Below are 57,671 nucleotides of genomic sequence, written 5' to 3'. Positions count from 1 at the left end.
TTCAACCAATTCATCGTCGGTGAGATCGCGCCATTCTCCTAACGGTAAGCCAGCCAAACCCACATTCATGATTCGAATACGCTCTAGTTTGGTCACCTCATAGCCAAAATGCTCGCACATGCGACGGATCTGACGGTTCAACCCCTGTACCAGAACGATACGAATAACGAAGGGAGCCTCCTTCTTCACCTTGCATTTTTTGGTGACCGTACCCAGCATCGGCACACCCGACGCCAAACCACGGACAAACTCGTCCGTCACAGGTTTGTTGACGGTGACCAGATATTCCTTTTCGTGGTCGTTACCTGCACGCAGGATCTTGTTAACCAGATCGCCATGGTTGGTGAGGAAAATCAGCCCCTGAGAATCTTTATCCAGCCGCCCGATAGGAAAAATGCGCGTGCTGTGATTGACGAAATCGACAATATTGTCTTTCTCGGCGTCTTCCGTAGTGCTGACAATGCCAACCGGTTTGTTCAGCGCGATAAAGATCAGGTTCTCTTCGTTGCGGGGCTCGATTATCTGGCCATTGACCTTGACGATGTCGCCTGCAAACACCCGATCACCGAGCGCAACACGCTTGCCATTGATAAAAACGTTACCTTGTTCGATGTAACGATCGGCATCGCGGCGAGAGCAAATGCCGCTCTCGCTGATATATTTGTTTAGCCGTATAGATGGTTTTGTCAGCACGGTTCCTCCGTAAACGCGAAATACAGGCAAACTGATATTATGGGCTGGTAGATAGAGATTTTTGCAACCTTCATCTCTTTTTCTCGCTATACCCAATGGGTTTCAAGCTACAGCTAGGCGACAAGCTTACTCATCCTCAGGAGCTTACTTTTGGGTAAGTGACTGAGGTGAGTAAGTGCAGGTAACAACGCTGTAGCTTGAAAGACGACGGGTATAATTACCCTTGCTTTTTCGCCGCCTGCAGATACAGCATTTCTAGGCCCAGCGTCGCCGCTGCCAGCGCTGTGATCTCTGACTGATCGTATGCCGGTGCCACTTCTACCACATCCATACCCACAATGTTCAGTGACTGCATGCCACGTACCAGTTTTAGCGCACGGTCTGAGGTCAGGCCGCCGATCACCGGGGTGCCAGTACCTGGTGCAAAAGCCGGATCCAGACAGTCAATGTCGAAGGTCATATATACCGGCATGTCACCGACAATTTGTTTGATCTGAGCCAGCAGATCGTCCACGCCACGATCGTTAACCTGCGCGGCATCCAATACGGTGAAGCCGTTGTCACGATCAAACTCGGTACGAATACCGATCTGCACCGAGTGGTTGGGGTCGATCAGCCCTTCGTTCGGTGCATGGAAGAACATGGTGCCATGGTCAAACTTGCTGCCGTTGGCATAGGTATCGGTATGCGCATCAAAATGCACCAGCGCCATTTTGCCAAAGTGTTTGGCATGGGCGCGCAGCAGCGGCAGCGTGACAAAGTGATCGCCACCAAAAGAAAGCATCCGCTTGCCCGCTTGCAGCAGTTTTTCCGCATGCGCCTGCAGCTTGTCGCTCATGTCTTGCGCATCGCCAAAGTTAAATACGATGTCGCCACAGTCGACCACGTTCAGGCGATCGCGCAGATCGAAGTTCCACGGCCAGCGCGCACCTTCCCATGCCAGGTTGGTCGATACCTGACGGATCGCTGCAGGACCATGACGCCCACCGGCACGGCCAGAAGTTGCCATATCGAATGGAATACCTGTAATCACCCAGTCTGCATCGCTGTCGTAAGGCATAAAGTTCAGCGGAAAACGCAGGAAACCAAAGGCGTTAGACACTAAAGAATTATCGGGCTGATGGCCTAAGGTACTCATAGTAAACCCTCATATTTCAACGGTTCGTTCGTAGCCGAACGCTTGGCGATAAAAAAAATCCCTCCCGCGTCGTTAGCCCGACGAGGAAGGGATTTATACCCGTCATACTTCAAGCTGCTTGGGTGCTGGCTGCCTTTGTTCACCCTATTCACATAGCTTATCTATGCTCCTAGGGCTTCACTCAGTTGCCGCCTACAAGCAACTCGAATTATTTAGGGTATATTCGATGTCTGTTTCAGTATCACTGATAAGCGGATTATCGCGATATTTCGTCAGTACTTCAAGGAACCCGTTGTTATACTCTAGGCTGTGTCCCTTAATTGCACGTGAGCGCCGCTGGTGGTCATTTTCGCGCAGGGCAAGGCGTGAGCCGCGAGGTTTGGTGGACCAAATAAGCGGCGAACAACGCCGCAATGCGCGTAAATGGCCCCAGCCCGAAGGGTCGCGCCCCAAAAGCCCGTTCGAAGTAAAGTCGGGCTTGAACAGAGGGCCACTCTGCCCTTCACCCTCCGCCTTGATAACGGGCTTTTGGGTCTGCGACGGCACCACGGGCAATTAAGGGACACAGCCTAGCGTTCAATTAACCAATACCGGATCCGCACGATATTGTGTTGGGAATAACTGCTGTAACTGTTTGATCTTTGGCAAATCGTTGATCACGATATAGGGTTGATTGGGATTATTGGTCAAGTAATTCTGGTGGTACTCTTCCGCAGGGTAGAAATGCCCGTTCCCCTCGATACTGGTCACCAGCGGTTTGGCAAAACTTTTACTGGCATCCAACTGGGCAATATAGGCCTTGGCAACCTGTTGCTGTGACTCGGTGAGCGGGAAAATAGCAGAACGGTATTGTGTGCCGCTGTCTGGCCCTTGGCGATTCAGTTCGGTTGGATTGTGGGCCACCGAGAAGTAGATTTGCAGCAATTGCCCATAGGAAACCTGCTGCGGATCGAAAGTAACCAGCACTGATTCGGCGTGCCCCGTATTCCCTGCGCTCACTTCCTCATAGTTGGCCGTTTGCGGCGTTCCACCGGCATAGCCCGAAACTGCGTTAGTCACTCCTTTAACATGCTGAAATACGCCTTGTACGCCCCAAAAGCAGCCACCGGCGAAAATCGCCGTTTCAGTACGCGATGCCGTTGCCGGTTCGTCTTGAGTAGGTGCAGGGATCACTACCGCTGTTTCCGCATTACCCAGCGGCCAGGCAAAGGTGTTGAAGCACAACACTGCGGCAGCCAGCACCGCGCCCCATATAGCGCATGAGCGCAACCGAGCTGCCGGATTATTTAACTTTTTCATTTTATACCTCGCTTAATTGATCAGGCAGACTGTGGCGTAAAGACCATTGCCAGCCCGTTCATGCAGTAACGTAAACCGGTCGGCGCAGGGCCATCATCAAAAACATGCCCCAAATGACCGCCGCAACGTGTGCAATGCACCTCGTCACGAACCATGCCAAATGAGCTGTCCGTTCTTGTCGCTACCGATTTTTCAAGGGATTGCCAGAAACTTGGCCAGCCAGTGTGGCTGTCAAACTTGGTGTCAGAGGAAAAAAGTGCCTGGTTGCAACCGGCACAGGAGAAAACGCCCTTGCGGTGCTCATCGTTAAGAGGGCTGCTGTAAGGGGGTTCCGTTCCCTCTTCTCGCAAGATAGCGTATTGCCCGGCAGAGAGCCGTTGGTGCCATTGTTCGGCGGTTAAGTTGACAGGGAACTGCTCTGCTCTTACAGGGTGAGAGAAGAGTGCAGGCAGCAGGCCCACGGCGTAAGCGGCAGTGACCGCGCCACCACCCAGAATGAAATACCGTCTGTTGATCATCATCGTCACCTCAGATAAAAAAACCGATGGTGACAACTTACAGAGAAAACCCTGACCAAATCCTCACGGAGAGTTCACAAATTTGTGATAACTTGCAGGCAGTTTGGAACCATATATGAGGGCTAAATACCTCAATGTGTGATAAGGATTCATTCACAACCCATTAACTGCTTCTGCAATGCCTTGACCCTCGTTGCGCTTCAAAATGCTGGCGTTTTGGTTACCTCAATCGCCCGAATGGGTTGGCTTGCGTCAACCCGTCGGATTCATCTCCTTCGCCATCTACCAGCATCTTGAAGACGCTTAGGTTCATGTATTTTCAAAAACCTGGTTATTTGGCTTTATCATCAAGTACCGGCATAAATATGAATTTAATCGCGTGGAGATAGCCAGCTGTCGACCCTGCAACATCGTAGCCTTGCAAGATATACCCTTCTGGTACAGAAACATCGTACAGTTTCGGTGTAGGACCTCCACTATCTGCCCCTTGACCAACCGTCATAGTTCGGCCATCACGAAAATGGAAAATCAGTCTTGAAACCACCTCAACACCCTGTTCCTTATTCCAAGATTCAGTGGTATAGCTTATTTTCACTGATATACTTTTGACACTATTAAGGTTAGGGATAGTAATTGCATTCCCCCCAGTACCACCAATCTGACGCTCAGTGGTACCAATCGCATCCACATAAGCACCTCCAGATGCATACAGTGAATAACTTGGCGGCTCTACGATAAATTTATCAGAGATATCTCCCTGCCTCTTGGTACCATACTCTTCAGATGTTCTTGGGGATTTTACCTGAAACTCAGCGGTTCCCTTATAATCAAACCCTTTGTATGTACCTTTAGCCTCAATAGAAACATCCCCTTCCTTTTTACCGGTTACAATGCCCGCAGTGTCGACTGTTGCTATAGCCGTTTCACTGCTTGTCCAGGTTGTACCTGATGCTACAGTTTCAACCACTTTGGTATCAGAAGCTGTAGCAGCAACGGAAAACTGATGTTTACCCCCGGTGACAACCCTCACAACTGAAGGCTCAATTGCAAAGTTATAATTGAACAAGGTCAAATTCTTCACTCCCAGATCAATCTTATCGCTCCCTTGCATTATGGTCACCGTCGCAGTACCTGCCGTTGTGCCACTTAACCTTGCCGTGTAGACCCCTGGTTCACCTTCAGTAAAGTCGGTCACGCTTGTATCATCCACGCCGCTTACTACTGCTTTCAAAGCATTGCCTATGCCGCTCGCTGCGTTTGCATTTTTATCTTTAAGCGTCAGGCTAAGCACGGCTTGATCTTGCCCATTCGCCATGATTCGAACTTGTGAAATTGTGAAGGTTGAATCCTTTGGGGATACAACATCAGCGACAAAGCTCACTTTTTTATCTGCTGCCACTGGTGCCAGTTGATTGTCCGTCATCGCACTCAAAGTGACATCACTCCACGCTTTGATATTACCTATACCTGTTTGTAGCTGCCCCTGTGCATCTGTTTTATGATTACTGGTAGTAATACTTACCGATTTATCGGTAGACACCCTAACATCGACATCGGGTACTGGATTACCGTTAGCGTCAACTACCTGCACGGTATACATGAAACTGATCGTCCCATTCGCTGGTTTGCTAACATCAGTGCCATTCAGAGTCACAGTGCTCACTACTGCGGTACGGGCATCCGCCTTAAAGTGGGTCTCCACCGTCTGCTGGCTGTCACCCAACGTCGCCGTCACTTTGATAATTCCAGCTAACGTGCTGTTCAGCGTTGCTGAAGCCTTGCCGTCCTCCCCGGTGATCACGCTCTTGGCAATCGTTGCCCCTTGCTCTGTAGCCAGCGTCACCGTCTGGCCGTTCAGCGCGTTACCCTGTGCATCCGTAACCGTCAGTTGAATACTATTGGTGGCTTTTCCATTAGCCAATGCGTTGTCCTGCGTGACCGCCAAAGCTGCTACCTTCGCCGTGCTGGCGTCGGCCTTAAAGTGTGCTTCCACCGTTTGCTGACTGGTACCTAACGTCGCCGTTACCTTGATAGTGCCTGCCACCGTGCTGCTCAGCGTCATGGTGGCTTTGCCGTCTTCGCCAGTGGTGATGCTCTTATCTATCATCGCTCCCTGATCAGCCGCCAGGGTCACCGTTTGGCCGTTCAGCGCGTTACCTTGCGCATCTGTAACCGTCAGTTGGAGACGATTGGTGGCTTTGCCGTTGGCCAATGCGTTATCCTGCATGACCGCCAAAGCTGCCACCTTCGCCGTGCTGGCGTCAGCCTTAAAGTGTACTTCCACCGTTTGCTGGCTGGCACCCAAGATGGCTGTCACCTTAATCACGCCAGCTACCGTGCTGCTTAGCGTCGCTGTGGCCTTGCCATCCTCGTTGGTGGTTACGTTTTTGGCAATCGTTGCTCCGTGATCTGCTGCCAGTGCCACTGTCTGCCCGCTCAACACATTTCCCTGTGCGTCCGTGACCGTCAGTTGCAGGCTATTGGTGGCTTTGCCGTTGGCCAATGCGTTGTCCTGCGTGACCGCCAAAGCTGCCACCTTCGCCGAGCTGGCGTCGGCCTTAAAGTGTGCTTCCACCACTTGCTGGCTGGCACCCAAGGTTGCTGTCACCTTCACAGTGCCTGACACCGTGCTGCTCAGCGTCGCAGTGGCTTTGCCATCCTCGTTGGTGGTCACGTTTTTGACAATCGTTGCTCCGTGATCTGCTGCCAGTGTCACTGTCTGCCCGCTCAACACATTTCCCTGTGCGTCCGTGACCGTCAGTTGGAGGTTATTGGTGGCTTTTCCATTAGCCAATGCGTTGTCCTGCGTGACCGCCAAAGCTGCCACCTTCGCCGTACTAGAGTCGGCCTTAAAGTGTGTTTCCACCGTTTGCTGGCTGTCCCCCAAGGTGGCTGTCACCTTAATCGCGCCAGCTACCGTGCTGCTCAACGTCGCTGTGGCCTTGCCATCCTCGTTGGTGGTTACGTTTTTGGCAATCGTTGCTCCGTGATCTGCTGCCAGTGCCACTGTCTGCCCGCTCAACACATTTCCCTGTGCGTCCGTGACCGTCAGCTGGAGGCTATTGGTGGCTTTGCCGTTGGCCAATGCGTTGTCCTGCGTGACCGCCAAAGCTGCCACCTTCGCCGTGCTGGCATCGGCCTTAAAGTGTGCTTCCACCGTTTGCTGGCTATCGCCCAGCGTCGCCGTTACCTTCACAGTGCCTGACATCGTGCTGCTCAACGTCGCTGTGGCCTTGCCATCCTCGTTAGTGGTCACGTTTTTGACAATCGTTGCTCCGTGGTTTGCTGCCAGTGTCACTGCCTGCCCGCTCAACACATTTCCCTGTGCGTCAGTGACCGTCAGTTGGAGGTTATTGGTGGCTTTGCCGTTGGCCAATGCGTTGTCCTGCGTGACCGCCAAAGCTGCCACCTTCGCCGTGCTGGCGTCAGCCTTAAAGTGTGTTTCCACCGTTTGCTGGCTGGCACCCAACGTCGCCGTCACCTTCACAGTGCCTGACACCGTGCTGCTCAGCGTCGCTGTGGCCTTACCATCCTCCTTAGTGGTCACGTTTTTGACAATCGTTGCCCCTTGCTCTGTAGCCAACGTCACCGTCTGGCCAGCGCGTCACCGTTGGTGGCTTTGCCGTTCAATGCGTTGTCCTGCGTTGCCACCTTGCCGCGTCCGTGACCGTGCCCCCCAAGTCACCTTAATGCGCCAGCTACGTGCTGCTCAGCGTCGCTGTGGCCTTGCCATCCTCGTTAGTGGTCACGTTTTTGACAATCGTTGCTCCGTGATCTGCTGCCAGTGTCACTGTCTGCCCGCTCAACACATTTCCCTGTGCGTCCGTGACCGTCAGCTGGAGACGATTGCTGGCTGTGCCGTTGGCCAATGCGTTGTCCTGCGTGACCGCCACAGCTGCCACCTTCGCCGTGCTGGCATCGGCCTTAAAGTGTGCTTCCACCGTTTGCTGGCTATCGCCCAGCGTCGCCGTCACCTTGACAGTACCAGACACAGTGCTGCTCAACGTCGCTGTGGCTTTGCCGTCTTCGCCAGTGGTGACACTCCTATCTATCTTCGCTCCCTGATTAGTCGCCAGGGTCACCGTTTGCCCGTTCAGTGCGTTCCCTTGCGCGTCCGTGACCGTCAGTTGGATACGGTCAGTGGCTTTGCCGTTAGCCAATGCATTGTCCTGCATGACCACTAACGCAGCGACCTTCGCCGTACTACTGTCCGCCCTGAAATGCGCTTTCACCGTTTGCTGACTGGTACCTAACGTCGCCGTTACCTTGACAGTACCTGCCACCGTGCTGCTCAGCGTCATGGTGGCTTTGCCGTCTTCGCCAGTGGTGATGCTCTTATCTATCATCGCTCCCTGATCAGCCGCCAGGGTCACCGTTTGCCCGTTCAACGCGTTCCCTTGCGCATCCGTGACTGTGAGTTGGATACGGTCAGTGGCCTTACCGTTAGCCAATGCGTTGTCCTGCATGATCACTAACGCAGCGACCTTCGCCGTGCTGGCGTCGGCCTTAAAGTGTGCTTCCACCGTTTGCTGACTGATACCTAACGTCGCCGTTACCTTGACAGTACCTGCCACCGTGCTGCTCAACGTCGCTGTGGCTTTGCCGTCTTCGTCAGTGGTAATGCTCTTATCTATCTTCGCTCCCTGATCAGCCGCCAGGGTCACCGTTTGCCCGTTCAACGCGTTCCCTTGCGCGTCCGTGACTGTGAGTTGGATACGGTCAGTGGCTTTGCCGTTGGCCAATGCGTTGTCTTGCGTGACCGCCAAAGCTGCCACCTTCGCCGTACTGGCGTCGGCCTTAAAGTGTGCTTCCACCGTTTGCTGGCTGGCACCCAACGTCGCCGTCACCTTCACAGTGCCTGACACCGTGCTGCTCAGCGTCGTTGTAGCCTTGCCATCCTCGTTGGTGGTCACGTTTTTGACAATCGTTGCTCCGTGATCTGCTGCCAGTGCCACTGTCTGCCCGCTCAACACATTTCCCTGTGCGTCCGTGACCGTCAGTTGGAGACGATTGGTGGCTTTGCCGTTGGCCAGTGCGTTGTCCTGGGTGACCGCCAAAGCTGCGATCTTCGCCGTGCTGGCGTCGGCCTTAAAGTGTGTTCCCACCGTTTGCTGGCTGGCACCCAACGTCGCCGTCACCTTCACAGTGCCTGACACCGTGCTGCTCAGCGTCGCTGTAGCCTTGCCATCCTCCTTAGTGGTCACGTTTTTGACAATCGTTGCTCCGTGATCTGCTGCCAGTGTCACTGTCTGCCCGCTCAACACATTTCCCTGTGCGTCCGTGACCGTCAGTTGGAGACGATTGCTGGCTTTGCCGTTGGCCAATGCGTTGTCCTGCGTGACCGCCAAAGCTGCCACCTTCGCCGTGCTGGCGTCGGCCTTAAAGTGTGCCTCCACCGTTTGCTGGCTATCGCCCAGCGTCGCCGTCACCTTGACAGTACCTGCCACCGTGCTGCTCAACGTCGCTGTGGCTTTGCCGTCTTCGCCAGTGGTAATGCTCTTATCTATCTTCGCTCCCTGATCAGCCGCCAGGGTCACCGTTTGCCCGTTCAGTGCGTTCCCTTGCGCGTCCGTGACTGTAAGTTGGATACGGTCAGTGGCTTTGCCGTTGGCCAGTGCGTTGTCCTGCGTGACCGCCAAAGCTGCCACCTTCGCCGTGCTGGCATCGGCCTTAAAGTGTGCCTCCACCGTTTGCTGGCTGGCACCCAAGGTGGCTGTCACCTTAATCACGCCAGCTACTCTGCTGTTTAGCGTCGCTGTGGCTTTGCCATCCTCGGTGGTGGTCACGTTTTTGACAATCGTTGCTCCGTGATCTGCTGCCAGGGCCACTGTCTGCCCGCTCAACACATTTCCCTGTGCGTCCGTAACCGTCAGTTGGAGACGATTGCTGGCTTTGCCGTTGGCCAATGCGTTGTCCTGCGTGACCGCCAAAGCTGCCACCTTCGCCGTGCTGGCGTCGGCCTTAAAGTGTGCTTCCACCGTTTGCTGACTGGTACCTAACGTCGCCGTTACCTTGACAGTACCTGCCACCGTGCTGCTCAACGTCGCTGTGGCTTTGCCGTCTTCGCCAGTGGTGACACTCCTATCTATCTTCGCTCCCTGATCAGTCGCCAGGATCACCGTTTGCCCGTTCAGTACGTTCCCTTGCGCGTCCGTAACTGTAAGTTGGATACGGTCAGTGGCTTTGCCGTTAGCCAGTGCGTTGTCCTGCAAGATAGCCAACGTGGCCACCTTGGCTGTCCTAACATCAGCTCGGAAGTGCACTTCCGCCGACTTCTGGCTACCACCCAGTATTGCAGTCACCATGCTGGCACCAGCTTTGGTACTGGTAAGCATCACCATAGCCATCCCGTTCTGATCTGTAGTGACACTCTTGGCAACCGTCGCCCCCTGATCTGCAATCAGCGTTACAGTCTGCCCACTCAACACGTTACCATTGGCATCCTTAACCATGAGCCGTACACGATCCATCGCCGTACCGTTGGCAAACGCGTTGTCTTGCATCACCTTTAATTCAGTCAACGTCGCAGTGCTGCTATCAGCGATAAAAATAGAGGATATCTCTTTTGTCGTCACACCATTGAGCGAAGCTGTCAGTAAGTTGTCTCCTGCGACCGTACTGAAAAGCGAGGTTTGTGCAACTCCGTCAGCCCCGGTAATTATTTTTGTTTGTGTCAGTTGTGCTTCACCTTTTGTCACTGTGAAGGTCACCGTTTGACCCGCTACTACGTTTCCCTGTGCATCAGTCACAACTGCTTTCACGAGATTACTGCCTTTCCCGTCGGCCTTTGCACCACTATCTGCCGTGAAATACTCATTTCTGATAGTCGCTGTTTTACTATCCGCAGTGAGTGTCACCTTAGGTACGTTATTACTGGCCTTCTCTGCACCGTGCACCGCTGCCACAGCCACCTTGCCTGCTACAGATCCTGTCAGTGTAGCCGTGTAATTGCCTGCGGAGACTTCAGTAAAACCCGTCACTTTGGTACCAGTCACCCCAGTTACCGCTGCACTTAAGGCATCTGCCTGCCCTCTGACCGCATTACCATTTTCGTCCTTCAGTGTCAGGGTCAGTACGGACATACTCTTATCGTCAGCTACAATGCTTTCCGGCAAAGCACTAAACGTCGATTTACCAGGACTCACCGCTCCAGCAATGAAGTTGACCTTCCTATCTGCCGCAACAGGGGCACCTTCAATACCCGCCATTGCGCTCAATGTGATATCACTTGCTGCAGTGGTACTTTGCATCGTCACAGTAGCCTGGCCATTGTTATCCGTCACCGACTTCACCGTGACGTTGACCTCTTTCTTATCTGCAACTGCTGTAATAGGCATATCAGGCACGGGTTTACCGCCACCATCAATCACCTTAATAAGATAAGTAAAGCTACTCTTACCGTCCGCAACTTTGCTGTTTTCACTATCACTCAGGATTACTGAATCTACAGTTGCCGCAGTGAAACTTACCTGCTTGTCTGCCATCACCTGCGAAGCCTGGTTTCCAGTCCTTGCACTCAGCAAAATGCCATTCACCGCTTTTGTACTACTTAGCAACTGTACTTTTACTCTACCCTCGCCATCAGTGATGCCAATTGCAGGCGACAATGTCACATCACCACGGTTTTTGCTCCAAGTTACCGCTTCATTAGCGACCGGGTTGTCATTCGCATCCCGCACAACCGCACTGAAAGTGAAAGCACTTTTCCCATTGGCAACTTTATTAGCCACTTTGTCATCCAGCCAAATCTCCCGAACAGCGGCTGTCGCGCTATCACCTGCAAAGGATAGCGATGCCTTCCTGAAGTTCCCGTTAGCCATCGTTGCGGTAATATTGCCCTTACCCGCTACACGGCTACGTAGCTGTATCACAGCCCTGCCGTCAGTTTTCGTCGTAACCGTCAACTGACGAGGATCGGATGGGCCACTGTTATCCACAGAATTAAGCTGTGTTCCAGGTTCACCTTTTATGTCAGTCAGTCCATCAACACTAAACGTGATTGTCTGGCCAGCGAGAGGTTTATTATCTACATCTTTCACAATGGCAGTGACTACATAGGCTGCAGTATTATTTGCGGGTTGCTGATGGTCATTAGGTGCAAGCGTCAAGCTACCCACTACATTGTCGGATGGCACCAGGCCTAACATCATGACAGCCTTGTTAGATTGATTACCGTTGTTATCCGTCGCGACTGCGCTGATCTGATACTCCTGCGGTATTTCATCGTTTTGCCCGAGCGAATAGTTGGAAACTGCTCTCCTCGTGAACACATAGGCGGGCGGTGTTACCTGCAATTGCGTCGGTGATAAGATACGATAATGCCCGCCATCTCTCGTAAATTCTGGTGAAACAGACCAATCTACGCTTTTCAGGCCATGCTTAGCACGGGAAACGTTCAGCGAAATAATGGTGGTTTCCAACGCCTGTACGTTCTGCCTTGCTGGTAGCTGGATATGCAATAAATCTTGCTTACGGTACTGCATGACAATGTTGTAGTTACGATCAACAAAATCATATTTATTCCCTGCCAAGCTACGCATGAGATCAACAGAATCTGGACTTATCTGGCGATGCCACGGCACCCCAAGGCGATAATTGATATCCAGCCCCATGTGAGTGTTATTTGAGTCACCAACAGAGCGGGAAGCTGAAAGAGTCATTAACGGAAAAGGTGTATAGTTCAGTCCCGCCGTCAACACCATGGGATTTTCTTTCAACGAGTTAGGGCTGGCATTATCAGAGACTGAAATTCCTTTCCCAAAATATTGCTCATACTTTAGGCTGCCACCTAAGTTCGGCCAGGCAGGTAGATACCCTTCAGCTCTGATATCAAAACCGTTTGCAGGACGTTCATCATAATCCTCCATAGCCTGAAGCACAGACTGATGCCAATTCGTTAACCTGATGTAGCCATTAACTGCCAATTTCAGATAGTTACGCCAAGCTTCTCCCCCAACACCTAACCGACGGTTCTTTCCTGTATAGTCATAGTCATAGAAGGTGTTTATTCCTAACAACCAATCATTGAGATACTGACGGTAGCCCAGCCCCACATTAACCGTATTACGATCTTGACTGTGGCGAGTACCAATCTGGGAGAAAAAAACATTTTGAACAGAGTCATGAAGAGGAATAAGTATGTCGCCAGAAATTTTTTTATCCGTACTGAAAGAGACTTTTGCGTTGCCAAACTGGTTCAACCAATCATTCACCTGCTGATTAATTAGCCCCTCTCCAATACTTTTTGCATAGTTAATTGTAGCCTCTGCCTTATTTTCACTGGATAGCAAAGATCCAACCTGCATGGCACCAGAAGCAAGGCTATTTGTTGGTTCATCATTATTGTTATTGCTGATAGCAAACTTACCCAATTGAGTATTCTGTTGCGGCTCAACTGTTGGTGAACCACTATCGGACATCGGATAAGGCAGGTCAGGAAGCCTGTCGGAATCAACAAATAAAGGAACACTGTTTCCTGATTTATCTGTTCTTTCTGAAGTTGGCAATGGGGAAGTTGTATACCCACCATTTTTTTCGGCAGGTGGAAATGAGGACATCTGTTCATTTTTTTTAGCATCTGATGCTGGTGCTGCCGGTAATGATGGACTGACAGGGTTATCCCCAAAAATCAGTGTATCCAACCCACTAATAGTACTCTGTATTTCAGAGGGTTCATCTGCTCTAACAGCTGCTGGCACCATGCCCAATACCGGCGTTAGAAGCTGAGCAAAAATAAGTAACCATGAAGTAACTTTCCTGAATCCGCACACAGAGGTCATCATTTACTATTCCATTAGTTAATATCGGCGATATTGGCAATATATCTATTGCCCATCAATATGCAGGAGATTACACATTCAGGCATAATTCATATAGTTGAACCTATATACGCTAATCGAATGTTTATTTTTCGCTTCCCTGCAACATAAAATCACTTTGACTATATTGACTATACCAATAGCTAAAATCATCCACACGTTGATACTAAATAAACCATCTCATTTCCCCTACAATACGCTAAACAGTATTCATCTATACAGAGTTAACTTGAAGGTGCATTTTCCAGCGTCTGGAAGTCATCATTAATACGACGAGTCAACGTACCTGCGATTGCAGGCAATGTGCGGCCAAAAAATTCATTTATCGCCGCTCTGAAGGCTTTTGCTGTGGCGAATACCTCGTCATTCATCACCTTCCACAGCCGTTCTATCGGGTTTAAATTCGGGCTTTAAGGCGGCAAGTAATGAAGTTCGATATTCATCACGCCTACTCTTTCACCAGCTCCGACCTGTGATAACCTGCACCATCGAGGATAATATGCACCTTCTGACTCACCGGGTAAGTCTCTGGGATGGCGATGAAGAACTGGCCGATATTCAGGCTGTTAATACTGTCATATTCGCGTATCACTACACTGCTGATGTCGTTCAGATCCAGCGCCCCCATGATGTTAGTTTGGTTCGGCTACCCGTTGTTTTCATGATGGTTTTCTGACCTTTGGGCATCCATCCATAGGCCAGCTTCGTTCCCTACGCTGGGTGGGCACCATCAATCAACAGGATGGACTCATCGCCCGCTTCACTTTTCAGCTGATTATACGGTTCCACGTATGCCTGCTACGCTTCAGCACTGTATTTATGCGGCACACCGGTTAGTTTTTTGTAGCTGAAGTGGTTACGGTGCAGCCATTTATTCATGCCGGGAACGGTGTAACGGATACCCCACCACTCATCAACCAACTCAATGATAGCGTGCGTGGTAGGGAGAAGATTATCCGTCAGATAGGCGATGAGTTCTGCTGTCTGCGCTTCGCTGAGATGACTGTCAGAACCGCCGTTTCACCAATCAGTTGAGACATAACGATCATGGCTGCGCTCCAGCCATCAGCGGCAAGGAGAACACATCGAATTCGGTCACGTACACGCGAATCTCTAATGTTCTTGTGCAGCATTTTCAGGGCGATCCGTTGTTAGCAGTCAACTCTGGTTTCATGGCACTGAGCATGATCCCCATCGGCTGGAAAATCAAGCACCTTCATTGATTATGGGTATATGCATGAATACAGTTTAAAACTTCATCGCATCATATTCCACCAAGTTCTTTGATTTTTTGTTTGATGATCTGGTAACTGGCAAAATTCACCTTATTACACAGGGCATCAAGTTTCATATCCAATTTCATGGTATATACAGATTTTGCATCATCCCCCATGATATTTTTGTTCACATTAAGAAATTTATATCCAGTTCCAACTTTAATATAGTCAAGAGAAAATTTTTGATATTGGGCACTATCTGCCTGCCGGAGAAAATTAAAATTATCAACACACTCATTATTGCTCGAAGCAATAGCATCTCTTGACATCAAAGAATTTTTCGCTTGGGTGTACTTTTCAGCTTGGACCTGCTGATCTTGACTTACTGCGATCTTATCAGCCTTTTTATACCCACTACTGGATGAGCAGGCTGCCAGTAACAGAATTGACGCAACCGGAATCAACTTTAAAATCATAAAAACCTCATTCAATTGAACACATAACATTCAGCGGATAAGAGCATATTGCCTAAACACCTGTGCTTAATAGCATTTCACTTTACGCTTCAGGTTTGTGGGCGCGATATGGAACGCCGACACATTGTGGCCCCCTCCCTTGTAATTTGTATCGAGCTCATGTGCTTAACGCTCGACTACCCCTGCATCACTCCAATCTGAAGCCCGTGTATCTATTTAGGCACCATTATTTAGGAACTAAGCATCGTTACTGGCAGATAGCTTAGGTTTGATACGGAACATACTCGTATATTGTTCAGACCCACGATCCTTTTAAAGCGTGGCCAGGCTGTGTCCCTTAACTGTCCGTGGTGCCGTCGCAGACCCAAAAGCCCGTTATCAAGGCGGAGGGTGAAGGGCAGAGGGGCCCTCTGTTCAAGCCCAACAACACAGAGAACGGGCTTTTGGGGCAGGGCCCTTCGGGCTGGGGCCATTTGCGCGCATTGCTGCGTTGTTCGCCGCTTATTTGGTCCACCAAACCCCTTGCCCTGCGCGCAAATGACCGCCAGCGGCACTCGCATGCAGTTAAGGGACACAGCCTAGTATTCCCATCATAGCAATCCGCTCTTTATGAGCACTACCCGCACACCGCGCATAATAAATTCGCAAGCACAGTGGAGGGAAATTCTCCGGCTACTGTAGACCCGCATATCCATCATCCTTCATATTCCAGCAGTATTGATCGCCTTCGAATGATAGATGATTTGAACAGTGCTTGTTCGCCTACAACATGTAGCCTCTGCAATGAGATTCACAATTCCGATGAGCTTAAACTCATGATGCTTCAAGATGCTAAAATGTTACCTATATCAACTTACTCGAGCTAATTTATTATCTGCATATAGACAAAATTACAAGTTTGTTACACTCATGTAACTCAAGTTATTCCGAACGTTTGGTAAAATTTTTCATCAGCATGAAAGAATGTCATTCCAGAACATCTGTGAAGGCCTGATAACTATTCAGTTAGTCTTCGTTATTCTCCTTATAAAAATCTACTACTTATTACAATATCCTTTAGGGTAAAGAGTAAAAATTAAGAGCTATCAAATTTAAAAAGGAGAATAGCGCAGAACAAATCAACTTATCAATAAAAATCTATGCTCACCGCCGTTTTTGCAGCACAGATTTTGATTTATTATGGGTTTGTGTAAATGTATTCAGCGTCTGGTGGGTATATTAATTCCCACGCCACGATAAGTTCCCGCGCCTGACGAACCTTAAAACACCTCGGCTTCATGGAGCCATTTTTTATGTCAGGTTCATCAGCAGGCCGATATACCGTTCATGTCATCAATTATCTGTCATCGCAAAACCAGAAAGTAACGGGTTAATTCACTGAGCTGATGAGTTTTTCGTTGGCTCTTTTATTTACTGAACGCTGCTTGATGTGCTGTAACTGCCCAGGCTATACGTGCGTTTGCCAGCGCACATGCCACCACGTTCGAGTGATGACTGGCAAGCTACGTTTTAACCCACTCTGTCAGCCACCGTATCACGGCAATACCGCGCGGCAGACTGACACCGAACTCCAGCAAGAAAGCGTGTATCTGGTTGGTGGTTTTCACCCGTTGTCCTATCAGCGAGTCTCTGACCCGATGCTGTGAAGCCATTGCCTGCTGGTCTTCTGTACGGGGTTTTACAAAGTGCATGGAAGGCTGGGAAGCCGCGTCGCAGATCGCTTCGGCATCGACAAAATCGTTTTTGTTACTCTTAACAAAAGGGCGGACGCACTGTGGGGAAATCAGCTTTGCCTCATGACCTAAATCAGCAACCCGATGTGCCATAAAGTGAGTCCCACTGCAGGACTCCATCACAACTGTGGTCGCCTTGCAGGAACCGAGAAAGTGAATGAGCTGAGTGCGGGAAAACTTTTACGCAACAGGGCATGACCTTTTTCGTCCTGGCGGTGTACATGAAAAGAATGTTTATCGAGATCGATACCAATAAGCGTCACGTTTTGCATGATGGTTACCTCTGAAATAAAACACCCTATCAGCATAACGCTCACAGGGTGGGGTGACCATCTCATTAACGCTCTAAAATCAGCATTGATAGCAATCAACTATCAATATACCCGTCGCCCTTCAAGCTGCATGGGTGTTGGCTGCCTTCACTCACCCCAGTCACTTGGTTTTCCAAGCTCCTGGGGCTTCGCTCAGTTGCCTCCTACATGCAGCTTGAAGTAACTTGGGTATAAAAGATATTTTTCAAGAATCCGTGATTTTAATTTCTAACTTGAGGATTAGATAAAAAACAATGCAGGTCATTTACCTGTACTTACATAATAAAATAACAATTTTTATTTATTTGCTTTATGAATATACCATTTAACATGAGAATCATATTCAACATTTAAATCACTGCTTCATAAAATAAATAAAAAGGTTATTTAGCAGTCAGTTTAAATTATGAAAATAAATTGAAATTTTAGACGCCCCCTCAGTGTTAACATTTGAGGGGGCCATCCAGTATTTAATTACTCATCCTCAAGATAGGTATATCCATATAGCCCGGCTTCAAACTCTTCCACGAACTGCGCCTGTAACTCAGTATCCAGGTCGGTTTCTTTCACCTGATCGCGGAACTTAGCCAACAGAGCAATAGGATCGAGCTGCACGTATTCCAACATGTCAGCAACGGTATCCCCTTCATCAGACAGCTCGGTTTCTACAGTACCGTCCGGGAATACAAACACATCCACCGATGCGGTATCACCAAACAAGTTATGCATGTTGCCTAGAATTTCCTGATAGGCACCTACCATGAAGAAACCCAGTGCCGGCGGGTTCTCTGGGTCGTATGGCGGCATAGGCATTGTGGTTGCCACGCCGTCACCATCGACATAATGATCGATGGTGCCATCAGAATCGCAGGTGATATCCAACAGAACAGCACGCCCTTCAGGCGGTTTATCTAACCCTTCCAGCGGCAACACCGGGAACAGTTGATCGATTCCCCAGGCATCAGGCATCGACTGAAACAAGGAGAAATTGACGTAGAACTTGTCTGCCATCCGCTCTTGCAGTTCATCAATAATCGGCCGGTGTGCTCGATTGCTTGGATCCAGTTGCTTTTGGATCTTGTTGCAGATATTCAGATACAGCTGTTCCGCATAGGCACGCTGGGTCAGATCCAGCATGCCATGCGCATACTGGGTGTGTACATCGTGCAGATCCATCTGGCTGTCATGCAACCATTCACGCAATGAGCGACGGTTTTCCGGCTCATTCATCTCCTGCCAGGTTTCCCACATGCTTTCCAGTGCGCGCGGTGCTTCTTCGGCTGGAGCAACGGGTTCACAAAATTCGTTACGCTCTACACCAATTACATTAGAAACCAGCACGGTATGGTGGGCAGTAACCGCACGACCAGACTCGGTTATCACCGTTGGATGCGGTAAACCATGCTCATTGCAGGCGTCACCGATGCCCCAAATGACGTTGTTGGCGTATTCGTTCAGGCCATAGTTTACCGAGCAGTCAGATTGCGAACGAGTCCCCTCATAATCCACGCCAAGGCCGCCGCCTACGTCGAAGCATTGAATGTTGACGCCAAGCTTATGCAGTTCCACATAAAAACGCGCGGATTCACGCACACCAGTAGCAATATCGCGAATGTTGGCTAACTGCGAACCGAGATGGAAATGGAGCAGTTGCAGGCTTTCCAGTCGCCCGGCTTCACGCAGCATTTCAACCAGTTTCAGTACCTGAATGGCTGCCAGACCGAATTTGGATTTCTCCCCACCGCTCGACTGCCATTTACCGGCCCCCTGCGAGGATAGCCGTGCACGCACCCCCAAACGCGGTATCACATTTAGACGTTCAGCTTCTTCCAACACCAGGTTGATTTCCGACATTTTCTCGATCACCAGGTACACTTTGTGCCCCAGCTTTTCACCGATCAATGCCAGACGAATATATTCACGGTCTTTATAGCCGTTACAGACGATCACTGAGCGGGTCATACCAGCATGGGCCAGTACCGCCATCAGTTCGGCCTTGGAGCCTGCCTCCAAACCTAGCGGCTCTCCGGAGTTGATCAGCGACTCAATCACACGCCGGTGCTGGTTAACCTTGATCGGGTAAACCAGAAAGTAACCGCCTTCATAGCCGAATGACTCGCGCGCACGTTTGAACGCGGCGTTAATGGAACGCAAGCGATGCTGCAGGATCTGCGGAAAACAGAATAAGGCAGGCAGGCGCAAGCCCTCTTTTTGGCGTTCTTTCACCAGTTCGGCGAGATCGACACGCGCATGCGGAACGTCTGGATCCGGACACACGCTGATGTGGCCCAGCTCATTGACGTCATAATAATTGTTGCCCCAGTAGGCGACGTTATAAGTGCGCAGCATCTTGCTGGCATTACGATCATTCATGGCAACCTCCTGCATGGAGCGTAAAGAGAAATTTTCACCCGCTACTGACGAGTGATGAATCGGCATATTAGCAGACATTACTCGCCTCATCCGGCGCACTGACGGAACAGTCAGTCACTATGGCAGCTACAATCCGGTAGAACAACCCGAAATACCCCCGTTTTAGCAGTGAATTACTCTGCCGTTCGCGGTTGACGAGCGGTTTTTTCCCAATAGATATATTGTAAGACACCCTGTTCAAACCTCGTGAATCGGGTAAAGATTCATCCCACAAGAAAGCTGCAGGCTACCCTTGTTCAGTTCTTCAGACGGTCATTAACCGGCCCGAGCATCCTGAGTAGCGCCCAGATGTGTGCAACATCGGATAGATGGTGTTAAGACTAGATGGGAAATAACAGAAGAAAGCACGCCAGAACGGCACTGCTGTTGAGAACCAACAACCGGTAGACAACGGATCATTAATCCAACCACCTCCACGCACGTCGTTCGTCATGAACGACCGAGCCTCAAATAGTGTAAGAACGTGAACGTTCAATGAAGCGGCGGCCCCTTTATCGGGTACCTACGGTTTGCCAAGGCGCGCGTTTGCGGTTTTTACAGAAAGTGACAATTTTCTGCCCTACGCTTTGCACCAAATCAACCGCGCGCGGAGTTTATACCGGAGCACCGGGAAAAATGCAAAATGAAAATTCGCCGGAAACTGTTTCAAACGATGAAAATGGCGGCAAAAGCTTTGCTCAAAAGAGTGGTGTCGCAAAAAATTACTAGCAATCCGGCTAAAGGCTGACCTAGAATGGACGTCCAGATGTTAATCCGTCTATACTGGTTAACTGATAAACTGCTTAACGGCTTTGCCTGAGGGGCGTTGCAGGATGCATCTCGCCATCAGCGGAAGACCCTTTGCGTTGATGCCTGGATCTCCAGTGCTGTGCAGTAATTTTTAACCCGTCTTATGCAAGGTAAAGAATACAATGGCTAAACACCTTTTCACGTCCGAATCTGTCTCTGAAGGACATCCCGATAAAATTGCCGACCAGATCTCCGATGCCGTTCTAGACGCTATCTTGGAACAGGATCCTAAAGCACGTGTGGCCTGCGAGACCTACGTAAAAACTGGCATGGTTCTGGTGGGCGGTGAGATCACCACCAGCGCATGGGTTGATATCGAAGAGATCACCCGTAAGACCGTACGCGAAATTGGTTACGTCCATTCAGATATGGGTTTTGATGCCAACTCTTGTGCGGTATTGAGCGCCATCGGTAAACAATCACCGGATATCAACCAGGGTGTTGATCGCAGCGATCCGTTGGAGCAAGGCGCTGGCGATCAGGGGCTGATGTTTGGTTATGCGACTAACGAAACTGAAGTGTTGATGCCTGCGCCAATTACTTACGCGCACCGTTTGGTGCAGCGTCAGGCCGAAGTACGTAAAAATGGCACGCTGCCGTGGCTGCGCCCTGACGCGAAAAGCCAGGTCACCTTCCAGTATGACGACGGCAAGATCGTTGGTATTGACGCAGTCGTTCTTTCTACCCAGCATTCTGATGATATCGCTCTGAAAGATCTGCAAGAAGCGGTGATGGAAGAGATCATCAAACCCGTTCTTCCTGCAGAGTGGTTGTCCGCGAGTACCAAATACCACATCAATCCAACGGGTCGCTTTGTTATTGGGGGGCCAATGGGGGACTGCGGTCTGACTGGCCGTAAAATTATCGTCGATACCTACGGTGGTATGGCCCGTCACGGTGGCGGCGCGTTTTCCGGTAAGGATCCTTCAAAGGTTGACCGCTCAGCTGCCTATGCTGCGCGTTATGTGGCAAAAAACATCGTTGCTGCGGGCCTGGCTGACCGTTGCGAAATCCAGGTTTCCTATGCTATCGGCGTGGCGGAGCCCACCTCTATAATGGTGGAAACCTTTGGCACCGAGAAAATCGCTACTGAGCAGTTGACCCTGCTGGTGCGCGAGTTCTTCGATTTGCGCCCATACGGCCTGATCCAGATGATGGATCTGTTGCAACCTATCTACCGTGAAACGGCTGCCTATGGTCACTTTGGCCGCGAACACTTCCCGTGGGAAGCGACCGACAAAGCAGCCCTGCTCCGTGATGCGGCTGGACTGAAGTAAAGCTTTACTCCAGAAGTGAAAACGGCGGGCCAATGGTTCGCCGTTTTTGTTGATGGGTGCTCATGGATCGTCACGCCAACAGCCTATGGGCGGGAGCAAGCCCCCGCCATCGGGTTGCCTTACCGGTTGGATTCGTAGGCCAAAATAGCCGCAACCTCCGTGTTACCTGACCGATATACGCAGCTCACAGATTTTGCTGCGTGTTATCCATACCAACAATACTATAGTTGTACAAATAACGGCCAGTTTTGTAATACCCCATTTGTTCGGCATTATGCCTCCTTCTCCTTGCCTCTCGGCAGGTAAGAAGCTAACCTAACGTTGTCTGGCGTTAGAGTTGGCCTCGGGTTGATGTTATCGACTCGGGGCTTTTCTCTTTGTACCTTTCCCTTGAGCTCCAGATACAAAGATCCAGAGCACCCACACGCAGTATATTCACCCGTCACGTCCGACTAACGACCGCCTTGCCAGCAATGCGTAGGGCTGCGCAATTCGTTGCAACATGCTGAAAAACAAGCCCAGCGAACACTTCAAGAACCGTGATATTAGGCTGTGTTCCTTAACTGTCCGTGGTGCCGTCGCAGACCCAAAAGCCCATTATCAAGGCGGAGAGCGAAGAGCAGAGTAGCCCTCTGTTCAAGCCCGACAACGCTGAGGATGGGCTTTTGGGGCGCGACCCGCAGGGCTGGGGCCATTTGTACGCATCGCTGCGTTGTTCGCCGATTATTTGATCCACCAAACCTCACGGCTCACGCCTGGCTATGCGTACAAATGACCACCAGCGGCGCTCGCGTCCAGTCAAGGGACACAGCCTAGACAACTGGCTATACATTCTGTTTGCGCAAAAGATAAATAAAGTAGGGTGCGCCGATGAAGGTAGCCAATAACCCAGCTGGAATTTGGTAAGGGAACATCACCATCCGACCACACCAGTCAGCAAAGACCATCAGTATTCCGCCAATCAGCGCGGCAACGGCTATTTGGGGCAATACTCGCCGAAAACCAAGCATCCGTGCCATATGTGGTGCCATCAGACCAATAAAACTCAGTGGACCAACCGTCAAGGTTGCCATCGCCGTCAGCATTGCTGCCAGCAGCAGAATGGTTAATCGCACTGGCGTCAATGCAATGCCTACCGAACGGGCGCTGGCCCCACCTAACGGCAGAATGGTCAACCAACGTTGGCACAAGGGGGCTAATGCAATCAGCACCACAGCAATAACTACGGTGCGCATAGCCTGTGGCGCCTCTACCGGGTAAGTTGAACCAGAAATCCACACCAGTACCCCACCCATGCTTGGATCGCCGCTGGCAAGCAACACAAACATCGTGGTGGTAAAAGCGGTGCCAAGAGCGATACCGGCCAACAGCATGCGTGCAGTGGAAAAACCCCCTCTACCCGCAGCAACCAGGATCACCAACAGTGTTACCGCAGCGCCCAGGCTACCGGCAGGTAATAGCCAGGCAAAAGCATCACCCGGCACGATAAGCAGCATCACCACAATGCCAAATGCTGCGCCGGAACTGATACCCAAAACCTCCGGGCTAGACATCGGGTTACCAGTCAATTTCTGGATCAATGTACCTGCGACCGCCAACATCATTCCCGCAGACAAGGCAGAGACGACCCGAGGCCAGCGCCAGGGTAATAATGCCTCTAACTCGCCGCCGGTGCTCCAATGCCAGCCACTGGTATTTTTCCCAAGCATCAGCGCCAACATGATCACACCGACAAACAGCAGGCCACCTAGCATAATCCATCCATGCCCTAACCCTGCAATGGCAGGTGAGCAAGGCTGACGCCGCAAAATATGTCCTCGCTTTGCAGGTTCTTTACCGCCAGCAGCCATTGATGGAGGAAGCGCATTTCCTCGCAAGCGTGGCAGCAGCCATAGCAACAGTGGGGCACCAATCAGTGCCGTCGCAGCGCCCGTCGGGATTTCACGCCATAGCTGCGTTAGCCAGAGCATCACCTGATCGGTCAACCACAGCAATAATGCGCCTAAAAGCGGAGCCAGCACCATGCTCTGTAGCAAACGGCGGGCCCCCAGCATTTTAGCTATCAATGGCGCAAACAGGCCGATGAAACCAATCACACCCACGGCATTGACGAGCATCGCGCTGACGACAATAGCTAGCGCCAGTGCAGCAAAGCGCGAAAACGCCAGCCCCAGCCCCAGGTTGCGAGCCACCCCGTCATCGAGCCCTAGCAAAGTCAGAGGGCGAAGCAATGACAACGCAAGCATGGCAGCAATCAGCAAGCATGGCAGGAGAGATTTCACCGTCCCCCAGTCTTGCTGATTCAGTGCTCCCGTTCCCCATAGGAACAAACCCTGAAGTTGTTGATAATTAAACAAGGCCAGCAGGCTATTTACCGCACCGCAATACAGCCCCATGACCAACCCGGCCAGGATCAGCGTAACAGGAGACATTCGCTTGCCCCAGGCAATACCGAATACCACCCCGCCCACCGCTATCGCCCCCGCCATGGCAGCCAGTTGCCGGGTTAATTCTCCTCCAGGCAGTGCCCATAACGTCACGATGGTCAGCCCAAGCTGTGCCCCTGCAGAAACTCCTAACGTAGCGGGTTCAGCCAATGGATTGCGCAGCACCTGCTGGAATAGAACCCCCACCAACCCTAATCCTGCACCAACCAGCAGTGACACTGACAAGCGCGGTAACAGGCTGTAGTGGAATAGCATTTGTTCCACATTGTCGCTATCAGGCTGCCTTAGCGCCTGCAGCCACTGTGCAAAAGGCAGTTGGTGTAAAAAATTGAATATGGTCAGGCCGCTGGCAGCCGCCGAAAGCAGAATAATCAGCGTTAGCGGTAGGAGACGCTTGCGCACGTTCATGGTTTGCTCTCCTGCGCTTGGGCCAGTAAATGGCAGAAACGCATAGCCGATAGGGTGGCCCCGTAAAACCATACTGCTGGCATACGCCGCAGTTGCCCCTGGCGAACAAACGGTAATGCCTGCCAAAAGGGGGAAGAACTGACCTTATCCATCATTGCCTGATTGCCATGATCAAGATAAATCGCTCGTGCGTTTTTTATGGCCATCAGACGTTCAATACCGACCACCGAAGTCCCCCAGAAATTGGCTTGTTCCTGCCAGGCATTTTCGATATCCAGCCGTTCCATTACCGCCTGAAACAGGCTGTTATGGCCGATGACCAATGCGTGGCGGGTATCCAACAAAGTAAACAGCAGCAGAGGTTGCTGCCTGTAATCTTGCAAGCGGCTACGAGCATCCTGGAGGAAAGTCTCAAACTGCTGTAAATGTTGTACTGCTCGCGCTTCAAGCCCGATCCGCGTTGCCAACTGCTGTAAAGAGTTTTTCGCCACATCGAGCGGTTTACCGCTGCCATCGTTGAAAGCAAACGCCATCGTTGGGCCAATGGGCTGCAATTTTTGCGGTGTCGGGCCGTAACCTTTGGAAAGCAACAGCAACGAGGGTTTAATCTGTTGTAATAATTCCAGGTTTGGCTCTGTACGCTGCCCAACATCGATCACCGATTGCGGCAATCGCGGATGTTGTACCCATTGGTTGTAGTTGTGGATATCTGCCACGGCCAGCGGCATCACGCCGAGGGCGATCAGCAGTTCGACCGGCAACCACTCAAGCGCAACGATACGAGTAATATCGGGAAGTTCTGCGGCTCGTGTCGGCAAGGAAAACAACAACGGCGACAATACCATTGCCTCTAACAGGCGGCGGCGTAAGGGATCATGATAGAAGTTGGAAGATGAAGACATCAGTATACAAAGCTCACTGGTGCGCCACCATTGGGATGCGGCAATATCCCCATCGGAATACCGTAGATCTGTTCCAGCACGGTCTCTTGCATCAGTTGCAACGGCGAGCCTTGCGCGATCGTGATCCCCCCGCGCAGGGCGACCAGATAATCGCAGTAACGGGCCGCCATATTAATATCGTGCAGTACTGCAATCACCGTCAGCCCGCGCTCATGACTCAGGCGTTGCACCAGTGCCAAAACGTCAACCTGATGCGCAATATCCAGTGCTGAGGTGGGTTCATCCAATAATAGACAGCGGCTATCCTGTGCCAGCATCATTGCCAACCAGGCACGCTGACGTTCACCGCCAGAAAGGCTGTCGACCAGTCGGGTAGCAAAAGGTTTTAGCCCTACCAACCTAATCGCGTCTTCGACCTGTTCTCGATCGGCCGTTTTGAAGCGGCCCAGTGCGCCATGCCACGGATAACGGCCAACGGCAACCAGTTCACGCACCGTCATCCCTTCCGCCGCCGGCAATTGCTGAGGTAAATAGGCTACCTGACGGGCGAAGGCTTTACTCTCCCACAGCCCTAACGGCCGCTCATTTAGCAGTGCCTGGCCCGTGGTAGGGTTTTGATGACGGGCAAGAATTTTCAGCAGCGTGGATTTGCCGGATCCATTATGGCCGATCAGACCACACATTTTGCCCGGAGGGAAAGTCAGCGTGAGCGGTTGCAACAGCTCGCGCCCCGCAGCGGCATAGCTCATTTGCTCGAGCCGGAACGTAGCATCGCGATTAAGGTGTTTATCCTGCATAGATCCTACCTGATAGGGGCGGTATAGCACCGCCCCCAGAAACCAATTAGAAACGGAAGGTGGCGGTGGCAACAACTTGGCGCTCTGCCCCCCAGAAACAACCATAGGTGGCAAAACAGCTTGCCACATGTTGTTTGTCAAACAGGTTATTGACGTTGAGCGCGACAGAGGATCCCGGCAAGTTGAAACGTGCCAGATCGTATTTGAGCACCGTATTCCAAATGGTGTAATCAGGTACTTTGAAGGTGTTAGCCTCATCACCGAAGGTAGAACCGGTATAACGTACACCAGCCCCCAAAGTCAGCCCACTCAGAGCCGTTTCGTGAAACGTATAGTCTCCCCATAGGGATGCCATATGCTTGGGAACTATCGCCGGTGTATTACCTTTATTGGTGGTATCTTCGGTATATTCGGCGTCGGTATAGGTATATGACGCTAGCAGGTTAATATTTGCCGTTAGTGCTGCCTTGCCTTCCAGCTCCACACCACGAGAACGGATCTCACCCGTCTGCTGTTGATACCAACCGCTACTGGCATGTTCAACATCCGTTACCAGACTGTTTGACTTGGTCAGTTGAAAAACCGCTATAGTGGCAGAAACAGGTCTGCCTTTGGGCATGTATTTCACACCGGCTTCATATTGTTCACCCCTCGAAGGAACAAAGGCTTTACCGCTATAACCGGCACCGACATTGGGTTCAAAGGATTGTGCATAACTGAGATACGGTGAGATGCCGTTGTCAAACAGGTAGTTAAGACCTATACGGCGGGTAAGTTGGCGATCATGCTGCTCACTATTGGCAATGAGGGCATTTTGCCCCCGATCTTCGACGGTGCTCTTCGCCCAGTCGTAACGCGCACCCATCGTCAGAAACCACTGGTTCCACTCGGCCTGATCCTGCAGGTAAATGCCCACTTGCCGCTGACCATTCACTTTACTGGTCGGGTTTATTGCCCCTTCGATCGCGTTGCCAAATTGCGGATTAGACAGATCCAGAGGACTTGTTACCCCCCAGCCACCCTGAATATCATTACTCATGCGCATGAAATCCACGCCGCTCAGCAAAGTATGATCCACCCGCCCGGTTGTGAATCTGGCCTGCCCTTGAGTGTCAACACTGAAGCTATTCAGGCGCTCATTCGAAATAATATAATTGCGCTTTAGAGTGATATTGTCGGCGGCAACGCCGTTACCGTAAATGTTATTCTGGTTGGTATGAAGCTGCATATAACGCAGGTTCTGGCGCACCGTCCAGGTGTCATTGAAATCGTGTGACAGGCTATAACCAAACAGGCGTGTCTGGCGTGAATAGAAATTGCTCTTTTCACCCTCGTTAAAATCCGTTGGCAGCTTACCGTAAGGGGCGGTTTCCACCGTTCCTTGCATCGGTAACCAACCATAATAGCCAAGGTTGGGGTCATGCTGTAAATAGGCATAAAGCGTCAGGTTGGTCTGTGCATCGGGCTGCCAACTGAAGGAGGGGGCAATGGCGTAGCGTTTTAGCTTGGCCATCTGTTGCTGGTCGTCTGCGTCTTTTGCCAATCCTGTCAGACGGAATGAGTACTTCCCGTCATCATCCAGCGAGTTGCCAAAATCAAACCCGGTCTGAAACAGGTTATCTGTCCCCATTTTGAATTGTACTTCCTGCAGGCGTTCCGTCACCGGGCGCTTACTGACCAAAGCAACAATTCCCCCTGGGTTACTTTTACCGTAAAGGACTGAGGAAGGCCCACGTAAAACTTCTGCGCGCTCCAGAAAATAAGGATCAACCGAGACTTCATTAAAGTAGTCCCCCTGTAGCTTCAAGCCATTCAGATAGATATTTGAGTTAACTGAGCCAAACCCGCGAATGTAAACAGCGTCATAGACATTAGAACTCCCCCGGCTACCCACCATAACACCGGGAGTGGATCCCAAAGCCTGTTTAACCGAGGTAGGTTGCAGAAGGTCCATTTGTTCGCGTGTAACCACAGAGACCGATTGCGGCGTTTTGACTAACGGCGTATCAGTTTTGGTGGCGGTCGCACTCCTCTTGGCCACAATGGTACCCACTGGCCCCCAGGCACTTTCCTGTTGGGTGCCACCACCCCCCCCAACTACCGTCATAGTATCTGCATCAGTGGCAGCGGAACTCTGAGCCGCAACCGCTGGCAAGGCTAATGTTGCCGCAATCGTGGTGACTAATACGCTAACAGGGAAAAAGTCTGGTTTGGCTGGTGATGAGTAGTAACGCTTGGTCAACATATCTGGTTTCTCTGGTGTTATTTTATTACGAATAGAAATGATAATTATTATTATAAGCGCGAGATTTTATGCGCAAGCAAACGGGAACTACAAGAGGATTTATGTAAGAAAATAGCTATAGGAATAAATAAGATAGCGGCATTAACAGAAATTAAATAAAAAAAACCAGAATCATAAAAAAGCCCGCAACAGAAAGCTACGGGCTGAATAACAGAGTAAAACCAACTTACCACCATGCTTAACATGGCATCCGCCACTTACTGGCCGAACATATCCCTAATCCAGCCTGCAACACCATCGGCATCCTTCTGCTCGCCTTGCGGTTGCTGCTGAGCGGGTTGCTGCCCTGGTGCCTGGCAGAGTCCCTGTGGGTTTTCGGTCCAGACCGGGATAGTACGTGCCCCACTACCGCCACAAACAAAATTACCGGCAGCATCAATAGCCATCTGACTGATCCCTTCAGGCTGCTGCAACTTCAAGATCAACGGCGTCTGGTTTTCCAGATAGCGGCGATACAGGGTCAATGCACCGTTGGCACCGGTCAGTTTGGCTGGGCCGTTGTTGTCACGGCCCACCCAGGCGATCGCTACTTCCTTGCCATCGATACCGGCAAACCAACTGTCACGCAGATCGTTAGTGGTACCGGTTTTGGCTGCCAGATTGTAATTGGAGAACTTGACCGCCAGTGAACGAGAGGTGCCGCGAGCCACCCCCTGCTGCATCGCATACAGCGTCAGGTAAGCCGCTTGCGCTGGCACCACTCGCTGTGCCTGTGGGAAGCTCTGATACAATACGGAACCATCCTCCGCAATCACCGAACGCACGGCAGACAGCGGCGCACGGTTGCCCCCGCTGGCGATGGTCTGATACTCCTGTGCCACTTCCATTGGCGTCAAACCTATCGCTCCCAGCAACATGGAAGGCAATGGTGTGATCGCCGTTTTTGGGATACCCAAAAGTTGCAGTGTGGCACTGATCCGATCCAATCCCACGGACATGCCCAGGTTTACCGTCGGCACGTTGAGCGAGTTGGCCAACGCGTCCACCAGCATCACTCGGCCACGGAATTGACGATCGTAGTTATTTGGCTGCCAAGAGCTGCCATTGGGTAATTTGATCGACAACGGTTGATCGGCCAACCAGGTATTAAGGCGATATTTGTCCGGCTCGGACAACGCAGCCAGGTAGGTTGGCGGTTTAGCCAACGATCCCACTAGACGGCGTGCCTGCATGGCGCGGTTAAAACCGGCAAACTGCGAGTTAGCTCCGCCGACCATGCCGCGCACTTCCCCGGTAAAGCGATCGACGATCACCATCGCCGCTTCCAGATCGTTAAGATGTCGCGCCGCACGCAGGGCGGGGATCCCCTCCTCTACCGCCCGCTCGGCAGCATCCTGTGAAACAGGATCCAGCGTGGTGAAGATCTTCACGCCGGACAGATCGTTAAACTTGTCACCAAGTTTGTTCTGCAACTCCTGACGCACCAGTTGCATAAATGCTGGTTGCGGTGAAATCACCCCACCTTTAGGCTGCACGCCCAACGGACGGGCACTCAGCATGTTATACAGTTCTGCATCGATCACACCCTGAGTCTGCAGCAACTTGAGCACCAGGTTACGGCGTTCCAGCGTAAGTTTGGGATTACGCCACGGGTTATACAGCGATGCCCCTTTAACCATTCCCACCAACAGCGCCTGCTGGTCCAGACTCAGTTCATCGACCGGACGACCAAAGTAATACAGGCTGGCCAGCGGGAAACCGCGGATCTCATCGCCACCACTTTGGCCGAGATAAACTTCGTTCAGATACAGCTCAAGGATACGGTCTTTGCTGTAGCGGTAATCCATTAGCAGCGCCATATAAGCTTCGTTGACCTTACGCCACAGCGAACGTTCGTTAGTCAGGAACAGGTTTTTGACCAACTGCTGGGTTAGAGTACTACCACCCTGCACCGCACGTCCGGCGGTCAGGTTAGCCAGCGCGGCTCGGCCAATGGAGTAAAGACTGACGCCATCATGCTCATAGAAATGACGGTCTTCGGTCGCGATCAGCGTCTCTACCAACAGATCCGGGAACCCGGTACGCGGCACAAACAGCCGCTGTTCACCGTTTGGCGATTGCAGCATGGTAATCAAACGCGGATCAAGGCGGAAGAAGCCAAAGTTACGCTGGTTTTCCATGTTGACAATTTTCGTCAGACTATTGTTCTGGAAATCCAGCCGGGCGTGGATCTGGCCCTCTTTGCCGTCTGGGAAGTCGAACGGCCGGCGCAACATCTCAATGCTGTTGGCCCGCACTGTGAATTCCCCCGGACGCGTCATGCGGCTGACCTGGCGATATTGCATCCCCTCCAGCAAGCTGACCATCTCCTTCTTACTGTACGGCATGCCCGGTTCCAGATTGACCATACGGCCATAAACCGCCGCCGGTAACTCCCAGACTTTGCCATCGATACGGCTACGGATCTGGGAATCCAGATAAACGCCATAAATCGCCAGTAATACGGCAACAACCAGAAACAGCTTAATCAGCAAGCCAAGCCAACGGCGCTTTTTACGTGGAGAATTTGCTTTTACCTTACGCGGCATACGCTCTTCCTCGTCATCGTATTCATCTTCTTCGTCATACTCATCCCGATAATCGTCTTCTTCGTAATCATCGTAGTCGTCATCACGGCGACGGCGCACCGGCTTGCGCGGTGCACTACGTTTTGGTTGTTTCCCTTTGCGCCCGATGGGTTCGCGGTCATCACCAGCCATTGCTGTTGTTCTCCACGCTTGCGGCACTGTTGGCCGTTTTTGGTCGCTTAATCTGTTCCTATACCATGGAGTTGAACAGAAGAAACATCTGAATTATCCAACTTACCGCCAACACAACAGCGGCAAAGTTACTGGTATTTCTTGGTTCGCCGAGTAGGGGCGGAGTTGGCCGGATCGTCCGGCCATACGTGCTTGGGATAGCGCCCTTTCATCTCTTTCTGCACTTCGCGATACGCTCCCTGCCAAAATGCTGCCAGATCGCCAGTGATCTGCAGCGGCCTGTGCGCGGGTGAGAGTAACTCAAGCACCACCGCGATGCGACCCTCAGCCAGCATTGGGCTGGATTGCTCACCGAACATCTCCTGTAAGCGCACAGCCAGTGCGGGCGGTTTATCTGCGTCATAGCGTATGGCTAGATGGCTGCCGGTCGGCACAGTGTAATGAGTAGGTAACGCCTTATCCAGCCGCTGTTTTTGCTGCCAATCCAGCAGCGAGGCCAACGCTTGCGCGATATTCACCTGTTTCAGCCCCCGGAGATCGCGGACCCCCTTTAACGAGGGGAGAAGCCATTTCTCCAGAGCTTCGAGTAACGACTCGTCATCTACCGCTGGCCACGCGGCCTCCGGCAGCCAACGCTGAGCACAATGCAGCCGCAGCCGTAACTGTTCCGCTGCGCTATCCCAGTTCAGCACCGCCAAGCCCTGAGCTCGCACCCAGTTTATCAGCGCCTGCTGTAGTTCTTCTTCCGCCGGTTTGGCTTGCGGTTGAGCGCGTAATATCAAGCGGCCAATCTGCTGGCGCTTCCAGGCACGTAAGGTGCCCTTTTCTTCATCCCACTCTACGGCTGTCTGGCTGCTGACAATCTCTGGCAACCGAACCACCAGTTCCTCAATGTCGACAGGCAAGGCCAGCAGGATGCGGGCATCCGGAGTGTTATGCCCTTGCAGCAGGCTGGGGATAATCAACCAAGGGGCTCTGGAGAGCGCTTCGTCCTGATTCATGGCTGCGCCCAAGCCGTTGGCTAATAGGTAACGTCCATCCTGACCACGCCGTTGGGCAATACGATCGAGAAAAGCCTGAGCCAGCAGCGGGGCGGCCAGATCGACGTCAATCTGACCACTTTTCTGCGCTAAACGTCTGCTTAATTGAGCCGCCCGGCGCTGCCAATGAGGTTGGGGGCGGCTCAGCCAATAGCCGATATCCAGTTGACCTGTGCGCGGTGGCTCTTCCAGCAACGTCGCCAACATGGCCGCCGTGGCTAATCCGTCGGCCCCCATCTGAGCCCCTGCGCAGAGCATGGCTGCCAGCCTTGGCTCACAGCCCAGCTCGGCCATCTGGCGGCCTTTGGCGGTTAATTTCTCGCTGTCGTCAATCGCTGCCAGGGTATGCAATAAGCGGCGAGCAGCCGCTAGTGCCGCCATCGGTGGCCGATCAAGCCAGGTCAATTGACCAACATCAACACACCCCCACTGCAACAATTCAAGCCAGAAGCTGGCCAAATCGCTTTGCAGGATTTCCGGTTCGGCATGTTCGGCCGCCCGCTCGGCCTGCTCTTTGGTAAACAAATGCCAGCAGATGCCGGGTTCCAGACGCCCGGCACGTCCGGCACGCTGGATCATCGATGCCTGACTGATACGCTGGCTGGCCAGACGGGTTAAACCGGAACGCACGTCATAGCGGGCAACGCGTTCCAGGCCGCTGTCGACCACCAGGCGAATACCTTCGATAGTCAGGCTGGTTTCAGCGATGTTGGTTGCCAAAACGACTTTTCGCCGCCCAGGAACTGCCGGTTGGATGGCTTTCTGTTGCTGTGCCAGCGGCAGAGCCCCATACAATGGACAGAGATCGACATCGGCGGCAACCTCCCCCGCGAGCCGTTCGAGCACACGGTTGATTTCCGCTACCCCCGGCAGGAAAAGCAGCAGCGATCCTGGCTGCTCAGACAACAAACGCTTCACCGCAGATGCCACACCGTCCTCCAACCTTTGATGGCTGGCCATGGGTTGGTATTGACGATCGACCGGATAACTACGCCCTTCAGACACCACCACCGGCGCTTCTGGCAGCAATTGTGACAGACGCGCATTATCCAGCGTTGCCGACATGATTAATAATTTCAGATCGTCACGCAGTCCCTGTTGCACATCAAGCAGCAAGGCTAAGGCCAGATCGGCCTGTAAACTACGTTCGTGGAATTCATCAAGAATGATCAGGGAGACCCCTTGCAGCTCCGCATCCTGTTGCAACATGCGGGTGAGGATCCCTTCGGTGACCACTTCCAAGCGTGTATTTGGCCCACTTCGGCTCTCGGCACGCATGCGGTAGCCGACGGTCTGACCGGGCTCCTCCCCCAATTGCTGTGCCAGACGATAAGCCACGTTTTTTGCCGCCAATCGCCTGGGTTCCAGCATAATGATCCGCCCAGGCAAATTAGCTTTTGCCAGGATCTGCAACGGTAACCAAGTGGATTTACCCGCACCGGTTGGGGCATGCAGTAACACCTGCGGAGCTGATTGCAGTGCGGCGAGCAGTTCATCGAGAACCGCGCTGACGGGCAGTGAGGACACAAAACTCTCCATAGGGTAGTTAATGGACGGCGCACATTGTAGCATTACACCCAGCGTTTCATTCATTTACCGGGGATCCATGTCTTATTCGCGCCGCCTGTTTTTTGCCCTATCGTTACCTGATGCCTTGCAGCAGCAAGTGATCCGCTGGCGTGCCGTTTCTTTTCATCCCGACGATGGCCGCCCAGTGGTGGCTGCCAACCTGCATCTGACGCTGGCATTTCTTGGCGAAGTCAGTGCGCAAAAAGAGCTGGCGCTGAAAATGCAGGCAGGGCGCATTATCCAAACCGGTTTTGACATCAGCCTTGACGATCTGGGCCATTGGCCACGTCCTGGAGTGGTCTGGCTGGGTACCAAGCGAGCACCACGCGCATTATTACAGCTAGCACAACTGCTGCGTTCACAGGCCGCACGCAGTGGCTGTTATCAAAGCCCACTGCCGTTTCATCCCCATGTCACGCTACTGCGTGCTGCCACCAAACCCGTCGCCATTCCGCCGGCAACACCGGGATGGCTGTTCAACGCCTGTCATTTCTCTTTATATCAGTCAGTGTTTGAACATGGCCGCACCCGCTATCATGAACTCGAGCAGTGGCAACTTGGCCAACAGGATAATCCATGATTTTCACCCCACCGCTGAAGCCAGCCCGGCTTATCAAACGTTACAAGCGATTTCTAGCTGATGTGATCACCCCCGAAGGTGAAACCTTTACGCTGCATTGTGCCAACACTGGTGCGATGACCGGTTGTGCGACGCCGGGCGATACCGTCTGGTATTCCACTTCAGACAATCCCAAGCGCAAATATGCCCACAGTTGGGAACTCACCCATACTCAGCAAGGTCACTGGATCTGCGTCAATACCCTGCGTGCCAACACCTTGGTTCGCGAAGCGATTGAGCAGAATATAATCAATGAATTATCCGGTTACAGTAAAATAACCAGCGAAGTAAAATATGGTGACGAGAATAGCCGTATCGACTTGTTATTACAGGCAGAAAACCGGGTTAACTGCTATATTGAGGTAAAGTCAGTCACACTATTGCAACAACAACGTGGTTACTTTCCTGATGCGGTAACGTTGAGGGGGCAAAAGCATCTGCGTGAACTGTTAAGCGTGGTTGAACAAGGCCAACGGGCAGTGCTGTTATTTGCCGTGTTACATAGCGGTATTCATCAGGTTACACCCGCGTACCATATCGATCAGCGTTATGCGGCATTACTGACACAGGTTAGGCAGTTGGGAGTGGAAGTTTTTTGTTACGGGGCAAAATTATCGCCTGACGGTATTTATCTCTGTGATAAGTTGCCGTTTTTAATCGACTAGCCTGTCCGGACACGAATAAATTTACAACCGGATAATGCTTAGTCGAATACGCCTTCCTTCACAGCATTGTCAAGCAGGCGACAGGAATAATTGCCATCCCCCTTCCCTTCTGTTATTTATAGCGGCCTGTTTTTCCCCCATATTGGGGATTCGACATACCCTGTCGCATTCAACAGGTGGGTCGGCGGTCACAAAGTACACCTTTGGCAACGGTAAGCCTAGGTAGTCAGAGTGAGCAATGCGGCCAATGTCCCGGTAGCTTGTTGAATGATGGGTATAGTGCGTGTGTATGTAGGAGAAGCAATATGCAAGAAGGGCAAACCCGTAAAACCTCGTCCTTGAGCATTCTCGCCATCGCTGGGGTGGAGCCGTACCAAGAGAAGCCGGGCGAAGAGTACATGAACGACGCCCAGTTGACGCATTTCAGGCGCATTCTTGAAGCATGGCGCAACCAACTCAGGGACGAAGTAGATCGTACCGTTTCGCATATGCAGGAAGAGGCAGCAAACTTCCCTGATCCAGCCGACCGTGCTACTCAGGAAGAAGAGTTCAGCCTTGAATTGCGTAACCGCGATCGCGAACGCAAACTGATCAAAAAGATCGAGAAAACGCTGAAGAAAGTGGAAGACGATGATTTCGGCTACTGCGAATCTTGTGGCGTGGAGATCGGCATTCGTCGCCTTGAGGCGCGCCCGACTGCCGATTTGTGCATCGACTGCAAGACGTTGGCCGAAATCCGCGAAAAGCAGATGGCCGGCTAAGCAGTGAGTTGTTACCCCCTGCGGCACGTGTACACCACGCGTGCCGCACAGAGTAAAACCTCCAATATGCAACAAAGTCATTATGTGGGGCGCTTCGCCCCATCACCTTCCGGAGATCTTCATTTCGGTTCGCTGATTGCCGCTCTTGGGAGTTATCTCCAGGCTCGTGCACAGCGTGGCCGCTGGTTGGTACGTATTGAAGATATCGATCCTCCGCGTGAAGTTGCTGGCGCCGCTAGCCGAATTTTATCTGCGTTAGAGCATTATGGTCTGCATTGGGACGGTGAGATCCTCTATCAATCCCAACGTCACGATGCCTATCGCGCAACACTGGATTGGCTGCAACAGCAGGATCGGAGCTATTATTGCTGTTGTACCCGCAGCCGTATCCAGCAGATCGGCGGTATATACGACGGCCACTGCCGCAACCTTCAGCTTGGCCCGCATGGGGCCGCTCTCCGCTTGCGACAATCAAACCCCGTCTACGCTTTTGACGACCGGTTACAGGGGGAACTGCTCGCAGATCCGGCTCTGGCGCAGGAGGATTTCATTATCCGCCGCCGTGACGGCCTGTTCGCCTATAACCTGGCGGTAGTCATTGATGACGATTTTCAAGGTGTTACCGAAATTGTACGGGGTGCCGATCTGATCGAACCAACGGTACGCCAGATTGCGCTGTACCAGCAATTACAGGCTCCGGTCCCAGCATATGTTCACCTGCCGCTGGCGCTGGGTGGTAATGGGCTCAAACTGTCGAAGCAAAACCATGCTCCCGCACTCCCCTTGAGCGATCCGCGTCCGGTACTGATTGAAGCCCTGAAGTTTTTGCATCAGCCGCAGCCAGAAAGCTGGCAAGATCTTGATCTACCAATGTTATTGAGCTGGGCAGTTCAACATTGGCGGTTGGAGGATGTGCCGCGTCAACAGGCTATTACCTGTGTAAAAACACAACGGCATTCTCAAAGGGGCCATGGTGAGCTATGATTAGCCGCTATTTTTTTGTTATCACTATTTTTATCCGTCACTATCGAGGTGTACCATTTTTACCCGAGTAGCCAATTTCTGCCGTAAGGTACTAAACCGCGATGACAAGCTAAACCGCGATGAAGCACCGGCAAGCGATAACAAAACAGATCGCGAAGAAATTACGCCCACAGAACAATCATCAGCCGCAGCGCCGCAGCGCCCTACCGAAAGCGGTAGAGAAGCGCCTGCACGCCGCCCGGCTGCGCGTAAGCGTCCACCAATGCCAGCGGCACAGGGAACACAATCAATGACCGTGATCCCGCGTGACCAACACACGATCTCACGCAAAGATATCAGCGAAAACGCCTTGAAGGTGCTGTACCGCCTCAATAAATCTGGCTACGAAGCCTATCTGGTTGGCGGTGGTGTTCGCGATCTGTTGCTCGGCAAAAAGCCGAAAGATTTTGACATTACGACCAACGCCACACCGGAACAGGTTCGTAAACTCTTCCGCAATTGCCGTTTGGTTGGCCGCCGTTTCCGGCTGGCACATGTCATGTTCGGGCCGGAGATTATCGAAGTTGCCACTTTCCGTGGTCCTCACGAACAAAGTGAAGAATCAGACAAAAATTCCTCTCAGCAGGCCGTGAATGGCATGCTGCTGCGTGACAACATCTTTGGTTCGATCGAAGAAGATGCCCAGCGCCGGGATTTCACTATCAACAGTCTGTATTACGGCGTAGCAGACTTTACCTTACGTGACTATGTAGGTGGCCTGCGCGACTTGCAGCAAGGGGTGATCCGTCTGATTGGCGATCCTGAAACCCGTTACCGTGAAGATCCGGTGCGCATGCTGCGCGCGGTTCGCTTCGCCGCAAAGCTGGATATGACCCTCAGCGAAGAAACTGCCGAGCCAATCCCTCGGTTGGCTTCACTGCTACGAGAGATCCCGCCAGCGCGTCTGTTTGAAGAATCGCTGAAATTGCTGCAGACGGGTTACGGCTATAAAACCTACCTCAAGCTCTGTGAATATCAGCTATTCCAGCCCCTGTTCCCGCTGATTGCGCGCCATTTCACGCCGCAGCAAGACACGCCGATGGAGCGTATTCTGGCACAGGTACTGAAAAATACCGATCACCGTCTGCAAAACGATATGCGCGTCAATCCGGCGTTCCTGTTTGCGGCCATGTTGTGGTATCCACTGCTTGAGCATGCGCAGAAACTGGCGCAGGAAAGCGGGCTGGCCTATTACGATGCTTTTGCGCTGGCGATGAATGACGTTCTAGACGAAGAGTGCCGCTCGTTGGCTATTCCTAAACGCATCACCACGCTGGTACGTGATATCTGGCAATTGCAGTTACGTTTGTCCCGTCGCCAGGGCAAGCGTGCGCACAAGCTGATGGAACATCCTAAATTCCGTGCGGCGTACGATCTGCTGGCACTCCGTGCTGAAGTGGAAAATAACCCGGAAATGCTGCGTCTGGCCGAATGGTGGGACGAATTCCAGGAGGCAACTCCGGCGCGTCAGAAAACCATGCTGAGTACGTTGGGCGAAGATCCGGCCCCGCGCCGTGCACGTCAACGCCGCCCACGCCGCAAAGTGCCACGTAAAGAAGGGGCATGATGGTTCGCGTTTACATCGCGTTAGGGAGCAATCTGGCGCACCCGCTGCAACAGGTGGAAACCGCACTGGAAGCGCTGGATCATATTCCGCAAAGCTCCCTGATCGCCTGCTCACCGTTTTACCGCACTAAACCGCTTGGGCCGCAAAACCAGCCGGATTACCTCAATGCCGTGGTGGCACTGGATACCCAGTTGCCACCTGAGCAGTTGCTTGACCATACTCAAGCGATAGAACGTAACCAGGGGCGGGTGCGTAAAGATGAGCGTTGGGGACCACGCACGCTGGATCTGGATATCATGCTCTACGGCGACAAGCTGATTGATACCGAAAGGTTAACCGTGCCCCATTACGGCCTGAAACAGCGTGAATTCATGCTCTATCCGCTGGCGGACATTGCTGCCGAGCTGGTTTTCCCCGATGGTGAAACACTCGCCGACTGCTTGAAGCGGGTACCTAAAAACGGCATGGAGCTGTGGCATGCATGCTCATTCAGCCTTTAAAAAGCCACGGTGACGATAAATCCCCCTGAGGGCCGATTGGCAAAACTCACCCGTAACCCATGCAGGCTGGCAATAAGCTGCACAATGGAAAGCCCCAGCCCGCTTCCCGTCTGCTCCTGCCCCGGTGGGCGGTAAAAACGCTCCCCCAGTCTGGCAAGATGCTCATCTGTCACGCCAGGGCCATCATCTTCTACCTTAAGTTGTCTGGTAGTCAGCGTGACCATTACCGTACCGCCCGCTGGCGTATAGCGCACCGCATTATCCAACAAATTGCGCACCAGCAGCGATAACAGCAGCCGTTGACCCAACAGTTGCGAAGGTTCGCCCTGCTGCTCATAACGTAGCGTAATGCCTGCTGCATGAGCAGTGTGCTCCAATTCTGCCAATGTCTTCGTCACCAGTTGGCGCCAATCGACAGATTCAAGATCGTTCAAATCAGAAAATGAGTCTAGCCGAGACAGAGTGAGCAGTTGATCCACCAGGCGCGTAGCTCGATCAATACCAATCGTCAGATTGTTCACCGCATGATCACGCATTTGCGTGTCGTCTCCCGCCAGTTGCACCACTTCAGTTTGCACCCTTAGTGCCGCCAGTGGGCTACGCAGTTCATGGGCGGCATCTGAAGTAAAGCGTCGCTCGCGCAGCAACATGGTATTGATACGTGCGAATAACGTGTTAAGCGCATCCACCAGCGGACGAACTTCCGTCGGTACCTGATGAGCATCCAATTGCGAGGCATCGTCTGGGGCCCGTTGCCGCAGGCCAGCGGCTACTTCCCGTAGCGGCCTGAGCTCACGTCCCACCATCAAGGCCATTAACAACATCAGGATCGGCAAAGTTACCAGCCACGGTACCAGTTGCCCTATAACCATACCCAACGCCATGTCATGACGATATTCCCACTCCTGGCCAACCACGATACGGTAGCGCCCGTCGGGGCTATTCAGCCAAAGTAACCGCCAACTATCGCTGTCGCCTTTAGGTTTGCTATCGGTAAAGCCTTCCGATTTACCGTCAAACAGAAAGTCTGCACCGTTTTCTCCGTCGTTGAGCAACATTTTGCCGTCACGAGAAAAGATAGCGAATGCCAACGCATCGTCCTCCTGCTCGCCGCGCTTACCGTGATGCAGAATCTTTTTGGTTTTCGGCAAACTCTGGTCGTTCAGAGTGGTGAGACGATCCCCCAGGTTAGTGGTTGCCAACCGCTTGGCAAACAGCATCTGTTGGGTGTCAAAGACTTCGTTGATGGTGTGACGTGTGATCATCCAAGCCACCACACTGGCAGCACACCAAGTGACTATAGCCAATATGCTGAATATCAGTATCAACCGCAGTCGCAGACTCAGAGACTTCACGGTTCATCCCCCAACGTGTAACCAACGCCATGAACGGTACGGATAAAGCCATTCCCTAGTTTGCGCCGCAAATGATGGATATGAACCTCAACCGCGTTACTGCTCACCTCATCGTCCCAGTTATACAGTTTTTCCTGAATCAGTGTCCGTGCCAGTACTCGATCTTTGTTGAGCAGGAACAGTTCCAAAACCTCCAGCTCACGTGGCGTCAGCGTGACGGGTTCACCATTGCAGCTCACGCTACGGGACGCCGTATCAAAGACGACATTGCCGTGCACCCACTTAGGCTTCAATTGACCATGGCGGCGACGGATCAGTGCCAGCAAGCGTGCAGCAACTTCGGTGAGCGCGAAAGGCTTGCACAGATAGTCATCTGCTCCATTTTGTAATCCGTTGACACGTTGTTCCAACGCATCACGCGCGGTGAGGATCAGCACTGGCACATCATGTCCGGCCTGACGCCACAGGCGCAGTAGATCAAGCCCATCGATCCCCGGCAGGCTGAGATCGAGGATCACTGCATCATAGGGTGCACTTTCCAACGCGTTCTTGCCGATCATGCCATCGGTAAACCAATCGATGTTAAACCCCAGTTTGCTCAAACCCGCCTTGATGCCATCGCCAATCAGCTTGTCGTCTTCGATCAACAAAACTCTCATAAACTCACCTTTTTAGTCATTACCGCCATTACACCATAAGGTTCTTAAGAACTTCTTAATCATCATGAACGGTGCTACCCACTCAGTAAGGGTTACAGTAGAATGGCAACACTTTTGCCCCCGTATCGCAGCCGCAGTGCGGCTATTATCAGGAGACGTTGTGATGAAACCTACCACCATCAGCCATTTGCGCCAATGGAAACAGGAGCAGCGCAAGTTTGCTACCATTACCGCTTACGATGCCAGCTTCGCTCAGCTGTTTGCCGAGCAAGGTATTAAAGTGTTACTGGTGGGTGATTCATTGGGCATGACCCTGCAAGGCCACGACTCAACGCTCCCGGTTACCGTCGCCGACGTTGCCTATCACACCCGCGCGGTACGCCGTGGTGCGCCTGCCTGCCTGCTATTGGCAGATTTGCCCTTCATGAGTTATGCCACACCGGAACAAGCATTTAACAGTTCGGCAGAACTGATGCGTGCCGGGGCGAATATGGTCAAGTTGGAAGGTGGCAGTTGGCTGTATGAAACGGTGAAGATGCTCACGGAGCGTGCCGTTCCCGTCTGTGGCCATCTTGGCCTTACCCCTCAGTCTGTCAACGTATTCGGCGGTTACAAAGTGCAGGGGCGTGATGAACTGGCGGCCAAACAGTTGCTGGAGGATGCCAAAAACCTGGAATTAGCAGGGATACAACTACTGGTGCTGGAGTGTGTACCAACTGAACTTGCCCGTAAGGTCACCGAGGCCTTATCAATTCCGGTTATCGGTATTGGCGCAGGCAATGCCACTGATGGGCAGATATTGGTGATGTATGACGCTTTAGGAATAACCGGCAGTCATACCCCTAAATTTGCTAAAAACTTCCTGGCGCAGAGCGGTGATATCCGCAGCGCTGTCCAGTTGTATATTCAGGAAGTAGAGCAAGGCATTTACCCCGATGAACAGCACTCGTTCAATTGAGTGGGCAGTTGAAAATAAAATTACGCGCTGACGGTTGGATCTCAAGGAGTTAAGGAATGGTCATTATCGAAACCCTGCTATTGCTGCGCCAGCAAATTCGCCGCTGGCGGCAAGAGGGTAAACGCATCGCTCTGGTACCCACCATGGGCAATCTGCATGAAGGCCATATGACGCTGGTTGAAGAAGCCCGCGCCCTTGCCGACATTGTGGTGGTGAGTATTTTCGTTAACCCGATGCAATTCGAGCGCCCGGACGATCTGGCGCGCTACCCGCGCACGCTGCAGGAGGACTGTGAAAAACTGAATCGTCGTAACGTCGACCTTGTCTTCGCCCCAGCACCTGCAGAGGTTTACCCTGAAGGCATTGGTGAGCAGACCAGCGTTGATGTTCCGGGGATCTCCACCATGCTGGAAGGAGCCAGTCGGCCAGGGCATTTTCGCGGTGTTTCCACCGTCGTCAGTAAATTGTTCAACCTGGTTCAACCGGATGTGGCCTGCTTCGGTGAGAAAGACTACCAACAACTGGCCTTGATCCGCAAAATGGTCACAGACATGGGTTATGACATCGAGATTGTCGGAGTGCCTACGGTACGAGCCAAAGACGGTCTGGCTCTTAGTTCACGTAATGGCTACCTTACCGCTGAAGAGCGTAAGATCGCTCCGCAGCTCAGCAAGATTATGAACGCGCTGGCGGAGCAACTCGGCAACGGTGAACGTCATGTTGAACAGCTATTGATGCAGGCAGCCGATAAACTGCGTGCCGCAGGTTTCACACCGGATGAGCTGTTTATTCGCGATGCGGATACCCTGCAACCCTTGAGTGTGGAGAGCCGCCGCGCAGTCGTGCTGATGGCAGCCTGGTTGGGCAAGGCCCGCCTGATCGACAATCAGCAGGTCGACCTGACACAATTTACTCTAAATAATTCGAGTTGCATGTAGGCGGCAAGACCAAAACTCGCCAAGAGCATAGCCCACTATGTGACTGATGCAACAAATCTGCCTGGAGCAGATTTGAACGCTGCTTGCAGCGGCCCCAAAGGGGCGAGGCCCATGGACGGGTCAAGTAGTTGGCGCAGCCAACACCCATGCAACTTGAATTATGACGTATAAGCTATTTGTTGTAGATTCATTGCCGTTCTGACCACGTTGGCAGTAGACTGATTCGGTTTATCAGCGGCGATATGCTGTTAAGTTTCAATCTGCGGTTTAAGCCAGAACGGTGCCAGAAAGCAGGAATATAGATAAACTCAGCCGCCTGAAAAGGCCGATATTCAGTTAGGTAACGCTTATGATACGTACTATGTTGCAAGGCAAACTGCATCGGGTGAAAGTGACTCAGGCTGACCTGCATTATGAAGGTTCCTGCGCCATCGACCAGGACTTTCTGGAGGCCGCAGGTATCCTGGAATATGAAGCGATTGATATTTACAACGTTGACAATGGCCAACGTTTCTCCACTTATGCTATCGCTGCCGAACGCGGCTCACGCATTATTTCGGTCAACGGCGCGGCAGCCCGCTGCGCCTGCGTTGGCGATAAGCTGATCATCTGCTCTTACGTGCAGATGAGCGACGCCGATGCTCGCCAACATCACCCGAAAGTCGCCTACTTTGAAGGTGAAAACCACCTGCAGCGCAAGGCGAAAGCCGTTCCTGTCCAGGTTGCCTGATAATATAACGGGCACTTTCGGTGCCCGTTATACTCGAATTATTTAGAGTATATATCTTTACTGCGTGACTACAGCACCCGGCTTATTGGCGATGCGTTCTGCCATGGTTGGAATCGAATCGGTACGCAGAATATATAATCGTTTCAAGGTGTACGGGTTATCACCCGGCTTCACTTTCCCCTGAACCGTAGTCACCGCTATATGCAACCCAGCGTCTTTTGCCGCCTGGATAGCGGTTTGGTTATAGCCACCGAACGGGTAGGAAAGGTACAGCACATGCGGGTTGAACTGTTCCAGCGCCCTTCTTGAACGCTCAAAATCAAACTCAATATTGTGCAGCGACCGGCTCAGTAAGATCGGCTTGCGGTTAGGCCCGGTGCGATGCAGAAAATGCGTATGTGATTGGATATCAAATACATCCTGAATCTCCCGCAACTCCGAGATGCTCATAAACTGCAGTGAGTCTGGATCCCACTTCTGCGGATGCCGCTTGATACGCGAAGAGATGATGAATGCCGTAGCGCGGAACCCATAGTTCTTGAGCACCGGATAAGCATAGCGATATACCGACTTCAGCCCATCGTCAAAGGTTAGCACCACGGCTTTTCCCGGCAAGTTTATCTGATTGTTCAGATAGGCTTCCAATTGGTACATGGAAATGGTGTCATAACCTGCGCGCTTGAGGTAGGTCATCTGGTTACTGAATGCCACGTCAGAAGTGGTGGTTGAAGTATTGCGGAAACGTTTATTCTCCTCGTTCTTCAACAGGTGGTGATAGGTCAGCACCGGGATACCGTTATCTATCTCACAGTCCTGCTCGCTGACATATCCTAAACGTTGGCCGATGTTCACTTCATACCAGGTATTATTCAGCCTGTCTTTCAACTTGCCGATGATCGGATAGCGCAGATTCTCTTCCAGTACGCCAAAGGTTTCGCTGTCACTATCCGCCCGGGTGTAGACGTTGATCGGCCTCTGAGTGATCAGGTTTTGATTAGTGACCTGCTTGTTCAACTCAGCGAGACTATCATTCCCTTTGCGTGACTTAGCCACGCTACGTACATCTTCTTTATCTATAAAGCCGGTGCCGTTACCAAACTTGAACTCATAGTATTCTGCCTCTGCCGGGAACACCTGGAGCAGTTGCCCCTTCTTCACCTGACCAACAGGAATAACGCGCTCACCGATCAACGAATAGATCTCACTATTGCGTTGGGCTTCCATGTACTCGGCTTTAGCGGCACTATTTTCCGACAGTAGATCCGCCAATGCCGAGGGGGCCAAAAACGACATAAAAATGCCAAGTAGTACTGCCACTATTTTGTGTTGAGACTGCATGGGTTGTTCTACTTAGGAATAGGTAATTAGAAAACGAATAAAAATTGGAGAACTAGCATAGCACGATTTAAATCATCGAGAAAAAGGCGTTGCTCGCTCAATTCTATAGATTTAATTGATACATGAGCCAAATCAATAAACCCCTCCCCGGGTTGGGAGGGGTTTTATATCAGGAACGTAAACCGCGGCCACGCTCGATCAGGTACCAGGCTACACCGTAAAACACCACGATGAATGCCACCAGCACCGCCATGGTAAATACCAGCGGTACATCGGCAATCCCCAGGAAACCAAAGCGAAAACCACTAATCATGTAAACAATAGGGTTCAGTTTAGAGACTGCCTGCCAGAATGGCGGTAACAGCGTCAGCGAGTAAAACACCCCGCCCAAGTAAGTCAACGGCGTCAAAACAAAAGTCGGTACCAGGCTGATATCGTCAAAAGTGGTAGCAAAAACGGCATTGATCAGGCCACCCAGCGAGAAGAGGATCGCCGTCAGCATCAGCGTTAACGCGATCACCCACCACGCATGGACCTGTAATGGAACAAAGAACAGTGAAATCACCGTCACCAGTATCCCGACGCAAACGCCGCGCGCTACACCGCCACCCACATAGCCAGCAATCACCACATGGGTCGGAACCGGAGCTACCAGCAACTCTTCAATGTTACGCTGGAACTTGGCACTGAAGAACGACGCAGCCACGTTAGCGTAAGAGTTGGTGATCACCGCCATCATGATCAGACCGGGGACGATAAACTGCATATAATCAAAACCATGCATTTCACCAATACGTGAACCAATCAGGTTACCGAAAATGATGAAATACAGCGTCATGGTGATCACTGGCGGAACCAGAGTCTGGATCCAGATGCGTGCGAAACGGTTGATCTCTTTTGCCCAGATGCTCTTCAAGGCCACCCAATACAAATGCGTCATGCTTGTTCTCCATTGCCATTCACCAGATTGACGAACAGCTCTTCCAGCCGGTTTGCCTTGTTACGCATACTCAGAACTTGAATCCCTTGCGCACTCAGTTGGGCGAACAGGCCATTAAGACCTTGTTCACGCATGACTTCTACTTCCAGGGTGGAGGTATCCGTCAAACGGCTATGATAACCGTCAAGTTTCGGCAACGGACTTTTTGCTGCCAGATCGAGGATGAAGGTTTCCGACTTAAGCTTCGCCAGCAGCCCTTTCATTGACGTGTTTTCTACCAGTTCACCGTGTTGAATGATGCCTATATTGCGGCATAGCATCTCGGCTTCTTCCAGATAGTGGGTCGTCAGGATGATGGTGGTGCCCTGAGCATTCAACTCTTTGAGGAACCCCCACATCGAGCGGCGCAGCTCGATATCAACCCCGGCAGTGGGCTCATCGAGGATCAGCAGTTTGGGTTGATGCATCAGCGCACGGGCAATCATCAGGCGGCGTTTCATCCCACCAGAAAGCATGCGCGCCCGCTCATTGCGTTTGCCCCAAAGATCGAGCTGGGAAAGATACTGCTCCGCTCGCGCATTCGCCTCGCGACGCTCAACGCCATAATAACCCGCCTGGTTGACCACAATCTGCATCACGGTTTCAAACGGATTAAAGTTGAACTCCTGCGGCACCAGGCCAAGCTGACGCTTGGCATTGACGATATCTTTGTCAATATCGTAACCAAACACCCGTACGCTGCCAGAAGTCTTGTTCACCAGCGAACTGATGATACCGATGGTAGTTGATTTTCCGGCACCATTTGGCCCTAGCAGGGCATAAAAATCTCCTGCCTCAACGTTCAGATCGATACCGCGCAATGCCTTCACACCGCCGGCATAGGTTTTGGTCAACTGCGCAATTTCCAGTGCATAATTCATAAGTGAGTGAGTACCTTGTGAAGATGGGTATGCTGCTGTGCTGGGTAATCAGGTGAGTTTATCATCAGCAGTCTCCTTACAGCGTCGAATCCGTGCGAAAATTTGTCTCACTGTTCCGATTTCCAAATTGTGAAGCTTGCCATATATTACATCAACGCAATTCGTTCATTACAGGCCAATAACTTCCATGAAAGAAATCGAAAGGCTTATCGCCAACAATCAGCGCTGGTCAACTACCATCAACCAGGAAGATCCCGGCTTTTTTGAACGTTTGTCTCAAGCGCAAAAACCGAGATTCTTATGGATTGGTTGCTCAGACAGCCGCGTTCCAGCCGAACGTTTGACAGGCCTGGAGCCGGGCGAACTGTTCGTGCACCGTAACGTAGCCAATCTGGTGATCCATACCGATCTGAACTGCCTGTCCGTGGTGCAGTACGCCGTCGACGTGCTGGAAGTTGAGCATATTATCATCTGCGGCCACCTGGGTTGTGGCGGTGTAGAAGCTGCCGTTGAAAACCCGGAACTGGGGCTGATCAACAACTGGCTGCTGCACATTCGCGATCTATGGTACAAGCACAGCTCGCTGCTGGGGGAGTTGGAACCGGAGCAACGCCTTGATGTATTGTGCGAGATCAACGTCATTGAACAGGTTTACAACCTGGGCCACTCGACCATCATGCAGTCTGCATGGAAGCGCGGCCAGAAAGTGATGATCCACGGTTGGGTTTACGGGATCCAGGATGGTCGGTTGCGGGATCTGGAAGTCACGGCCACCAGCCGCGAAAGCCTGGAGATGGGCTACCGCAAAGCCATAGCCACGCTGCTACAGGATAAATGATTGAGCCAGGCTGCGGCCACTGAGAGTGGCACAGCCTGACTACCGCTTAGGGTTCAAGCTTAATTGAACCCCGAAAGTATTATTCGTCCAGCAACACCACTTTGCCAATGTAGGGCAGATGGCGATAGCGCTGGGCATAATCGATACCATAGCCCACCACAAATTCGTCCGGGATCGCGAACCCGACGTATTCAACCGGCACATCCACTTCACGGCGCTCTGGTTTATCCAGCAGCGTACAAATCGCCAGGGATTTAGGGCCACGTAATGCCAGGATTTCCCGCACCTTGTTCAAGGTATTACCGGAATCGATGATGTCTTCAACAATCAAGACGTCTTTACCACGGATATCTTCGTCCAGATCTTTAAGGATTTTTACGTCACGGGTGGTGGACATGCCGCTACCGTAGCTAGAAGCGGTCATGAAATCGACTTCATGCGAGACTTCGATGGTACGGCACAGATCGGCCATAAACATGAAAGAACCACGCAACAGCCCGACCAGTACCATATCACTGCCGCTATCGCGGTAATCATCAGTGATTTGGCGGCCAAGTTCAGCAATGCGGGTCTTAACTTCCTGCTCGGAAATCATTACTTCTACGGTGTGTTTCATAGTTTTCAGGTCAGTTTGCCGGAAGAAAGGCGCAGAGTTTACCATAGCTGGCGGGCGGTGGCGACGCGAGTGCATCGCCACCTGCAGGGTATAAGCCTAACTGATATTTTAGGCGGTGACAGTAAAGCCCAGCATCATCCCGGTATCTTCATGTTCCAAAAGGTGGCAGTGAGCCATGTAGGGGTGTTGCGCACTTGCCAATTGATCGAAACGGACCAGAACCTCACTGCGCCAGCCGTCAACCAGTACCGTATCTTTCCAACCAGCACGATGCGCTGCCGGTGGCTTGCCATTTTCTGACAGAATGCGGAACTGGGTACCGTGGATATGGAACGGATGCAGCATCATGTCGCCCTCCCCCGAAATGGTCCATTTCTCGTATTGGCCGCGTTTGACCTCAAACGCTGGTTTAGCCATATCGAAAGCTTTGCCGTTGATCATATTGCCGTGGCTGAAATCAAATGACGGAGCTTCATGCTCCATACCCGCCATCTTGCTGTGATCCATACCTGCCATGTTGCCATGGTCCATAGCGGCAGTGCTGTTACCAGCATCGGCTTTACTATGATCCATACTCATACCAGCCATTGCCTGATGGCCGTAGCGATCCATCAATCCCTGCATACCAAGCGTGTCGAGTTTGGGATCCATCATCAGTTGTAACCAGCGTTCCTGCAGCCCAGACAGTGAAGGCAACGCCGGTAGCTTAACCAGGCTGTCAGGCATTGATTTTACCCCCAGCTCCAGCGAAGGCTGGATGCGCAATACCGGTAATGGCAGATCGAAAGGTGCCAGCGTCATGCCCATCTGTTTGACCGGCAAGGTAACAATATCGAACGGTTTGCCATCAGAAGCATCAACCAAAACTTCAAAACGCTCCCCCATCAGGATCGGCAATTCTGTCAGTTTTACCGGCTCGGCGAGGAAGCCACCGTCACTGGCTATAACGTACAGGGGCCGGTTGTCGCTGGCGGCTAAATTCAGCGTGCGCGCATTACAACCATTAAGCAAACGCAGGCGCAACCAACCGCGCGGGGCAATGTGTTGTGGGTAGGCAGCACCATTGGTAAACATCCGATCGCCAAACCAACCCACGGCAGCGCTCACTACGTCTAACTGGTATTCGATCTGACCGTCATCGCCCAGGCGTTTATCTTGCAGGATCACCGGGAAATCGTCGTGGCCCCAGGTGTTCGGTAGTGGCAATTGCGCACTTTCCTCATCCTCCAGTAGCACTAATCCCCCCAACCCCATCATCACCTGATGCCCGGTTTTGCCATGAGTATGTGGATGGAACCAGCAAGTCGCCGCAGGCTGATCGACGGTGAAACTCACCTCACGGGTCGTACCTGGTTGGATCAAGGCCTGTGGCCCCCCGTCGACATCACCGGGGATCGCCAGCCCATGCCAATGCACCGTGCTGGCTTCGGGTAATTGGTTACTTATCTCTACCGTCACCGGTTTACCACGTTGCAAACGCACCACAGGGCCGAGTAACGGGCCGTTAATTCCCCAGGTGCGGGTGGCGGCATTGGGTAACCAATTCATTTCACCAGTTTGTAAAGTCAGCGCAATTTTTCCCTGTACATTCGGCGTTAAAACAGGTGGGATCGGTAAAGTAGGACGTTCAGCAGCCCAGGCAGCACGGCTAAAAACGGGTAAAGCACTAACCGCGCATAGCCCAGCGGTCAATTTGATAAAATCACGGCGTAACATTGCAGACTCCCTTTCTCGGTGTTCGATGGTTCAATGCCTGCAGCCTAATGCTTTCCCTTAGGGGAAGGTCAAGCATTAACCCGCTCGCAATAAAATTTGGTGTATTTACAGACAAGTGTGGTAACGTCAACAGATATTTAACAGGTCTATTTTAATGATGAAAAAAACAACGTTGTTGATGGTACTGCTAACGATGCTGGGGTTTTCCAATGCCAGCCTGGCGCTTAACGAATCTGAAGCGGAAGATCTGGCAGATCTGACCGCGGTTTTTGTGTATCTGAAAAATGAGTGTGGCTATAACGATTTACCGAATGCGCAGATCAAACGCGCCATTGTGTATTTCGCCCAACAGAACCGCTGGGATCTGAGCAACTATAATAGCTTCAACATGAAAGCTCTGGGTGAGGACAGTTATCGCGATCTCAGCGGCATTGCTATTCCTACCCCCAATAAATGCAAATCTCTGGCGCGTGACTCCCTGAACCTGCTGGCCTACGCAAACTAACTCCCCCAATTTAAGTTGACTCTAGGCTGTGTCCCTTAACTGTCCGTGGTGCCGTCGCATACCCAAAAGCCCGTTATCAAGGCGGAGGGTGAAGGGCAGAGTCAGCCGTGTTCATCAACGCCCGAATGCTGGTAATGCTGTAATTTTCAGCAGGCAGGGCTTATGATGTCTCGCCATTTTTCATGTCTGTTATTACTGAGTAAACCGCATATGACCCAGAAAGAAATTTGGTATGAAACGCTGCATACCCATTTTGGCCAGTATTTCTCTGTCGAAAACGTCCTTTATCGTGAAAAGACCGAGCATCAGGATCTGGTGATCTTCGAAAATCCGGTGTTGGGCCGCGTGATGGCACTTGATGGCGTGGTACAAACCACTGAGCGTGATGAGTTTATCTATCACGAAATGATGACCCACGTTCCTTTGTTGGCACACGGCCAAGCCAGGAAGGTGCTGATTATTGGTGGTGGCGATGGCGGTATGCTGCGTGAAGTGAGCCGCCATAAAGAGGTTGAGCAGATTACCATGGTGGAAATCGATGCTGGCGTGGTAGCGTTCTGTCGCCAGTATCTGCCCAATCACCATGCCGGTTCTTTTGACGATCCCCGTTTCAAACTGGTGATCGATGATGGCGTCAACTTTGTTAATCAGACCGATGATAAATTTGATGTGATTATTTCGGATTGTACAGACCCGATTGGCCCTGGTGAGAGCCTGTTTACTTCGGCCTTCTATGAAGGTTGCGCCCGTTGCCTGAATGAAAGCGGCATCTTTGTGGCGCAGAACGGCGTCTGCTTCCTGCAACAGGACGAAGCGGTCAATAGCCATACCAGACTGGGCCCCTATTTCAAGGACGTCAGCTTCTATCAGGCTGCGGTGCCAACCTACTACGGCGGCATCATGACGTTTGCATGGGCCAGCCAGGATCCAGCACTGCGTCTGCTTGATATTCCCACACTGCAACAGCGACTTAATCAAAGTGGCATAGATTGCCGCTACTATAACCCGGCTATTCACGCTGGCAGCTTTGCACTGCCGCAGTATTTACTCAATGCACTGTGCGCTTCACGCTAAGCGAGACAAAGGAGGTGAACCTAATTGCATAAGCTCAAACTGCACGGTTTCAATAACCTGACCAAAAGCCTGAGTTTTTGTATTTACGATATTTGTTACGCCAAAACCGCAGACGACCGCGATGGCTATATCGCCTACATTGACGAACAATACAATGCCAACCGCCTGACCGAGATCCTCAGTGAAACCTGCGAGATCATTGGTGCCAATATTCTTAATATCGCACGTCAGGATTATGACCCACAGGGTGCCAGCGTCACCATTCTGGTGAGCGAAGAGCCGGTTGATCCTAAAGATGTGGATACCTCAGAGCACCCAGGCCCGCTCCCCAAGACGGTGGTTGCCCATCTGGATAAAAGCCATATCTGCGTGCACACCTATCCTGAAAGCCACCCAGAAGGCGGTCTGTGTACCTTCAGGGCCGATATTGAGGTATCGACCTGCGGGGTGATTTCACCGCTCAAGGCATTGAACTATCTGATCCATCAACTGGAATCGGATATCGTCACCATGGATTACCGCGTACGCGGTTTTACCCGTGACGTGAACGGGGTGAAGCACTACATCGATCATGAGATCAATTCGATCCAGAACTTTATGTCTAAAGATATGAAGGCGCTATACCACATGATGGATGTGAACGTGTATCAGGAGAATATTTTCCACACCAAGATGCTGCTGAAGGATTTTGATCTGAAACACTACCTGTTTAACGCCAAGCCGGAAGAGCTAAGTGTGGCGGAACGGGACCGCATCACCGCTCTGCTGTGGAAAGAGATGCAGGAAATCTACTACGGGCGCAATATTCCGCATCTGTAACCCATGCATTAAGGGCAACCTGGGTTGATGACAAAGTAATTTTTTAGCCTGAGATACTCGGGCCTAGCGCACCGAGGGGCGCTCCGGCGGCTTACGCCGCTACGACCCCTTCGGCACGCTCTCCCTAATAACGGGGGTTGTCAGCAGTCTGAGGCCAAACTGAGTTGCCCTGTCACTCATACCAGATGCAAACCAACGGGTAAATCTGCCAACTGCTGTTGCGCTGCTGACGGCAAGGCGCTATCAGTCACTATATCGGTCAGGCTGCAGAGCGGAGCCACACAGAATAGCGAATAAGCATCGAATTTACTGCTGTCTGCCAATAACACCCGCTGGCGGGCATTCGCCATCAGATCCTGCTTCAAACCGGCTTTTTCTTCGGTTGGCGTCGTTATCCCTTTGGCAATGCTCCACGAATTACAGCTGACAAAAGCGATATCCGGGTAAATCCCCCGCAACAATCTGCGCCCATGATCGCCAACGCATGACTGGCTACTGTCATCGATCCTGCCACCAATAATGGTCACTTCTATCTGTTTGAACCCGGAAAGGAACAGGGCAATATGCAGATCGGCGGTGATCACCCGCAACGGCAGGTGGGTCAAATACCGCGCCAGTTCGAGCATGGTGGTGCCTGCATCCAGCACTACTGAGTCACCGGCTCGGATCATCGTGACGGCATGCTGGGCGATTGCTCGCTTCTCTTGCGGATGACGCAGTTGTTTTTCATCAGTGGTCGGCTGAGCAGGAATAAAGCGGTTAAGCGCTACACCACCATGGCTGCGGTTGATGATCCCCTGTTCATCAAGTTTGATCAGGTCACGCCGGATGGTGGCAGGTGAAGCATCAATCGCGCTGACCAATTGCTCAACAGTGACCAGATTATGGGCTTTCAGATATTCCAGGATCTGGTCCTGACGGTTTTGTGGCTTCATGACATCCGTTGAACTACGCCAACTGAGTGGCTAATTTAATCGAGATAGCCATGCTCTCAGACTTGGCTTTACCTGTCCAGGCAATATCAAATGCGGTGCCATGGTCGGCAGAAGTACGGATAAACGGCAAGCCAGCGGTGATATTGACCCCATCATAGAAGCCCAGCAGTTTGAGGGGGATGTGCCCCTGATCGTGGTACATCGCCACCACCATATCGTACTGCCCTTCATAAGCCTGCAGAAAAACAGTATCAGGCGGACATGGGCCATAAACATCGATTCCGCGTTGTCTGACTGCGGCAATCGCCGGACTGACGATATTGCTCTCCTCATCGCCAAACAGACCATTTTCCCCCGCATGCGGATTAACCCCTGCGACTGCAATCCTCGGTTGTTTAAAACCAACGCGCTTGAGGAAAGTGTCTGCCATCGCGACAACTGTTTCTATGCGCTCGGTATTCAGCGTATCCAGGAACTTGCGCAAAGCGATATGGGTTGAAACATGGATCACTTTCAGTTTATCGGTATACAGCACCATGGCGTAATCGCGGCTGTTGGTGAGCTTTGCCAGCAGTTCCGTATGCCCTGGATACAGATGCCCAGCCAAGTGCAACGCTTCTTTATTTAACGGCGCTGTGGCGATGGCCCTAACCTCTCCTGCCATAGCCAGTTCGGTGGCACGCTTTACGCACCGATAAGCCAGATCCCCGGCCTGGGCTTGAACTTTCCCCGGTACTAATGCCGTAGGATCCTCCAGCGGTTCGTCAATTACGTTGATAATACCGGGGGCAAAACGTGCCTGCGAAACCTGTTGGATCGGCTTTAGCTCCACTTTCGGGGCGATCCCCAGTGCCTGAATACGCTGTAACGTTTGCAGACAGCCCACCACTAGCGCTGGCGTTCCCGCCAACTCGCCTTCAGACAGCGCCTTGATAATAATTTCTGGGCCAATGCCTGCCGGATCACCCATGGTGACTGCAATCGTGTTATTTGCCACTGTACATCTCCTCAATAAAATAAAGTGCATCACGCAGCGTTGACGGGCCGCCAAACCCCCCGGCTTTGGTGATCACCGGTAGATCGTCGATTTCGCTGTTCACAAAGGTGCCACAGGGCACACAAGGGGCTACTTCACTGGTGATACGGTAGCCCTCTGCCCCAAGCGATCTGGCGACAGCAATGGCAATATCTCCACCGGTCAGAAACAGCCCACCGATTTGTGCCTGATTGATAATTGCCAATGTGATCACGCCTAACGTCTGGCTGATTTTGTCACCCAACATTTGGCGGGAAAGGCCATATTTTTCACATAGCGTTTCAACCATCTGGCGGGCATCGGCATCCCGGCAGGTACGCAACACGCAATGCTGGCGGTCTCGCAGCACCGTTACCGCCTGACGGGCAATAGCTTCTATCACCGCCTCGCGGTCCGGGCGCAATAACGCTTCGACATCAACGTCCAGAATGCCCAGCGATTTCTCTTCGGCGGCAAAAATAATCTGCTGCCGAGTAGCTTCGCTCATTGAGCCGGCCACCACCAACACCGGCAAACGTTGGCGAGCGGTGAGATAGCTGCTTGCAGGTAGGGCATTCGCCAAACCTGCCGCGCCCACCAGCACATAACGGTTAGAAAGTTGTAAGGTTGCTTGCGCCAGTAATGCCAGATCGCTATCGGTCTCGGCATCAACCACGACAATCAACGGCCCAGCCAGACTCAAGCGCTGTAATGCCGCTTCAAGCATACCGCCACGTACCGTATGTAAATCTAATTCCTCGATCGGATAAACCGTTTGCAAACCAATCAGTGTCTTGATGTGTGAGGAAATAATGGGGGTTTTCGGATCGCTGGCAAACTCCGTTTCCACCAGCAGAACACCGTGAACCCGGCATTCACCGTTGAGTGTTACGCGCCCTGCTGCAGGAATGGCGGCTGCTACAATCGCCAATTGTGCCCCGCAGGCCTGCATTGCCGCCTCTATCTCTGCCCCAACGTTGCCACGAAAGGTAGAGTCGATCTTTTTGTAAACCAGTGGCGGAAGCTCATGCTGGCAGTAGGGCCGCAAAGCCTCGCTCACTTTGGCTTTGGCCATCGCAGTGTTTAACGCTCGGCTTTCAGTGTTAATCACCAGAACGTCTGCGCGATTTGTGGCCTGAGGTAACTCATTGAGCACCACGTCGGTTCGAGCGCCCTTTTTTGCCAGTTGCACACCTGTATCATTGGCACCCGTAAAATCATCGGCGATCACGATCAACCTCATATTGCCTCCTCCAGCGCCGCGCTTTTTGCAGCATTACGCTTGGCAACCCAGGAACTGAGTATCGGGGTCAGTATGGCTGTGGTAATCACCGAAGCGGCAATCAGTGGCGCTGCAGCAGCGGCCACGCTGGCTAGAGAAGGGTCTGCCTGAGCAATCGCCAATGGCGTCGCTACCGCATTGCCCGCAGTACTCGATGCTGCCGCACCGGCAATACCTGAGCCCCCCACCAACCGGTCAGCGCGAATATTGAAGAAACCGCCGACAAAGGTGGTCAACACGCCAAGCAGAACTCCGGCAACCCCACCTTGCAACAGCATTTCCAGATTGATCCCGGCCCCAAGGGCAAACGCAAAAAACGGGATCAAGAGTGGGCCACCTTTGGTCAGGAACTCACGCATCTGATGATCCAGATTGCCCAACAGCATCCCCACCAACAGCGGGATCAGAACCGCGACCAGCGCCATCATCGGTATGTTAGCCATGCCCGCCGCACCGAGCGCGATCATGGTAAAGAATGGCCCGTCATTCAGTGACAGAATCGAAATAGCGCCCACATCCCGCTCATTGCCGAACTCCCCTACCAGCGCAGCATACAGGCCGCCGTTGGAATTACTCATGGCAGCAATGATCGCCAACCCCGTCAGGCCAAAAATACCCTCAGCACCAAACAGTTGTTCAACGCCCAACCCCAATGCCATGGCAACCAACAGCTTGGTCAGGGTGATTGTGCCCCCCTGTAGCAGTGCTTGCGGGGCGGCCTTGAAGCTGATACCCGCCCCCATGCACAGCAGGAATGCACCAATCAACGGCGCAGCACCGTTCTTGAATAACGCCGTGGTGAAACCGCCAATTTCCAGTGCCTGTGGAGCAAAAGTGTTGAGCATTGCACCAAGCACTAGTGGGACAACCATCATCCCCCCAGGGATTTTTTCTATTGCCGCCTTTATTTTCATCACGCCCTCATTTATTTGATTTATTTTAATCAAGTTGATTGTATTTGATCAAAATTAAGATAAACAAGCGCCAGATCGCAGATTTTAAAATCACATAGATGATTTTTTGATTTATTTTAATCAGATAGGAAAGGGATTGAGCGTGGTGTGAAAGGCTGTCCGGCAAGACAGCCTGGAAATCAATAGTTCAGCATAAAGGAACGATAGGCTTTAAGCACCGCGAGGAAGTCTTCTACACCGCAGAAAGAGAGACTTTCTTCATCATAGTAATTCATCCCCTCTTCCATTTCGTCACTTTCAAACGCCAGTTGATTGGCGCGAATCATCACTTCTTCGCCATCCATCAGCAAAGTGTATTCGTGGCCTTCCAGTTGCCACTGACGTTCACTGCCTTTGACCTCTGCTGCTCCGGCCTCGATGCGATCCAGTAAATTAAAATCGCCTTTAAGCTCTTCGTTAATCCAATGGCCAATAGCCTCATGCCCCATCGAAAATCTGACCACCACTTGACCGGTGACGTCACGCAGAAATTCGTAATCCATCGCATGCCCTCCTGAGCCGTTGTATAAGACGGTACTTAAGTTTAAACATTAATTCACGACTGTTTCAGTGAGCGCTCGCAAAGTTGATCATTGGGCCCAATAAAAACCAGCGTCATTTGAGTTGTGGCCAGGCTACCCTATGCCCAAAAGACTAAACGGCGGCGCAATATAACGGTTAACGCCCCGCTTGGGAAGGCGGTATCTGTCTGCTATCGCCCGGCGATCCTTGCTATCATCACTGCTTTATCCCTCGCTAGAGCCTGAACCGATGATCGACAGCGAAATCACTCTGAAAAAACTGGAAATCTTTCTGGCCTTTATGGAGAAGGAAAATATCGGTAGGGCTGCGGAAAAGCTGGGTCTGAGCAGCGTCAGCGTTCACCGTGCGTTACATACCCTGGAGGAAGGTTTCCGCTGCCCGCTGTTTATTCATAAGGGCCGTAATCTGTTGCCATTACCCGCGGCGCAGACGCTGGCTGAATATGCACGGGACATTGTGGATTTGACGTACAAAGGTATCGAAGAGACGCGCCTCAAGGCGGGTTTTGGCCAGCAACGTCTGCGTATCGGCAC

The 57,671-nt window shown here is 52.0% G+C and carries 40 protein-coding genes and 4 pseudogenes (2 of these 44 running past the window's edge); 15 read left to right on the top strand and 29 right to left on the bottom strand.

The window, feature by feature from the left end; translation table 11 throughout:
- The 10 genes and pseudogenes from rluF to speA all read right to left on the bottom strand — a co-directional run.
- Positions 1 to 693, bottom strand: the 5' portion of a protein-coding gene (gene rluF, locus SAQUA_RS05200; RefSeq protein WP_380674089.1) for a 23S rRNA pseudouridine(2604) synthase RluF. It extends 171 nt beyond the left edge of the window; 693 of the gene's 864 nt are visible here — the first part of the coding sequence; its start codon is at positions 691 to 693; the stop codon falls past the left edge of the window.
- A 217-nt stretch (positions 694 to 910) separates the two neighbouring features.
- Complete coding sequence (gene speB / locus SAQUA_RS05195) at positions 911 to 1,831, bottom strand: agmatinase (protein ID WP_380674090.1); 921 nt, start codon at positions 1,829 to 1,831, stop codon at positions 911 to 913.
- Between the two features lie 576 nt (positions 1,832 to 2,407).
- Complete coding sequence (msrA, locus tag SAQUA_RS05190; RefSeq protein WP_380674091.1) at positions 2,408 to 3,130, bottom strand: peptide-methionine (S)-S-oxide reductase MsrA; 723 nt, start codon at positions 3,128 to 3,130, stop codon at positions 2,408 to 2,410.
- A gap of 20 nt (positions 3,131 to 3,150) precedes the next feature.
- Complete coding sequence (msrB, locus tag SAQUA_RS05185) at positions 3,151 to 3,651, bottom strand: peptide-methionine (R)-S-oxide reductase MsrB (protein WP_380674092.1); 501 nt, start codon at positions 3,649 to 3,651, stop codon at positions 3,151 to 3,153.
- A gap of 328 nt (positions 3,652 to 3,979) precedes the next feature.
- Positions 3,980 to 7,237, bottom strand: a complete 3,258-nt coding sequence (locus SAQUA_RS05180; protein ID WP_404413157.1) for an Ig-like domain-containing protein — start codon at positions 7,235 to 7,237, stop codon at positions 3,980 to 3,982.
- Between the two features lie 109 nt (positions 7,238 to 7,346).
- Positions 7,347 to 13,430 (bottom strand): Ig-like domain-containing protein, encoded by a 6,084-nt coding sequence (locus tag SAQUA_RS05175; RefSeq protein ID WP_404413156.1) that lies wholly within the window; start codon positions 13,428 to 13,430, stop codon positions 7,347 to 7,349.
- Positions 13,431 to 13,690: 260 nt separating this feature from the next.
- Positions 13,691 to 14,661, bottom strand: a pseudogene (locus SAQUA_RS05170) (IS630 family transposase).
- Between the two features lie 69 nt (positions 14,662 to 14,730).
- On the bottom strand, positions 14,731 to 15,159 hold the full coding sequence (locus SAQUA_RS05165; protein ID WP_380674094.1) for a hypothetical protein: 429 nt from the start codon (positions 15,157 to 15,159) through the stop codon (positions 14,731 to 14,733).
- 1,523 nt (positions 15,160 to 16,682) lie between these two features.
- A pseudogene (locus SAQUA_RS05160) lies at positions 16,683 to 17,164 on the bottom strand (IS110 family transposase); the annotation flags it as partial.
- Between the two features lie 513 nt (positions 17,165 to 17,677).
- Positions 17,678 to 19,666 carry a biosynthetic arginine decarboxylase gene (gene speA, locus SAQUA_RS05155; RefSeq protein ID WP_380674095.1) on the bottom strand — a complete coding sequence of 663 codons (1,989 nt, stop codon included), beginning with the start codon at positions 19,664 to 19,666 and terminating at the stop codon, positions 17,678 to 17,680.
- Between the two features lie 881 nt (positions 19,667 to 20,547).
- Between speA and metK the strand changes: the two genes are divergently transcribed.
- Positions 20,548 to 21,702, top strand: a complete 1,155-nt coding sequence (gene metK / locus SAQUA_RS05150) for a methionine adenosyltransferase (protein ID WP_380674096.1) — start codon at positions 20,548 to 20,550, stop codon at positions 21,700 to 21,702.
- 119 nt (positions 21,703 to 21,821) lie between these two features.
- On the opposite strand, the pseudogene SAQUA_RS05145 reads toward metK, so the two are convergent.
- The 7 genes and pseudogenes from SAQUA_RS05145 to hrpB form a co-directional block, all read right to left on the bottom strand.
- Positions 21,822 to 21,975, bottom strand: a pseudogene (locus SAQUA_RS05145) (Hok/Gef family protein).
- Between the two features lie 551 nt (positions 21,976 to 22,526).
- Entirely contained in the window at positions 22,527 to 24,557 is a 2,031-nt protein-coding gene (gene fhuB, locus SAQUA_RS05140) for a Fe(3+)-hydroxamate ABC transporter permease FhuB (protein ID WP_380674097.1), read from the bottom strand.
- Positions 24,554 to 25,459 (bottom strand): Fe(3+)-hydroxamate ABC transporter substrate-binding protein FhuD, encoded by a 906-nt coding sequence (gene fhuD / locus SAQUA_RS05135; protein WP_380674098.1) that lies wholly within the window; start codon positions 25,457 to 25,459, stop codon positions 24,554 to 24,556. The genes fhuB and fhuD overlap by 4 nt, the downstream gene beginning before the upstream one ends.
- Positions 25,459 to 26,256, bottom strand: a complete 798-nt coding sequence (gene fhuC, locus SAQUA_RS05130) for a Fe3+-hydroxamate ABC transporter ATP-binding protein FhuC (protein WP_380674099.1) — start codon at positions 26,254 to 26,256, stop codon at positions 25,459 to 25,461. The genes fhuD and fhuC overlap by 1 nt, the downstream gene beginning before the upstream one ends.
- Before the next feature lie 46 nt (positions 26,257 to 26,302).
- Complete coding sequence (gene fhuA / locus SAQUA_RS05125) at positions 26,303 to 28,501, bottom strand: ferrichrome porin FhuA (protein WP_380674100.1); 2,199 nt, start codon at positions 28,499 to 28,501, stop codon at positions 26,303 to 26,305.
- A gap of 257 nt (positions 28,502 to 28,758) precedes the next feature.
- Complete coding sequence (mrcB, locus tag SAQUA_RS05120; RefSeq protein WP_380674101.1) at positions 28,759 to 31,260, bottom strand: bifunctional glycosyl transferase/transpeptidase; 2,502 nt, start codon at positions 31,258 to 31,260, stop codon at positions 28,759 to 28,761.
- 128 nt (positions 31,261 to 31,388) lie between these two features.
- Positions 31,389 to 33,839, bottom strand: a complete 2,451-nt coding sequence (gene hrpB / locus SAQUA_RS05115; protein WP_380674194.1) for an ATP-dependent helicase HrpB — start codon at positions 33,837 to 33,839, stop codon at positions 31,389 to 31,391.
- 67 nt (positions 33,840 to 33,906) lie between these two features.
- On the opposite strand from hrpB, the gene thpR reads away from it, so the two are divergent.
- From thpR to folK, 6 genes and pseudogenes are all read left to right on the top strand, one after another.
- The gene (thpR, locus tag SAQUA_RS05110; RefSeq protein WP_380674102.1) at positions 33,907 to 34,449 is read left to right on the top strand and encodes an RNA 2',3'-cyclic phosphodiesterase; all 543 of its coding nucleotides are present in this window, start codon (positions 33,907 to 33,909) and stop codon (positions 34,447 to 34,449) included.
- Complete coding sequence (gene sfsA, locus SAQUA_RS05105) at positions 34,446 to 35,153, top strand: DNA/RNA nuclease SfsA (protein ID WP_380674103.1); 708 nt, start codon at positions 34,446 to 34,448, stop codon at positions 35,151 to 35,153. The genes thpR and sfsA overlap by 4 nt, the downstream gene beginning before the upstream one ends.
- 305 nt (positions 35,154 to 35,458) lie before the next feature.
- Positions 35,459 to 35,914 carry an RNA polymerase-binding protein DksA gene (dksA, locus tag SAQUA_RS05100; RefSeq protein WP_380674104.1) on the top strand — a complete coding sequence of 152 codons (456 nt, stop codon included), beginning with the start codon at positions 35,459 to 35,461 and terminating at the stop codon, positions 35,912 to 35,914.
- 66 nt (positions 35,915 to 35,980) lie between these two features.
- Positions 35,981 to 36,891, top strand: a pseudogene (gluQRS, locus tag SAQUA_RS05095) (tRNA glutamyl-Q(34) synthetase GluQRS).
- Between the two features lie 269 nt (positions 36,892 to 37,160).
- Complete coding sequence (gene pcnB / locus SAQUA_RS05090) at positions 37,161 to 38,504, top strand: polynucleotide adenylyltransferase PcnB (RefSeq protein WP_380674105.1); 1,344 nt, start codon at positions 37,161 to 37,163, stop codon at positions 38,502 to 38,504.
- Entirely contained in the window at positions 38,504 to 39,004 is a 501-nt protein-coding gene (folK, locus tag SAQUA_RS05085; RefSeq protein WP_380674195.1) for a 2-amino-4-hydroxy-6-hydroxymethyldihydropteridine diphosphokinase, read from the top strand. The genes pcnB and folK overlap by 1 nt, the downstream gene beginning before the upstream one ends.
- Here folK and qseC read toward each other — a convergent pair.
- The gene (gene qseC / locus SAQUA_RS05080; protein ID WP_380674106.1) at positions 39,001 to 40,359 is read right to left on the bottom strand and encodes a quorum sensing histidine kinase QseC; all 1,359 of its coding nucleotides are present in this window, start codon (positions 40,357 to 40,359) and stop codon (positions 39,001 to 39,003) included. The genes folK and qseC overlap by 4 nt on opposite strands.
- On the bottom strand, positions 40,356 to 41,018 hold the full coding sequence (gene qseB / locus SAQUA_RS05075; protein WP_380674107.1) for a quorum sensing response regulator transcription factor QseB: 663 nt from the start codon (positions 41,016 to 41,018) through the stop codon (positions 40,356 to 40,358). The genes qseC and qseB overlap by 4 nt, the downstream gene beginning before the upstream one ends.
- Positions 41,019 to 41,181: 163 nt before the next feature.
- Here qseB and panB point away from each other — a divergent pair, with 163 nt between their 5' ends.
- The 3 genes from panB (at position 41,182) to panD (ending at position 43,644) form a co-directional block, all read left to right on the top strand.
- Positions 41,182 to 41,976 carry a 3-methyl-2-oxobutanoate hydroxymethyltransferase gene (gene panB, locus SAQUA_RS05070; protein WP_380674196.1) on the top strand — a complete coding sequence of 265 codons (795 nt, stop codon included), beginning with the start codon at positions 41,182 to 41,184 and terminating at the stop codon, positions 41,974 to 41,976.
- Positions 41,977 to 42,032: 56 nt separating this feature from the next.
- The gene (panC, locus tag SAQUA_RS05065; protein WP_380674108.1) at positions 42,033 to 42,914 is read left to right on the top strand and encodes a pantoate--beta-alanine ligase; all 882 of its coding nucleotides are present in this window, start codon (positions 42,033 to 42,035) and stop codon (positions 42,912 to 42,914) included.
- A 349-nt stretch (positions 42,915 to 43,263) separates the two neighbouring features.
- Entirely contained in the window at positions 43,264 to 43,644 is a 381-nt protein-coding gene (gene panD / locus SAQUA_RS05060; RefSeq protein WP_174333009.1) for an aspartate 1-decarboxylase, read from the top strand.
- 57 nt (positions 43,645 to 43,701) lie between these two features.
- Here panD and SAQUA_RS05055 read toward each other — a convergent pair whose 3' ends face one another.
- The 3 genes from SAQUA_RS05055 to SAQUA_RS05045 all read right to left on the bottom strand — a co-directional run bounded on the left by SAQUA_RS05055 (position 43,702) and on the right by SAQUA_RS05045 (position 46,842).
- Positions 43,702 to 44,982, bottom strand: a complete 1,281-nt coding sequence (locus SAQUA_RS05055) for a polysaccharide deacetylase family protein (RefSeq protein ID WP_380674109.1) — start codon at positions 44,980 to 44,982, stop codon at positions 43,702 to 43,704.
- Positions 44,983 to 45,151: 169 nt separating this feature from the next.
- Positions 45,152 to 45,922 (bottom strand): ABC transporter permease, encoded by a 771-nt coding sequence (locus tag SAQUA_RS05050; protein ID WP_380674110.1) that lies wholly within the window; start codon positions 45,920 to 45,922, stop codon positions 45,152 to 45,154.
- Positions 45,919 to 46,842 (bottom strand): ABC transporter ATP-binding protein, encoded by a 924-nt coding sequence (locus SAQUA_RS05045; protein WP_380674111.1) that lies wholly within the window; start codon positions 46,840 to 46,842, stop codon positions 45,919 to 45,921. The genes SAQUA_RS05050 and SAQUA_RS05045 overlap by 4 nt, the downstream gene beginning before the upstream one ends.
- Positions 46,843 to 47,029: 187 nt before the next feature.
- Here SAQUA_RS05045 and can point away from each other — a divergent pair, with 187 nt between their 5' ends.
- Positions 47,030 to 47,680, top strand: coding sequence for a carbonate dehydratase (can, locus tag SAQUA_RS05040; protein ID WP_380674112.1), 651 nt, complete (start codon positions 47,030 to 47,032; stop codon positions 47,678 to 47,680).
- Positions 47,681 to 47,759: 79 nt separating this feature from the next.
- Here the strand turns inward: can and hpt are convergent, their stop codons facing one another.
- Together hpt and cueO are read right to left on the bottom strand one after the other, a co-directional pair.
- Positions 47,760 to 48,296: a hypoxanthine phosphoribosyltransferase gene (gene hpt, locus SAQUA_RS05035; protein WP_380674113.1), complete on the bottom strand. Its 537-nt coding sequence runs from the start codon at positions 48,294 to 48,296 to the stop codon at positions 47,760 to 47,762.
- A gap of 108 nt (positions 48,297 to 48,404) precedes the next feature.
- On the bottom strand, positions 48,405 to 50,012 hold the full coding sequence (gene cueO, locus SAQUA_RS05030) for a multicopper oxidase CueO (RefSeq protein ID WP_380674114.1): 1,608 nt from the start codon (positions 50,010 to 50,012) through the stop codon (positions 48,405 to 48,407).
- A gap of 157 nt (positions 50,013 to 50,169) precedes the next feature.
- Between cueO and SAQUA_RS05025 the strand changes: the two genes are divergently transcribed.
- From SAQUA_RS05025 to speD, 3 genes are all read left to right on the top strand, one after another.
- Positions 50,170 to 50,517: a YacC family pilotin-like protein gene (locus SAQUA_RS05025; protein ID WP_380674197.1), complete on the top strand. Its 348-nt coding sequence runs from the start codon at positions 50,170 to 50,172 to the stop codon at positions 50,515 to 50,517.
- A gap of 210 nt (positions 50,518 to 50,727) precedes the next feature.
- Positions 50,728 to 51,591: a polyamine aminopropyltransferase gene (speE, locus tag SAQUA_RS05020; protein ID WP_380674198.1), complete on the top strand. Its 864-nt coding sequence runs from the start codon at positions 50,728 to 50,730 to the stop codon at positions 51,589 to 51,591.
- 24 nt (positions 51,592 to 51,615) lie between these two features.
- The gene (gene speD, locus SAQUA_RS05015; RefSeq protein ID WP_380674115.1) at positions 51,616 to 52,410 is read left to right on the top strand and encodes an adenosylmethionine decarboxylase; all 795 of its coding nucleotides are present in this window, start codon (positions 51,616 to 51,618) and stop codon (positions 52,408 to 52,410) included.
- A 176-nt stretch (positions 52,411 to 52,586) separates the two neighbouring features.
- Here the strand turns inward: speD and SAQUA_RS05010 are convergent, their stop codons facing one another.
- From SAQUA_RS05010 to yacL, 5 genes are all read right to left on the bottom strand, one after another.
- Complete coding sequence (locus tag SAQUA_RS05010; RefSeq protein WP_380674116.1) at positions 52,587 to 53,345, bottom strand: DeoR/GlpR family DNA-binding transcription regulator; 759 nt, start codon at positions 53,343 to 53,345, stop codon at positions 52,587 to 52,589.
- 13 nt (positions 53,346 to 53,358) lie between these two features.
- On the bottom strand, positions 53,359 to 54,372 hold the full coding sequence (locus tag SAQUA_RS05005; protein ID WP_380674117.1) for a D-threonate 4-phosphate dehydrogenase: 1,014 nt from the start codon (positions 54,370 to 54,372) through the stop codon (positions 53,359 to 53,361).
- Positions 54,332 to 55,603 carry a four-carbon acid sugar kinase family protein gene (locus SAQUA_RS05000; RefSeq protein WP_380674118.1) on the bottom strand — a complete coding sequence of 424 codons (1,272 nt, stop codon included), beginning with the start codon at positions 55,601 to 55,603 and terminating at the stop codon, positions 54,332 to 54,334. Before SAQUA_RS05000 ends, SAQUA_RS05005 begins: the two co-directional genes overlap by 41 nt.
- Positions 55,600 to 56,556: a 2-keto-3-deoxygluconate permease 1 gene (locus SAQUA_RS04995; RefSeq protein WP_380674119.1), complete on the bottom strand. Its 957-nt coding sequence runs from the start codon at positions 56,554 to 56,556 to the stop codon at positions 55,600 to 55,602. Before SAQUA_RS04995 ends, SAQUA_RS05000 begins: the two co-directional genes overlap by 4 nt.
- A 179-nt stretch (positions 56,557 to 56,735) precedes the next feature.
- Positions 56,736 to 57,098: a protein YacL gene (yacL, locus tag SAQUA_RS04990; protein WP_380674120.1), complete on the bottom strand. Its 363-nt coding sequence runs from the start codon at positions 57,096 to 57,098 to the stop codon at positions 56,736 to 56,738.
- Positions 57,099 to 57,366: 268 nt separating this feature from the next.
- Between yacL and SAQUA_RS04985 the strand changes: the two genes are divergently transcribed.
- Positions 57,367 to 57,671, top strand: the start of a protein-coding gene (locus tag SAQUA_RS04985; protein WP_380674121.1) for a LysR family transcriptional regulator. 616 nt of this gene lie beyond the right edge of the window; the window shows 305 of its 921 coding nt (coding positions 1-305); its start codon is at positions 57,367 to 57,369; its stop codon lies off the right edge, out of view.

The organism is Serratia aquatilis, assembly GCF_044865145.1.
GTDB lineage: Bacteria > Pseudomonadota > Gammaproteobacteria > Enterobacterales > Enterobacteriaceae > Chania > Chania aquatilis.
Note: the sequence above shows the minus strand (reverse complement) of the source record. Positions and strands in the feature narration are given on the sequence as shown.

Bases quoted from the DNA above. Each gene is read 5' to 3' on its own strand.
- panD (WP_174333009.1), top strand. From the start codon at position 43,264: ATGATACGTACTATGTTGCAAGGCAAACTGCATCGGGTGAAAGTGACT.
- SAQUA_RS05010 (WP_380674116.1), bottom strand. From the start codon at position 53,345: ATGAAGCCACAAAACCGTCAGGACCAGATCCTGGAATATCTGAAAGCC.
- SAQUA_RS05005 (WP_380674117.1), bottom strand. From the start codon at position 54,372: ATGCACTTTATTTTATTGAGGAGATGTACAGTGGCAAATAACACGATT.
- speA (WP_380674095.1), bottom strand. From the start codon at position 19,666: ATGAGGCGAGTAATGTCTGCTAATATGCCGATTCATCACTCGTCAGTA.
- sfsA (WP_380674103.1), top strand. From the start codon at position 34,446: ATGATTTTCACCCCACCGCTGAAGCCAGCCCGGCTTATCAAACGTTAC.
- mrcB (WP_380674101.1), bottom strand. From the start codon at position 31,260: ATGGCTGGTGATGACCGCGAACCCATCGGGCGCAAAGGGAAACAACCA.
- hrpB (WP_380674194.1), bottom strand. From the start codon at position 33,839: ATGGAGAGTTTTGTGTCCTCACTGCCCGTCAGCGCGGTTCTCGATGAA.
- folK (WP_380674195.1), top strand. From the start codon at position 38,504: ATGGTTCGCGTTTACATCGCGTTAGGGAGCAATCTGGCGCACCCGCTG.
- speB (WP_380674090.1), bottom strand. From the start codon at position 1,831: ATGAGTACCTTAGGCCATCAGCCCGATAATTCTTTAGTGTCTAACGCC.
- qseB (WP_380674107.1), bottom strand. From the start codon at position 41,018: ATGAGAGTTTTGTTGATCGAAGACGACAAGCTGATTGGCGATGGCATC.
- panB (WP_380674196.1), top strand. From the start codon at position 41,182: ATGAAACCTACCACCATCAGCCATTTGCGCCAATGGAAACAGGAGCAG.
- msrA (WP_380674091.1), bottom strand. From the start codon at position 3,130: ATGAAAAAGTTAAATAATCCGGCAGCTCGGTTGCGCTCATGCGCTATA.
- can (WP_380674112.1), top strand. From the start codon at position 47,030: ATGAAAGAAATCGAAAGGCTTATCGCCAACAATCAGCGCTGGTCAACT.
- dksA (WP_380674104.1), top strand. From the start codon at position 35,459: ATGCAAGAAGGGCAAACCCGTAAAACCTCGTCCTTGAGCATTCTCGCC.
- SAQUA_RS05055 (WP_380674109.1), bottom strand. From the start codon at position 44,982: ATGCAGTCTCAACACAAAATAGTGGCAGTACTACTTGGCATTTTTATG.
- fhuA (WP_380674100.1), bottom strand. From the start codon at position 28,501: ATGTTGACCAAGCGTTACTACTCATCACCAGCCAAACCAGACTTTTTC.
- cueO (WP_380674114.1), bottom strand. From the start codon at position 50,012: ATGTTACGCCGTGATTTTATCAAATTGACCGCTGGGCTATGCGCGGTT.
- SAQUA_RS05165 (WP_380674094.1), bottom strand. From the start codon at position 15,159: ATGATTTTAAAGTTGATTCCGGTTGCGTCAATTCTGTTACTGGCAGCC.
- SAQUA_RS04995 (WP_380674119.1), bottom strand. From the start codon at position 56,556: ATGAAAATAAAGGCGGCAATAGAAAAAATCCCTGGGGGGATGATGGTT.
- speE (WP_380674198.1), top strand. From the start codon at position 50,728: ATGACCCAGAAAGAAATTTGGTATGAAACGCTGCATACCCATTTTGGC.
- SAQUA_RS05000 (WP_380674118.1), bottom strand. From the start codon at position 55,603: ATGAGGTTGATCGTGATCGCCGATGATTTTACGGGTGCCAATGATACA.
- fhuC (WP_380674099.1), bottom strand. From the start codon at position 26,256: ATGCAGGATAAACACCTTAATCGCGATGCTACGTTCCGGCTCGAGCAA.
- yacL (WP_380674120.1), bottom strand. From the start codon at position 57,098: ATGGATTACGAATTTCTGCGTGACGTCACCGGTCAAGTGGTGGTCAGA.
- thpR (WP_380674102.1), top strand. From the start codon at position 33,907: ATGTCTTATTCGCGCCGCCTGTTTTTTGCCCTATCGTTACCTGATGCC.
- fhuD (WP_380674098.1), bottom strand. From the start codon at position 25,459: ATGTCTTCATCTTCCAACTTCTATCATGATCCCTTACGCCGCCGCCTG.
- SAQUA_RS05050 (WP_380674110.1), bottom strand. From the start codon at position 45,922: ATGACGCATTTGTATTGGGTGGCCTTGAAGAGCATCTGGGCAAAAGAG.
- fhuB (WP_380674097.1), bottom strand. From the start codon at position 24,557: ATGAACGTGCGCAAGCGTCTCCTACCGCTAACGCTGATTATTCTGCTT.
- pcnB (WP_380674105.1), top strand. From the start codon at position 37,161: ATGCCAGCGGCACAGGGAACACAATCAATGACCGTGATCCCGCGTGAC.
- panC (WP_380674108.1), top strand. From the start codon at position 42,033: ATGGTCATTATCGAAACCCTGCTATTGCTGCGCCAGCAAATTCGCCGC.
- SAQUA_RS05045 (WP_380674111.1), bottom strand. From the start codon at position 46,842: ATGAATTATGCACTGGAAATTGCGCAGTTGACCAAAACCTATGCCGGC.
- metK (WP_380674096.1), top strand. From the start codon at position 20,548: ATGGCTAAACACCTTTTCACGTCCGAATCTGTCTCTGAAGGACATCCC.
- msrB (WP_380674092.1), bottom strand. From the start codon at position 3,651: ATGATGATCAACAGACGGTATTTCATTCTGGGTGGTGGCGCGGTCACT.
- SAQUA_RS05025 (WP_380674197.1), top strand. From the start codon at position 50,170: ATGAAAAAAACAACGTTGTTGATGGTACTGCTAACGATGCTGGGGTTT.
- hpt (WP_380674113.1), bottom strand. From the start codon at position 48,296: ATGAAACACACCGTAGAAGTAATGATTTCCGAGCAGGAAGTTAAGACC.
- SAQUA_RS05175 (WP_404413156.1), bottom strand. From the start codon at position 13,430: ATGATGACCTCTGTGTGCGGATTCAGGAAAGTTACTTCATGGTTACTT.